Source organism: Nonomuraea sp. NPDC049400 (assembly GCF_044466425.1).
Lineage (GTDB): Bacteria > Actinomycetota > Actinomycetes > Streptosporangiales > Streptosporangiaceae > Nonomuraea.
On sequence record NZ_JBITMP010000055.1, the window covers coordinates 1 to 57671 of the forward strand.

At 66.6% G+C, this 57671-nt stretch carries 54 protein-coding genes (1 of these 54 running past the window's edge); 20 read left to right on the forward strand and 34 right to left on the reverse strand.

Annotated features, from left to right (window positions below; all coding sequences use genetic code 11):
- The first annotated feature begins 229 nt into the window (after positions 1–229).
- From ACIBVN_RS49475 to ligA, 5 genes are all read left to right on the forward strand, one after another.
- Positions 230–826 (forward strand): hypothetical protein, encoded by a 597-nt coding sequence (locus ACIBVN_RS49475; protein WP_397147943.1) that lies wholly within the window; start codon positions 230–232, stop codon positions 824–826.
- Between the two features lie 138 nt (positions 827–964).
- On the forward strand, positions 965–2896 hold the full coding sequence (locus tag ACIBVN_RS49480; protein ID WP_397147945.1) for a hypothetical protein: 1932 nt from the start codon (positions 965–967) through the stop codon (positions 2894–2896).
- Between the two features lie 257 nt (positions 2897–3153).
- Positions 3154–3309, forward strand: coding sequence for a hypothetical protein (locus ACIBVN_RS49485; protein ID WP_397147947.1), 156 nt, complete (start codon positions 3154–3156; stop codon positions 3307–3309).
- A gap of 6 nt (positions 3310–3315) precedes the next feature.
- Positions 3316–3960, forward strand: a complete 645-nt coding sequence (locus tag ACIBVN_RS49490; protein ID WP_397147949.1) for a hypothetical protein — start codon at positions 3316–3318, stop codon at positions 3958–3960.
- A gap of 574 nt (positions 3961–4534) precedes the next feature.
- A complete protein-coding gene (ligA, locus tag ACIBVN_RS49495) occupies positions 4535–6616 on the forward strand; it encodes an NAD-dependent DNA ligase LigA (RefSeq protein WP_397147951.1) in 2082 nt (693 codons plus the stop codon).
- Positions 6617–7417: 801 nt separating this feature from the next.
- Here the strand turns inward: ligA and ACIBVN_RS49500 are convergent.
- The 4 genes from ACIBVN_RS49500 to ACIBVN_RS49515 all read right to left on the reverse strand — a co-directional run bounded on the left by ACIBVN_RS49500 (position 7418) and on the right by ACIBVN_RS49515 (position 10831).
- Positions 7418–8422: a Rieske 2Fe-2S domain-containing protein gene (locus tag ACIBVN_RS49500; RefSeq protein WP_397147953.1), complete on the reverse strand. Its 1005-nt coding sequence runs from the start codon at positions 8420–8422 to the stop codon at positions 7418–7420.
- An 80-nt stretch (positions 8423–8502) separates the two neighbouring features.
- A complete protein-coding gene (locus tag ACIBVN_RS49505; RefSeq protein WP_397147955.1) occupies positions 8503–9240 on the reverse strand; it encodes an SDR family NAD(P)-dependent oxidoreductase in 738 nt (245 codons plus the stop codon).
- An 11-nt stretch (positions 9241–9251) separates the two neighbouring features.
- Positions 9252–10481, reverse strand: a complete 1230-nt coding sequence (locus ACIBVN_RS49510) for a cytochrome P450 (protein WP_397147957.1) — start codon at positions 10479–10481, stop codon at positions 9252–9254.
- Positions 10478–10831 carry a ferredoxin gene (locus ACIBVN_RS49515; protein WP_397147959.1) on the reverse strand — a complete coding sequence of 118 codons (354 nt, stop codon included), beginning with the start codon at positions 10829–10831 and terminating at the stop codon, positions 10478–10480. Before ACIBVN_RS49515 ends, ACIBVN_RS49510 begins: the two co-directional genes overlap by 4 nt.
- A gap of 745 nt (positions 10832–11576) precedes the next feature.
- Between ACIBVN_RS49515 and ACIBVN_RS49520 the strand changes: the two genes are divergently transcribed.
- Positions 11577–12851 carry an MFS transporter gene (locus ACIBVN_RS49520; protein WP_397147960.1) on the forward strand — a complete coding sequence of 425 codons (1275 nt, stop codon included), beginning with the start codon at positions 11577–11579 and terminating at the stop codon, positions 12849–12851.
- A gap of 185 nt (positions 12852–13036) precedes the next feature.
- On the opposite strand, the gene ACIBVN_RS49525 is transcribed toward ACIBVN_RS49520, so the two are convergent.
- The 4 genes from ACIBVN_RS49525 to ACIBVN_RS49540 all read right to left on the reverse strand — a co-directional run bounded on the left by ACIBVN_RS49525 (position 13037) and on the right by ACIBVN_RS49540 (position 16991).
- Positions 13037–13213 (reverse strand): hypothetical protein, encoded by a 177-nt coding sequence (locus ACIBVN_RS49525; RefSeq protein WP_397147962.1) that lies wholly within the window; start codon positions 13211–13213, stop codon positions 13037–13039.
- A 1069-nt stretch (positions 13214–14282) separates the two neighbouring features.
- Complete coding sequence (locus tag ACIBVN_RS49530; RefSeq protein WP_397147963.1) at positions 14283–16070, reverse strand: hypothetical protein; 1788 nt, start codon at positions 16068–16070, stop codon at positions 14283–14285.
- Positions 16067–16777 (reverse strand): hypothetical protein, encoded by a 711-nt coding sequence (locus ACIBVN_RS49535; protein ID WP_397147965.1) that lies wholly within the window; start codon positions 16775–16777, stop codon positions 16067–16069. The genes ACIBVN_RS49530 and ACIBVN_RS49535 overlap by 4 nt, the downstream gene beginning before the upstream one ends.
- 13 nt (positions 16778–16790) lie before the next feature.
- A complete protein-coding gene (locus ACIBVN_RS49540; protein WP_397147966.1) occupies positions 16791–16991 on the reverse strand; it encodes a hypothetical protein in 201 nt (66 codons plus the stop codon).
- A 72-nt stretch (positions 16992–17063) separates the two neighbouring features.
- On the opposite strand from ACIBVN_RS49540, the gene ACIBVN_RS49545 reads away from it, so the two are divergent.
- Complete coding sequence (locus ACIBVN_RS49545) at positions 17064–17378, forward strand: helix-turn-helix domain-containing protein (RefSeq protein WP_397147968.1); 315 nt, start codon at positions 17064–17066, stop codon at positions 17376–17378.
- Between the two features lie 251 nt (positions 17379–17629).
- On the opposite strand, the gene ACIBVN_RS49550 is transcribed toward ACIBVN_RS49545, so the two are convergent.
- The 8 genes from ACIBVN_RS49550 to ACIBVN_RS49585 all read right to left on the reverse strand — a co-directional run bounded on the left by ACIBVN_RS49550 (position 17630) and on the right by ACIBVN_RS49585 (position 23766).
- Complete coding sequence (locus ACIBVN_RS49550; RefSeq protein WP_397147970.1) at positions 17630–18097, reverse strand: hypothetical protein; 468 nt, start codon at positions 18095–18097, stop codon at positions 17630–17632.
- 160 nt (positions 18098–18257) lie between these two features.
- Complete coding sequence (locus ACIBVN_RS49555; RefSeq protein ID WP_397147971.1) at positions 18258–19229, reverse strand: hypothetical protein; 972 nt, start codon at positions 19227–19229, stop codon at positions 18258–18260.
- 262 nt (positions 19230–19491) lie between these two features.
- Complete coding sequence (locus ACIBVN_RS49560) at positions 19492–19821, reverse strand: Imm51 family immunity protein (RefSeq protein WP_397147973.1); 330 nt, start codon at positions 19819–19821, stop codon at positions 19492–19494.
- 633 nt (positions 19822–20454) lie between these two features.
- Positions 20455–20682, reverse strand: a complete 228-nt coding sequence (locus tag ACIBVN_RS49565) for a hypothetical protein (RefSeq protein WP_397147975.1) — start codon at positions 20680–20682, stop codon at positions 20455–20457.
- Positions 20683–20698: 16 nt separating this feature from the next.
- Positions 20699–21016 (reverse strand): DUF6247 family protein, encoded by a 318-nt coding sequence (locus tag ACIBVN_RS49570; RefSeq protein ID WP_397147976.1) that lies wholly within the window; start codon positions 21014–21016, stop codon positions 20699–20701.
- Positions 21017–21357: 341 nt separating this feature from the next.
- On the reverse strand, positions 21358–22044 hold the full coding sequence (locus tag ACIBVN_RS49575; protein ID WP_397148049.1) for an HNH endonuclease family protein: 687 nt from the start codon (positions 22042–22044) through the stop codon (positions 21358–21360).
- A 122-nt stretch (positions 22045–22166) separates the two neighbouring features.
- Positions 22167–22958 carry a hypothetical protein gene (locus ACIBVN_RS49580; protein WP_397147978.1) on the reverse strand — a complete coding sequence of 264 codons (792 nt, stop codon included), beginning with the start codon at positions 22956–22958 and terminating at the stop codon, positions 22167–22169.
- Positions 22959–23091: 133 nt separating this feature from the next.
- Positions 23092–23766 carry a hypothetical protein gene (locus ACIBVN_RS49585; protein ID WP_397147980.1) on the reverse strand — a complete coding sequence of 225 codons (675 nt, stop codon included), beginning with the start codon at positions 23764–23766 and terminating at the stop codon, positions 23092–23094.
- A 176-nt stretch (positions 23767–23942) separates the two neighbouring features.
- Here ACIBVN_RS49585 and ACIBVN_RS49590 point away from each other — a divergent pair, with 176 nt between their 5' ends.
- The gene (locus ACIBVN_RS49590; RefSeq protein ID WP_397147981.1) at positions 23943–24449 is read left to right on the forward strand and encodes a hypothetical protein; all 507 of its coding nucleotides are present in this window, start codon (positions 23943–23945) and stop codon (positions 24447–24449) included.
- A gap of 58 nt (positions 24450–24507) precedes the next feature.
- Here the strand turns inward: ACIBVN_RS49590 and ACIBVN_RS49595 are convergent, their stop codons facing one another.
- Together ACIBVN_RS49595 and ACIBVN_RS49600 are read right to left on the reverse strand one after the other, a co-directional pair.
- Positions 24508–25173 carry a hypothetical protein gene (locus tag ACIBVN_RS49595; RefSeq protein ID WP_397147983.1) on the reverse strand — a complete coding sequence of 222 codons (666 nt, stop codon included), beginning with the start codon at positions 25171–25173 and terminating at the stop codon, positions 24508–24510.
- Positions 25174–25678: 505 nt separating this feature from the next.
- Positions 25679–26317, reverse strand: coding sequence for a DUF6624 domain-containing protein (locus ACIBVN_RS49600; protein WP_397147984.1), 639 nt, complete (start codon positions 26315–26317; stop codon positions 25679–25681).
- A gap of 340 nt (positions 26318–26657) precedes the next feature.
- On the opposite strand from ACIBVN_RS49600, the gene ACIBVN_RS49605 reads away from it, so the two are divergent.
- Entirely contained in the window at positions 26658–27443 is a 786-nt protein-coding gene (locus tag ACIBVN_RS49605) for a DUF6042 family protein (RefSeq protein ID WP_397147986.1), read from the forward strand.
- Between the two features lie 144 nt (positions 27444–27587).
- Here ACIBVN_RS49605 and ACIBVN_RS49610 read toward each other — a convergent pair whose 3' ends face one another.
- From ACIBVN_RS49610 to ACIBVN_RS49645, 8 genes are all read right to left on the reverse strand, one after another.
- Positions 27588–28412, reverse strand: coding sequence for a hypothetical protein (locus ACIBVN_RS49610; protein ID WP_397147987.1), 825 nt, complete (start codon positions 28410–28412; stop codon positions 27588–27590).
- Positions 28413–29014: 602 nt separating this feature from the next.
- On the reverse strand, positions 29015–29311 hold the full coding sequence (locus tag ACIBVN_RS49615) for a hypothetical protein (protein WP_397147989.1): 297 nt from the start codon (positions 29309–29311) through the stop codon (positions 29015–29017).
- 296 nt (positions 29312–29607) lie between these two features.
- Positions 29608–29811, reverse strand: coding sequence for a hypothetical protein (locus ACIBVN_RS49620; protein ID WP_397147991.1), 204 nt, complete (start codon positions 29809–29811; stop codon positions 29608–29610).
- A 183-nt stretch (positions 29812–29994) separates the two neighbouring features.
- Positions 29995–30654: a C39 family peptidase gene (locus ACIBVN_RS49625; RefSeq protein ID WP_397147993.1), complete on the reverse strand. Its 660-nt coding sequence runs from the start codon at positions 30652–30654 to the stop codon at positions 29995–29997.
- Positions 30655–30669: 15 nt separating this feature from the next.
- A complete protein-coding gene (locus tag ACIBVN_RS49630) occupies positions 30670–31035 on the reverse strand; it encodes a hypothetical protein (protein WP_397147995.1) in 366 nt (121 codons plus the stop codon).
- 636 nt (positions 31036–31671) lie between these two features.
- Complete coding sequence (locus ACIBVN_RS49635) at positions 31672–33408, reverse strand: hypothetical protein (protein ID WP_397147997.1); 1737 nt, start codon at positions 33406–33408, stop codon at positions 31672–31674.
- A gap of 415 nt (positions 33409–33823) precedes the next feature.
- The gene (locus ACIBVN_RS49640; protein WP_397147999.1) at positions 33824–33994 is read right to left on the reverse strand and encodes a hypothetical protein; all 171 of its coding nucleotides are present in this window, start codon (positions 33992–33994) and stop codon (positions 33824–33826) included.
- Between the two features lie 286 nt (positions 33995–34280).
- Complete coding sequence (locus tag ACIBVN_RS49645) at positions 34281–34403, reverse strand: hypothetical protein (protein ID WP_397148000.1); 123 nt, start codon at positions 34401–34403, stop codon at positions 34281–34283.
- A 396-nt stretch (positions 34404–34799) separates the two neighbouring features.
- Between ACIBVN_RS49645 and ACIBVN_RS49650 the strand changes: the two genes are divergently transcribed.
- The 4 genes from ACIBVN_RS49650 (at position 34800) to ACIBVN_RS49665 (ending at position 42782) form a co-directional block, all read left to right on the forward strand.
- Positions 34800–38690: a DNRLRE domain-containing protein gene (locus tag ACIBVN_RS49650; RefSeq protein WP_397148001.1), complete on the forward strand. Its 3891-nt coding sequence runs from the start codon at positions 34800–34802 to the stop codon at positions 38688–38690.
- The gene (locus tag ACIBVN_RS49655; protein ID WP_397148002.1) at positions 38666–41032 is read left to right on the forward strand and encodes an RHS repeat-associated core domain-containing protein; all 2367 of its coding nucleotides are present in this window, start codon (positions 38666–38668) and stop codon (positions 41030–41032) included. Before ACIBVN_RS49650 ends, ACIBVN_RS49655 begins: the two co-directional genes overlap by 25 nt.
- A gap of 713 nt (positions 41033–41745) precedes the next feature.
- Positions 41746–42114, forward strand: coding sequence for a hypothetical protein (locus ACIBVN_RS49660; RefSeq protein ID WP_397148003.1), 369 nt, complete (start codon positions 41746–41748; stop codon positions 42112–42114).
- Positions 42115–42422: 308 nt separating this feature from the next.
- The gene (locus ACIBVN_RS49665; protein WP_397148004.1) at positions 42423–42782 is read left to right on the forward strand and encodes an Imm8 family immunity protein; all 360 of its coding nucleotides are present in this window, start codon (positions 42423–42425) and stop codon (positions 42780–42782) included.
- 106 nt (positions 42783–42888) lie between these two features.
- Here the strand turns inward: ACIBVN_RS49665 and ACIBVN_RS49670 are convergent, their stop codons facing one another.
- Complete coding sequence (locus ACIBVN_RS49670; protein ID WP_397148005.1) at positions 42889–43152, reverse strand: hypothetical protein; 264 nt, start codon at positions 43150–43152, stop codon at positions 42889–42891.
- Between the two features lie 555 nt (positions 43153–43707).
- Between ACIBVN_RS49670 and ACIBVN_RS49675 the strand changes: the two genes are divergently transcribed.
- Positions 43708–43854, forward strand: a complete 147-nt coding sequence (locus tag ACIBVN_RS49675; protein WP_397148006.1) for a hypothetical protein — start codon at positions 43708–43710, stop codon at positions 43852–43854.
- Between the two features lie 349 nt (positions 43855–44203).
- On the opposite strand, the gene ACIBVN_RS49680 is transcribed toward ACIBVN_RS49675, so the two are convergent.
- Complete coding sequence (locus ACIBVN_RS49680; RefSeq protein WP_397148007.1) at positions 44204–44680, reverse strand: hypothetical protein; 477 nt, start codon at positions 44678–44680, stop codon at positions 44204–44206.
- 73 nt (positions 44681–44753) lie between these two features.
- On the opposite strand from ACIBVN_RS49680, the gene ACIBVN_RS49685 reads away from it, so the two are divergent.
- A complete protein-coding gene (locus ACIBVN_RS49685) occupies positions 44754–46349 on the forward strand; it encodes a hypothetical protein (RefSeq protein ID WP_397148008.1) in 1596 nt (531 codons plus the stop codon).
- A 523-nt stretch (positions 46350–46872) separates the two neighbouring features.
- Here the strand turns inward: ACIBVN_RS49685 and ACIBVN_RS49690 are convergent.
- Positions 46873–47010 carry a hypothetical protein gene (locus ACIBVN_RS49690; protein ID WP_397148009.1) on the reverse strand — a complete coding sequence of 46 codons (138 nt, stop codon included), beginning with the start codon at positions 47008–47010 and terminating at the stop codon, positions 46873–46875.
- A 137-nt stretch (positions 47011–47147) separates the two neighbouring features.
- On the opposite strand from ACIBVN_RS49690, the gene ACIBVN_RS49695 reads away from it, so the two are divergent.
- Positions 47148–47570 (forward strand): hypothetical protein, encoded by a 423-nt coding sequence (locus ACIBVN_RS49695; RefSeq protein ID WP_397148010.1) that lies wholly within the window; start codon positions 47148–47150, stop codon positions 47568–47570.
- Positions 47571–47636: 66 nt separating this feature from the next.
- Here ACIBVN_RS49695 and ACIBVN_RS49700 read toward each other — a convergent pair whose 3' ends face one another.
- On the reverse strand, positions 47637–47852 hold the full coding sequence (locus ACIBVN_RS49700) for a hypothetical protein (protein ID WP_397148011.1): 216 nt from the start codon (positions 47850–47852) through the stop codon (positions 47637–47639).
- Between the two features lie 781 nt (positions 47853–48633).
- On the opposite strand from ACIBVN_RS49700, the gene ACIBVN_RS49705 reads away from it, so the two are divergent.
- Positions 48634–48924: a hypothetical protein gene (locus ACIBVN_RS49705; RefSeq protein ID WP_397148013.1), complete on the forward strand. Its 291-nt coding sequence runs from the start codon at positions 48634–48636 to the stop codon at positions 48922–48924.
- A 237-nt stretch (positions 48925–49161) separates the two neighbouring features.
- Here the strand turns inward: ACIBVN_RS49705 and ACIBVN_RS49710 are convergent, their stop codons facing one another.
- Entirely contained in the window at positions 49162–49389 is a 228-nt protein-coding gene (locus ACIBVN_RS49710; RefSeq protein ID WP_397148015.1) for a hypothetical protein, read from the reverse strand.
- Positions 49390–49448: 59 nt separating this feature from the next.
- Here ACIBVN_RS49710 and ACIBVN_RS49715 point away from each other — a divergent pair, with 59 nt between their 5' ends.
- The 3 genes from ACIBVN_RS49715 (at position 49449) to ACIBVN_RS49725 (ending at position 50490) form a co-directional block, all read left to right on the forward strand.
- Complete coding sequence (locus ACIBVN_RS49715) at positions 49449–49625, forward strand: hypothetical protein (RefSeq protein ID WP_397148017.1); 177 nt, start codon at positions 49449–49451, stop codon at positions 49623–49625.
- Positions 49626–49924: 299 nt separating this feature from the next.
- On the forward strand, positions 49925–50182 hold the full coding sequence (locus ACIBVN_RS49720; protein ID WP_397148019.1) for a hypothetical protein: 258 nt from the start codon (positions 49925–49927) through the stop codon (positions 50180–50182).
- Complete coding sequence (locus ACIBVN_RS49725) at positions 50179–50490, forward strand: type II toxin-antitoxin system PemK/MazF family toxin (protein ID WP_397148021.1); 312 nt, start codon at positions 50179–50181, stop codon at positions 50488–50490. Before ACIBVN_RS49720 ends, ACIBVN_RS49725 begins: the two co-directional genes overlap by 4 nt.
- Positions 50491–50891: 401 nt before the next feature.
- On the opposite strand, the gene ACIBVN_RS49730 is transcribed toward ACIBVN_RS49725, so the two are convergent.
- The 3 genes from ACIBVN_RS49730 to ACIBVN_RS49740 form a co-directional block, all read right to left on the reverse strand.
- Positions 50892–52868 (reverse strand): hypothetical protein, encoded by a 1977-nt coding sequence (locus ACIBVN_RS49730; protein WP_397148023.1) that lies wholly within the window; start codon positions 52866–52868, stop codon positions 50892–50894.
- A gap of 97 nt (positions 52869–52965) precedes the next feature.
- A complete protein-coding gene (locus ACIBVN_RS49735; protein WP_397148025.1) occupies positions 52966–56064 on the reverse strand; it encodes a hypothetical protein in 3099 nt (1032 codons plus the stop codon).
- Positions 56064–57671: the final stretch of a hypothetical protein gene (locus tag ACIBVN_RS49740; RefSeq protein ID WP_397148027.1), read on the reverse strand. Its footprint extends 2772 nt past the window's final position; the window shows 1608 of its 4380 coding nt (coding positions 2773–4380); the start codon falls outside the window, past its right edge; the stop codon is at positions 56064–56066. Before ACIBVN_RS49740 ends, ACIBVN_RS49735 begins: the two co-directional genes overlap by 1 nt.

Here is a 57671-nt window from a genome sequence, read left to right on the forward strand (position 1 = left end):
GCAGCGTCATGCGATGGCCCACCCCAACCGCATCGGGGACATTACGGGCAAACCGCGGAGCCACTCACACAACACAGCCCGCTGACGAATCGAGGCTAACACCGTCGTGATCGCACACATCGGCTGAATCTGAAGCGCGCAGCCTGCGACCCTTCGGCCTCACCATACGAACGTCCGGAAAGGCTGCGTGGCGCCCCGAAGAACCCTTGTCCTTGAGCCGAAGGAATTCATGCTGCTGACCACATCGCAGATTGACGATGCCCGACAGCTGACCGAACAGATCGCCGACGAGCTCGGCGGCTACTCGATCGGCCACGAGGACGGGTACGGCGGATTCTGGATCCGTCGCGGCGTTGAAGAACTGTCCCTGCACTACAACCGCTCGCCGGGCCGGGTCCTGATTGAAGGGTGCTACCCCGAAGGCTTCTCCCGGGTCACGTGGTGGGCGAAGCAGCACCAGATCACCTGCGCTGCCTCACGTGGCAGCGGCCCCATCGGAACCGACATCACCCGGCGACTGATGCCTGCCTACCGCGCGGACCTCGACAAGGTCTTGCAGGCGATTGCGGATCATCTCCAAGACCTGGATCAGCAACGCGCCATCGTGGACGCGATCCTGGACGCGATCCCGAACGCGAGCAGCTGGGCGTCCAGCACCGACCACCGAGTGCGTGCCCCGCGCCGCGAACACCAGCAGGTGTGGGCCGACTTCCGTATCACTGACACCGGCCTGACCGTGATCCACATGCAGGTACGCGGCATCGAGCACGCCCGCCGGGTCGCCGAGGTTACCGGGGAACTGGTGGCCGACGACCCGGCCCCGTAACGGGTATCGCCCGCCTCCCCCAGCACCGTGATCATCCCTGGCGGACCATGTCCTCCGGGCCCGGTGCGCCATCTGCGTACCAGCCCGCACACGGCTGCCCGACCCCCGCGTTCGGCCGTTTCCCCCTCCTGGAAGGTCATGAATCGCCCGTTTCCCTACGACTTCGACTGTCCAATGCCCGACCTGACCGGGCTGAGCGAGACCGAACTGCGCCGCCTGGCCCACCCGTGGCCGGTCGAGTGGCTGTACGAGCCCGCGCCTGATGCCCCGATCCGGATGGCTAACCTGTTCGCCGGGCCGGGCGGCTGGTGCTCAGGAGTTCGTGACGTGCTTGGCCAGGACGTCGACATGGTCGGCGTCGAACTCCATAAAGATGCGGCCGCCACCGCCGAAGCCGCCGGTTTCCGCCGTATTGTCGCCGACGTCCGGCACTTGAATCCACGCCATCCTGCGCTGCGTTGGGTGCGGGCGCTGCTGGTGTCGGCACCCTGCGGCTGCTGGACGCCAGCGGGCAAGCGCGCAGGCCTCATGGAGCACAACCTGGCCCTTCTGCTGGACGTATTCAGCATGGCGGCTGAGGCGACCCTGGGACACTGGCACGACGCCTTCCCCTGCGATAACGGCGCCGATTGCGGCATATGCCACGGCGATGAGACCTGGGACCTGTCCGGCTGGACCGGGCCGCTGCTGACACTGGAGGAGGCGCGCTCACCGATCGCCGAGATGACCGACGAGCGGGTCGGTTTGATCGCAGAGGTCGTCATTTGGGCGCTGTGTCTCACCACGGCGTTCGACAATCTGGCGTGGCTGGCGATGGAGCAATCCAGCACTCTGCCTGAGCGCGTCTTGAACGGGATCGCAGAAGAACTGCTGTGCGCCGACTGGTGTGACGCGAAGCACCTTACGTTGGACGCCATGGACTACGGCCTGGCTTCACGCCGCAAGAGGGTCTTCCTGATGGCCGCCCGGCACCGCTACGTGCAGCTGGATGCGCTGAAGCCCCGTCGGCCCATCGCGCAGACCACGGCGGCTCAGGCGCTGGGATGGCCGTCGGGTGTGCGGGTCAACACCCGCGGAGCGAGACGAACGTCAGGCGGCAACGAATGGAGCGCCGACAAGCCAGCGATCGCCATCACCAGCAAGGTCCGCGGCTGGTACTGGGCCCACGACAAGACCCGCCGGTTCTCGCTGGACGAGGCCGCCCTCTTGGTCGGATTCCGCCCGGGTTTCCCATGGACCGGGTCACGCTCCAGCAGCTGCCAGCAGATCGGTGACGTGGTCGCCCCTCTCATGAGCTGCGTCGTCGTCGGCACGATGATGAACCACCCGTGGGAACCGCCGCTACACGCCTACCTCCGCACGATCTACCCCTTGCCCGCAGGTTCTGCCCCGCACCCTGCCTCGAGCGCGGCCGCCCTCCGCCAGCCTCTTGCCTCTGCCACCCACGCGCGACGCCACCTGATTCGCGACCTCAGGAGCCCGATGCCCCGAAGAATCCCCCCGTTCCAGATCGCCGGTAATTCCGACAGCGCCAAGCCGGGCAACTACTCGATGGTGCTGCAGTTCGGCCCCCGCTACAGCCCACCCCTCGACCACACCATGGTGCTCACCGTCTTTCATCGCACCAACGGCGGTGGCGTTTCCGTCCTCGTCGACGACGAACAGGCCGCCGCCCTGGCTGCCTGGCTCGCTCGCGGTGCCGGCGAGCACGTCATCACCGATACGCAGACCGAGGCCCGCTTCAGGCGTGAGCCGGGCGCTGAAGCCTGCGTCCACGTTGAGGTGGGATGGAACAGCGGCGTTGGCCGCGTCAGCATCACCCTGAGCGCATCCCAAGCGGCCGAGGCCGCCCGCTGGCTGACTGAAGAAGCCCTCACCTACCAGTGGCCGGGCTGGCTGTCTCCGCTTGCTGTCTCGCCGGGATTCCACGACCACCTGAGCGTGGACGGGCAGCGGCAGCCGTGCCGGCTGTGTGACCTGGCCGCCGAAGCCCAGAGCCAGATCCCGCCCCAGCGCAGGCCGGACAGCGCCGGTAAGGAAGACGAGCACGTCACCGTCGGCGAGCGGTGACGTCGCCCGTACGACGGCCCGTTCGACACCGACGGCATGCACCCTGACTCGGGCAACAAAGCCGATGCAGCCGCGCCGCTGGGTGCACGAAGGTGGTGCCCTGCCGGACCTCCGAGCCCCGGTGGCGATCTCGCGCCATTCGCCCTCAATCCCGAGCTCTCCTGTCCCCGGGAGCCGCTCTTGCTGGAGAAGCCTGATGACCACGAGCACATGCGAGCACCTGTCCCAGATCCGCGCTACCGCAGGCCCCCGACCATGTGATCGAGGAACTGGCCAAGACGGTGCTCGCCCACTTCACCCACGCCGCCGCGCCAATGTCCGGCCCGACCGACGTCGACCACGCCGACCTCGTCGCCTACCTGGGCGAGCGCGTGGGACCCGTGCTGGTGCGGCTCCGCCAAGCCGAGCACTAGATCGACATGCTGCGAACACCCGCCACCCAGTTCCACAGCAAGGAGTACATCCAGCGGGTCACCGCGATGTTCGCAGATCTCGTCAAGGACATGTCAGACCAGGACCCGGAAGCAATCGCCCGCGCCGTGATGCACTACACCGAGACCGCGGTGTATGCAGCCGAGCGCGAGACTGCCCGCGTCATGTCCATGCTCGGGGCGGTGCTCGCCAACGTTGGCGGCATGTCCACCGACGCGGTGGAGCCCGCGTTGGTCGACGGGGACCGCCTGGTTTGCCTGAGCCCGCAGTGCGGAGGCCCGGTGGTCGAACTGGACTGGGGCTGGCGCCATAACCTTGCGGAGGTCCTCGGGCCTGGCCAGATCAAGACCTACGCCGATGTCGCGCACTATGACACGGCCCGCGATGTCTATGAGTGCAACACCTGCCTGACGCGGCTGTCACTACCGCCCGGCTTTCCGTGGTGGAGCACCAATAGCCACGCACCACGGCATCGAGGTGCCCGTCCCGCCCGTAGAACGGGACGTCGTCTTGATGGTCGGCACCGCCACGAACGCGATCCGCACTCGATCCTCGAGCTGGCCGAACTGGCCGAGCGTCGGGCCCACGCTGATGAGAGCCGCGGAAGATTGTGGGCGCTGCTCGTACTCTGAATCGCGCACCCGGTGCCCGGTTCACGGGTACCGTCGGCCGGGCTTGCTCGCTGGCTTGTCAGGACGAAACTTACGGCTCGGCGTCGGCAGGCGGCGGATCGAGGAACATCGTCTCAGCCGCGGCGCTGCTGACCCTTCCAGCGGGCCATGGCTGCAGATCTGTGTCGACCAAAGAGCACTCGTCGCCTGTGCAGCGCCGACGTAGCCGCCACGTTGCTGACAGCCGTGCTCTTGTCATCGTCGCCCTGCTGGACGCCCATCCCCGAGGAGTCCGGCGTGTCCTGTGAGGCCACGAAGCGAGCCTATCCCCAGGACGCTTGGGCGACTGCGGTTCGTGGTTGCCTCGCATGGTCGACGATCCCTCAGCCGTGTCCCGGGCCATGTCCTTGCCCTGGCCGGTGAAACCGTCCAACCCCTGACGGACGAGCCCCCTTCTACACCTCAGAAACACCTCGCCCAGCGCATCTCCGTGCGCTGTCGTTCACCATCGGAAGGAAACCCTTTCGTGGGTCAGCCCCTGCCCGACACCACCAACGGAAGATCGTTTGTCAGACCCGTACGAGACCATGGAGACATGATCGACGCTCCCGCCGTGACCCAGCTGACCGACCAGGACAGCTACATCGCCGCCGTTCAAACCGCTCGCGATGCCGCCGCGGCCTACTACGCCGACGGCACTAGCCCGATCGACGACCACACCTACGACGCTCTGGTGCGCGGCATCGAGCAGTACGAGGCTGCCCACCCTGACCAGGTTGATGCCGCCTCGCCCACAGGCAAGGTAGCCGGTGGCGCAGTGACCGGCGACGTACCGCACACCGTCCCCATGCTCAGCCTCGACAACGTGTTCTCGCCGGACACCTTGGCCAGCTGGGCTGCGCGGCTGGAGCGCCGTCTCGGCCGCCCCGTTACCGCCTGGTCGGTCGAGCCGAAGTTTGACGGGCAGGCCATCTCTGCCCGCTACCGCGCCGGCCGACTGACCCAGCTCGTCACACGCGGCAACGGAGCGGCCGGTGAGGATGTCAGTCACGCCATGGGGACCATCCTGGGTCTCCCCGCCACGCTGAGGGAACCGGCCACGATTGAAGTCCGCGGCGAAGTCATGATGACGACGGCCCAGTACGACGACGCATGTGCCAAGCGGCTCGCCCACGAAGGCGTCGCCTTCGCTAACGCGCGAAGCGCCGCCGTTGGCACCCTTCGCGCGCAGGACCGGTCGTACACGTGCGAGCTCACGTTCTACTGCTACGGTGCTCTCCCGCTTCCCCCGCACGACACTGGTGACGCGGCCGAGCACCTTCGCGAGCTGCCGCACAGCGAGCTCATGGCCCTGGTCGCGAGGCTCGGTGTGCAGACCGCGGCAGCCACTCCCGTCGCCGGCATCGTCGCCACCACTGTCGCCGACATCCAGGCACGCGTCGGCGAGATCGCCGCCGCCCGCGCCGGTCTGCCGTTCAGGATCGACGGCATCGTCGTACGCGCGGACCTGGCCGCCGATCAGGCTCAGGCGGGGTTCAGCTCGCACGCACCACGCTGGGCGATCGCGTACAAGCTTCCCGCCGTCGAGGTCATCGGCAAACTCGTCGAGGTCGAATGGGCGGTCGGCCGTACCGGCATCATCGCGCCGCGCGGTGTCCTGGAGCCCGTCATCGTCGACGGGAGCAAGGTTACGTATGCGACGCTGCACAATGCATCCTTCATCGTCGGCCGGGATTTCCGACTCGGCGGCTCCGTGACCGTCTACAAAGCCGGCGACGTCATTCCGAGGATCGAGGCGCCTGTCCCTCACCTGCGTACCGGCGATGAGAAGCCGATCGCCCTCCCGGACGTGTGCCCGAACTGCGGCCGCGACATCGACAAGTCGCAGGAGCGGTGGCGCTGTGTCCAGGGGCGCAACTGCCGAGCCCTGGCCTCCATCGTGTACGCCGCGGGCCGCGATCAGCTCGACATCGAGGGCCTGGCCAAGAGCCGCATCGAACAGATGCTCGCCGCCGACCTCATCGCCGACTTTGGCGACCTGTTCACCCTGACCTACGAGCAGATCATCGAGCTGGACCGGATGGGCGACAGCAGCACGACCAAGCTGCTCGCGGCGATCGAGGCTGCCAAAGCGCAGCCGCTGAACAGGATATTTTGCGCTTTGGGCGTTCGCGGGACCGGTCGATCGATGTCCCGCCGCATCGCCCGGCACTTCGGCACGATGGACGCCATCCTCGCGGCCGACACCGAGGCGATCCAAGCCGTCGACGGCATGGGCGCTGAAAAGGCCGCCCTCATGGTCTCCGAACTGCAGGAATTGCTTCCGCTTATCAACAAGTTGAAGGCCGCAGGCGTCAACATGGTCGAACCGGGTGCGGCCCCCGATGACAGCCCCGCCGACAGTCTCGGCGGCGACACGACGGCCGCCCTTCCGCTTACCCGCATGGCCGTGGTCGTGAGCGGCGCGATGACCGGCGCGCTCGCGGAGCTGTCGCGCAACGAGATGAACGAGCTCATCGAGCGCGCCGGCGGCCGGGCGTCCGGTTCGGTATCGGCTAAGACAAGCCTGCTCGTCGCGGGCGACAAGGCAGGCTCCAAGCGAGCCAAGGCCGCGGAGCTCGGAGTGCAGATCGTCACCCCCGAGGAGTTCGCGGTTATGGTCGCTGACCTACTGTAACCAGGCGCTGGTCACTCGCTGAAGCCGCGCATCTTCCCGTCTCTACTCGCGGGGTGCGCGGCTTTCTTACCTCCACGTAGCAACGATGGAATTCCAGGAGATCTCACGAGTGACATCACGTATGTCGTCGGCGATGCCACAGCACCGCAAGGCGCTGGGCCGCGGATCGTAGCTCACATCACAACATTGGAGGATGGGCTGCTGGATTCGTGCTTGCGCTGTCCCACCGATAGCCGCAGCCGGAGCGCGGCTATCGGACCTGGTTTCGCGGCCGGGCCAACAACGACTTCGCGCTGGGCAAGATTCAGATGGTTCAGGTCGAAGAGGCCCTCTGGGTTTGCAACATGCTGGCCCAGCATGGGATTAGCGCCCGGGCCCGCGCGGACACCCCCATCCACTATCCGGCGCTCCAACAGTGTCTGACCAAGCTCACCCTTGAGGCGGGTCGACTCGGCGCGAGCGTGCACATGCCTCGTATCGAAACGGGGCTTGCCGGGGGCACTGGGAGCAAATTGAACCGTTGATTCGGCGGCATCTGGTGCAGCGTAATGTGCGCGGCGATGACCTGCCCCGTAAGTGTCGCGCTCCGCGGAGTTAATCGACTCTGCCGTTAACTGGCCTGCGCGTCCCTAACCCATGACGGAACGCGAGGTCATACAGCGTCCGTGCAGACCGGCGCGAGACGCCGCCGGGCCTGACCATCACGACGTGGAGCGCTTCACGACCCTCGCGATTGGTGAAGTAGCTCAGATAGTGAGCGGCATCGCCGTTGAGGCCGCTGGCGCCTTCCTAGGCGAAGCATCATTCGGGGCGGTAAAACTGGCGGGCCCAACGCCGGTAGGGACCGATGGGGCCGTCGCCTTCGATGAGGAGAGGGCCCCGCAGGTATGCCTTGTGCCGCCAGATAGGTATGTCCTGGTGTACGTCGCTGACGAAGGATCGAAGGGACGCGCGAGCGGCGAGTTCTCCAACGAAGCGCCGGACTGCGGACGGTAGAGGCCAGGTGCCGGCTCGGGTGGACAATGCCAGCCGCAGCTGAATGCGCTCGTTGTCGAGTGGGGTCGACAAGACCAGCAGACGCAGGTGGAGGCCTGTGGGCAGGCGCACGTGGACGGTGGAGTGTCCGAGGCCTTCGACCACTGCGGTGAACTCGAGCGGGATCCCGCGAGGGAGCAGCGGCATCGCTCGGCGTACCTGGTAGGCCGTTCGCAGCTGGTGGCCGTTGATCAGACAGCGCTCGATTACTTGCACGTCTCGGTAACCGTGGACGTCGGCGAAGTGGAGCAGGTCCACGCTGTTTTCTGACGTCTCCTGAGGGTGCCCGCGCAGGGTGAAGGTACGGGTTCGCCAGGGTGTCCAGCCCGTCATGTCGAGCTCGCCCACCCGCCAGCCCGGTTCGGTGTCGGCCCAGTGATGCCAGCCGAGGATCACGCCGTGTTGCTCGGCGACCGGGACGGTGGTGAGCGCCATGCGGGCCGGGGCCCGGCTGCTGGTGCACTTACCGGAGGTGGGATCGAAGGTCAGTCCGTGGAACGGACAGCGCAGTTGCTCGTCCTGGACGGTGCCGCCATAGCCGAGATGAGCACCTAGGTGCGGGCAGTGGGCATGCGCGGCCATGAGGGTGCCGGATCGCAGCCTGGCCAGGACGAGGTCACGGCCAGCCAGGCGGACGGGTTGAACCGCGCCTGGGCGGAGTTCCTGGCTGAACGCCAGAGCGTACCAGCCGGCGGGATCAGAGGGCAGATCGCGCGATTGTGGGTGTCCGGTCGTGCCGGAGGGGATGCGGGCAGAACTGGTCGTCGTCATGGGTGGTTTCCGGTGCTGGCATGAGGGTTGAGGGCAGGTTGTGTGGCCAGTGTGGGCGAGGGCTGAGCCGGCCAGCGGAGTTAGACGTGAGACCCGCCGTCGACCCTCAGCTCTACTCCTGTCAGGTAGCTGCCGTCGGAGGAGGCTGCGTAGGCAATGGTGGCAGCGATCTGTTCGGGCTCGCCGTAGCCGGTCAGCGGACGCGTGCGGCTAAAGAAGGTCGGGTCGATGTCGGCTCCCTCGGGGACCTCCATGGCGGTCACCATGGGAGTGCGCACGCCTCCGGGGGAGACCGCCACGACCCGTACTCGATGCGGTGCCACCTCGGCTGCGAGGCTGAGGGAGAAGGCGAGGAGTGCGCCTTTGCTGGCTGCGTACGCGGTCATGTAGGGGTGGCCGTGCGTGGCTGCGGTGCTGGCGACATTGACGACCACGCCGCGGGAGGTCATGAGGTGGGGCATTGCCTCGCGGCACATAAGTGCGGTGCCGACGCAATTGATCGCTAGCAGGTCATGGAAGGCAGTTGGTGTCAGGTCCGGCAAAGGTGTGATCCGATGGATGCCGGCCACGTTGATCAGCGCGTCCAGGCCGCCCAGGACTTCGTAGGCGGTGTGGACGGCGTGGAGGACCTCCTGCTCGTGCGCAATGTCTGCGGTGTGGGTGGTGATGCGGTTGTGGATGAGGTCTTTCAACCGCTTAGCATCGCGGTCGACCGCGAATACGAGGCCATCTTCGGAGGCCAGGCGGAGGGCTGTGGCTCGGCCGATACCAGATGCGGCACCGGTGACCAGGATGCGCTTGCCGACGAAACGGTTCATGGCGGCGTTCCTCATTTCCGCGGAAGCGGCGTCTGGCGGTCTGTGCTCGCCCAGGTAACCGGCAGTTCCACGGGTCCGCGGGTGACTTGGCTGTGCCGCCAGATGATGTCGGCCTCGCTGCAGGCGAGCTTCAGGTCGGGGAATTGGCGGGGCAGCGCGGTTAGCAGGACGCTGAGCAGCATGCGGGCCACTTGGGCGCCGAGGCAGATGTGTGAGCCGTGACCGAAACCCACATGCCGGTTGGGGTGGCGGGTCATGTCGAACGTGCCTGGCGAGGGGAAGGCGTAGGGATCCCCATTGGCGGCGATTATCGAGGGCAGGACGGTGTCGCCGCGCGGGATCAGCACGTCGCCCAGCATGACGTCCTCCGTAGCTACTCTGGGCAGGCCCGAGGTGCTGCCCAGAGGCACATAGCGGACCAGTTCCTCAACGGCGCTGGGTACGAGTTCCGGAGTGCGGCCGAGCCTGCGGAAGTCGTGGGGGTGGCGCAGCAGGGCATACACGCTATTGGCGATCTGGTCGGTGGTGGTCTCCGCCCCGGCCGCCAGCAAGGTAATGCCGAATCCGACGAGTTCATCGTCGGAGAGTGCGCCATGCTCGTCGTGGGCCGTCACCAGGTGGCCGATCAGGTCATCGTGGGAGGTGCGGCGGCGCTCGGCTACCAGGTCGGCTACGTAGCTGATCAGCTCACTCAGGCTGTGATCGGCCTGCTCGGGGGTGACGTTGCTGATGCTCAGCAGCGCCGCGGTCCAGGCACGGAAAGTCTCATAGTCCTCCGGCGGGACGCCGAGCATGCTGCCGACGACCAAGGCTGGCAGTGGGAGCGCCACGGCGGTGACGATGTCGGCGGGCGGCCCCGCCTGGCGCATGCGGCTCAGCAGGTCGTCGACCAGCCGCTCGGTGTGCGGTTGTAACTCCCTCGCACGCTGGGGAGTGAACGCCCTGGCGACCAGTGCACGCAGTCGGGTGTGTTGAGGCGGATCCATGCTGACGATGGACGTGCCTGGCAACGGTTGAGCCGTCAGCTGAGGCCGGCCGGGCTCGCAGGCGAGTGCGCGGGAGAAGCGGCGGTCGGCCAGTACTTGCTGGACAAGCGGATGGCTGACGACGAGCCAGGCCTCTTGCCCGTCAGGCAACCGGACGCGGGTCACCGGGCATTCGCGCAGTGTCTCGTACTGGTGCTCAAGTCGCAGGCCGCTGGCGGGTGGAAAAGGGTAGCGGACGGTCGCGGCGATGCTCATTTCGCCTCCATCGGCGTTGTCTGCACGAGGGCTGTCATCCGGGTGCGGGCCGATACGGGTTCACCGGTCTCCGCGTCGGTGAGAGTGATCGCGGCGGAGGGGCAGAGGTCTGCCACGATGGCCAGTTCCTCGTCCGGGTGGGTCACCTCGGCCAGCGGTTGGGCGTGCCCGTCGAGAAGGGTGAAACGCTTCGAAGTAGAGGCCACGCAAAGACCGGTTCCCTGGCATGCCGCGGTGTCGATGCTGATCCGCCACTGGCCGCGTTGAGGCGAGGAAGCGGTGCGCGCGCCTTGGCTTCCGCTGGCTTCCGCATTCAGCTCGCCAGCGTGACTGGTTCGTTTGCAGATCATGGCCAGCTCCTTGTCGGGCTGTCGGGCGCGGCGACCAGCAGGCAGTAAGCAGCGGAATGGGCGCCGACTCACCAGCCGCATTCTCTTGACTCACTGTAAAGATCGATGTCAGTTTCAGGAATTTTGGAGGCGGCGCTCAGATGCTGGCAAGACAAGGTGGGGTTGTCGTGACTCCTGTGATCAGATCGTGATCTGCGCAAGCCTGCGCTGCTGCACCAGAAGCGGCACTCACGCCGTATAAATCGTTGCCGTGGCCCTGATCCCGAACTGCTATGACTCACGGCTCCATGCAGCCTGACATCGATGCCGAGCGGTCCATATGCCGGGCGTGGTGACCGAGCCCGACAGCCCCAGGCTGCAATGCTCACCGTGTACTGACGTCCAGTGCCTGATTCCCGCGGTCTTGGGAGAACTGGCCGCCCTCCTTACGGCGCGCGCCCGGCACCTGCTGAACCATGCCGAACCCGGGTGCCAGTCTGCGCGACCCCGGCCCTCCCCCTGCCGAACCATGCCCATGCGAGGCGCAACAGGCACCACCGCAGTCAGCTGATTCGTACTCGGTCAGAGCCGTCGCCGCGATCATGCTCGCGTCGCTGTTGCCGACATCTTTCGAAGCCTGCGGCACATGCCGCCTACCCACACCGACGCCGTTGCCGTGTGGCATGCAGGCGCTGACCGACGTCCACCTCCATCGTCCCCTGTTTCGATCCCCCAATCGGGATCACGCACTGCTGGAGTCAACTACGTGTTTTCTGCTTGCCGGCGACCTTCTGGGAACCTTGTCGCGCTGCTTCGCGACAACGCCGATTTCAGACGGCTCCTCGGCGCCTGCGTGCTCAGCCGGACAGGCGACTGGTTCACCTACGTCGCCTTGAGTAGTTTCATTTACAACCACACTGAGTCACCAGGATGGACGGCGCTGCTGTTCGCGGTCGACTCCCTTCCCGGAATGATGCTGTTCCCGTTGATCGGTCCGCTCAGCGACCGCTTCGACCGGCAACGTTTGCGGATCGCCTGTGACCTAGGCTCAGCCTTTCCGGTCGTTGGCCTGCTGATCGCGTTCCACATCGGCTCTGTGACCCTGGCCCTTGGGTGCCTGGCCGCTCGGTCTGTGTTCGCCGCGGTGTCGGCTCCCATCCCAGAAGTCGCGCTGCCGAACCTCGTCGCCAGCGGGGAACTGTCGCTGGCCCAAACCATGCTTGGGAGCGTGTACTCGGCCAGCCTGGTCGTCGGAGCCGGACTGGGGGGTGTGGTCAGTGCCGCGTGGGGAGCCTCGGCCACGCTCCTCATCGATGGCGCCTCATTCGTCGTCTCCGCGCTCCTGGTCGCGCGAATCAAGCGGCCATTGTCCAGCGCTGCCGCAACACGCCGACTGCGGATAAGAGCCGATACGGCCGAACTGTGGCGGTTCCTGCGAACGACTCCAATCGCGACCGCCTTGCTGTGGCTCACCGCGGGACTACGTCTCTGCTACGGAATGGTCGCACTATTGCCGCTCTACGCCCTCGACCGTTTCCATGTCGGCGATGCCGGAGCCGGCGCCATGTACCTGGCACAGGGACTCGGGGCCGTGCTTGGACCCTTCGCAGGCGGGTGGCTCACCGCTAGCTCAGCACGTCGACGGCTGTACGTGGCCGCGGTGGCACTTGCGGTCTTCGGCCTCGGATATCTGCTCCTGGCCCACGCCTCCAGCCTAGCCACAGGAATGACCGCCGCCGCGCTGGGCCACATCGGAGTGGGCGCATGCTCGATGCTCGCCATCAACGGCCTGCAACTGGCGACGCCCGATGCCATACGAGGACGAGTCCTGGTATTCGCCTTCAGCCTCTCATCCACCATCCAGGGAGCATCGATGCTCGTTGTCGCGCCCATGGCGGCGACCGTCGGCGTGGCCGACACCACGCGGATCCTTGGAGTACTCGCCGTTACCTACGCGATCACCTGGTCAATCTGGGCGACACGCATCCGCGCCACACGCTTCGACGCCGACCGCGAGGACACCTTCAAGACTCGACGCTGACCGTAGTCAGCCGGGTTAACGCCACGAATGGAGCGGCACAGCACACCACGCGACTAGGCCACGCATCGCGGGATGCGACGGCGCAGGGCGGCGCCGCCCTGGAGATGGAGGAGCGTGGAGAACGCCGCCAGCGCCGACGTCCAGGCCGGATGATTTCCCAGAGGCATCGCGCGTCGTACGCAGTCTCACATGTTGATCAGGACAGTTGAGCGGCGTGCCGGTTGCCCAACTTTCGCCGAGGATGCTCCGGCCGGGAAGATCACCAAGGTCTGGGCAGCGCTGGCGATCGCCATGAGCTTGCCATCCGGAACGCTCGCCGCCACCAGGTGGCCGTCACCACTCGGGCGAATCGCCGACAACACGGAGGCGGTCGTAGCAGGCTGCATCGTGCTTCCGTGGCTGGGGAGGCGGGGACGCCGCCGCCAGCTCCGGGGCAGGGGCCTGTGGAACCGGTAGACCAACGTGGTCGTGGTAGACCTCGCGCTCGGCCCTTTCTCCGTACGGGCCGAAAGGGCCGCGCTCGCCGGGTTTGCTCGCCCCGATTACCGCGGCACCGCCCTTGGCTCGGTGCGGCGTGGGGATCACTGGCGGCCACCTTCCGCTTCCATACGCGCGCGATGCAACGTTCCCGCCATACTGGTCAGTGACTCACCAGCCGCCCATGTGGCGCACGCCGCCGCCCACACTGGGACGATTCCAACCGCCGGTATCGCCCCCGGCATCAGCTTCGATCCGATGTCTCATGCCGGTGAGCATGGCAGGGCGCGCTGTGGCTGGCAAGAGAACGGCCCTGCGGCGTGTGGGCATACCCGGGCTGATCAGGCCACCATTCACCGGTGAAGGCAGCATAGTTGCGTTCGGTCTGACAGCGCCAGGAGCCTCGCCCATCGGCCGCCCCCGCAGCTCGGGCGCTGGATTACCAGCGCTGGCATCCAACTCCTGCGCCAAGGGGAGTTGCGTCGGATCCATGATGCGGCCGCAGAGGTTGTCACGTTGTTGGGAGTATCCTTGCCGGATTTTACCGCCGACGCCCATTTAACCGGTGCTTCCTTGATAGAGAAGGCAATCACGCCATGGTTGTCGAGGTAAACGGTGTTCGGCCGGTGCCGCAGGCAGCAGCACATCGGGCCGCCCCGCCCTGGCGCGCTAGCGACGGCAAGGCGGCCTGAAGGCCTGGGCCGCCTCCAGGGGCCGTTCATGAGACGGCTGGACTGAAGTTGACGGGATCCCGTCTGATCATCGAGATCAGGCGGGATCTTGTCGTTTCAGGGGTTTCCGAATCGGGTTCGTCCTGGTTTGGGGGCCGCGGAGCAGGTGCCTGGGGAGGCCCGGGTGGTGTCAGGCCGCTGGTGGAGGACCGAGATCCGGCCGTTGGGCATGGCGAAGCCGACGGTGGGCTGGGCGCTGCGGTGGGGTGGCGGGTTTTGCGGCTTATGGGGCGGGTGGTGGTCTGCTCTGGCCTGCGGGTGGCGTGTCGTCGAAGGGCTCGACTGGAGTCTGCGGGGTGTCGGCGGGTGTGATCGGCTCGTTTTGGGGCTGGTGGGTGTGGCGCCACTGGTCGAGGAAGTGGTCGTTGGCGACGGTGACGAGCAGCGCGACCAGGATAGTCTGGGCGACGCGGCCATGGGCGAGCCGGTTCTTGGGATCGCCGAGGTCGAGGTCGTGTCCCTTGAGCCTGCCGTTGATGCCTTCGGTGTTGGCCCGGACAGACTTGTAGGTCCCGATCCAGGCGGAACTCAGGTAGGCCAGGTCCTGGCGGAACTTGTCGAGGTGGCCGAGATCGTCCTTGCGGATGGTGATCGTGTGCTGGCTGCAGATCTTCGGCAGTTGGGCGGCCTTCAGATCAGGTTGTGGCGGCAGGACGCGGGGTTTGGCCGCGGAGTGGGCGGCTCGCTGCCGGGCGTCGGTCAGGTCCACCGCGGTGGGCCGGTTGGGTCCGCGCTGGTGGAGGCGGTCGAAGCGGGGGCAGGTCAGCGATGGAGAGGTGCCTGCTGCCGGGCACTGGAAGCGGACGGTGCCGTCGGTGTTCGGGCTCTGCTTGAGGCGCAGCAAGTACGGCTCTCGCGCGCTGATGAGCGCGGTGAGTTCTTCCGTTGGGGTGCGGATGGCGGCGTCGTCCAGACCGGTGGTGGCCTGGGCGAGCCCGTCGGGCATCAGCGGGCAGGCCAGGGAGCCGTCGATGAGCAGCGCGCCGTGGGCGCTGCCCTGCACCCCTCGTTGATCCACTTTGTAGTCGAGTGCAAGTCGGTAGCCGAGTTCGCGTGCGGGTTGGGCGAAGTGGCCGGGCTGCTGGTCGGTGTAGGCGCGGTCGACGACGGCGAACGCTGCGGGCAAGCCGAGGGTGGGCAGGGGCTTGAGGGTGGTAATGGCGTTTTCGCCGATGCGCTTGCCTGGCGTGTCCAGGACCAGGCCGAGCGCCAGTTGCGGAAAAGACCCGGAAACCGAGCGGGTGCGGGCGGCGACGGTGAGCGTAGCCGAGTAGCCGTACTCGGGTGGGCCGTTGCCGGCCGAATGATGCCAGCCCGCGGTGATCTCGGTGGAGGCGATCAGTTCCCCGGTGGAGCGGCGGGCGCGGGGTGGCCGGGCGAAGACCGGGGCGGCGGTGGTGTCGATGCCGACATCGCCGCGGAAGTGACGGAGATAGCCCCGGCCTTTGGCCCAGCGCACCGGAGTGAGCACCAGCGCGGTGGCGATGTCCTGCAGCAGTTCCCGCTTATGCGAGCGTGCTGGGTCGTCGTCCTCCCACGCGGCGGCCAGCGCGTCGGCCTGATGCTGGGGCAGACGGGCGCGCCGATCGTGGCGGGCCGGATCCAGCACGGTGGTCAGCCGGTCGAAGGCCCGGTAGAAGCGGCGGGAGGAGACGAGCACCTGGTGGACATCTGCGGGGTCGACTTCGGGCAGGCCGAGCCGGTGGCGTGCGGCGGCGCTCAGACAGAACGCGGCGATCCGCCAGGCCTCGACGAGCGTGGCCTTGCCGGTGTGGTTGATAGACAGCAGCAGGCAGGTCAGCACCGCGGCGATGGGCAGCCCGGGCGGGCCGGGCCTCGGGCCGAGTTCTGCGTCGATCAGCGGCATGATGCCGGAGTCGTCCAGCAGCCGGGCGTAGTGACTGACGACGGCGTCAGGGATCTGTGCCGTCTGCTTGGCAGGAGGCCGAGGCCGGGTGGCTCGGGCTCGGGTGGTGCGCGGCTGCCAGGCGCGTGGCTTCGCCGTACTCACATGGCGCGGCCGCGCAGCAGCGCGACCGCGGTGGGCTCGTCCAAGGCTGGGACGAAATGTTGGTAACGGGCCAGTGCCGAGGCGCTCATCCCGGCCGCGGCGGCCACCACCCCCAGATCGATGCGAGCGCTCAGCAGTTCGACGATCCAGGAGGAGCGCAGCCGGCGCACCGACAGGGCGGGCAGGCCGCCGGTCGGCTGGTGACGGGCTGTCCAGGAGCTGAACAGATTCTTGGCGTGCCGGGCGGCGCGCCTGGGCCGGAAGATGAAGGCGTCACCGGGCCGGTCGGCGGCGCGGGCCAGGACGTCCTCCCAGGCGGCGCGGCAGACGATCAACCGCTCTGTGCCCGGGACGGTGACCACGACCGCGCCGCAGTCCAGGCAGCGCAGATGCCCGGTCCGGACGGCGGCCACCTCCCCAGAAGTCAGACCGCAACCGAAGGCGAGCGCCATCAACGCCAGCGCGTCGCCTCTGGCCTGGCCGGGCAGGCGTTCGGCCCAACCGCGAAGACGGCCGAGCTGAGCCGGCGAGTAGGGCGGGCTGACCGTCTTGGGGGCCTTCATCGGCGGCGGCGCCTGCTCGCCGCGCTCCAACCAGGCCACTGTGGCGCGCATGTGCCGCAGCCAGCTGCGGTAGGTCTGCGCCGAACTCGGGGCCAGATCGGTGCAGCCGGTCAGGACGAACGCGTCGATCGTCTCATGCCGCAACCACACTTCCGGGTCATCCGGCAGGCCGGAGCGGTGACACCACACGGGCCAGCCGGCTGGTCGCGGTGAGCAGCCGCTCGACCCGGTAGGGGGAGCGGTCGGCGCTGGCGGCGACCAGCATGCGCACGTGCCCGGCGATCTGTTCCCATTCCGGCGGGGGGTTTTGCGGCCGGTAGCCGGTGATCGTGGCCGAGGTCTCCGCATCGAGGGTCACACCCCATCCATAGCGGCAAGACAACCTGCCGTTACGGAGGGCGACGACATCCACCGAAAGGAGCGCTTTGTTATGGTCGGAGGACGCGGGCGTTCCCGCTCTCCCCGGGATTTGGCCGAGGACCCGGAGAACTGGCCCCACGCGGACCTGTCCGGCCATGTGGCCGCCGCCGTCGTCCAAGCGATCGCCGCCACCTTGGCCGAGTTGATCGCCGGCCAAGGGCTGAGTTTCCGACGCCTGGCGGTGCTGTCGGGCGTGAACCGGCAGACCATCAACGACCTGGTCGCCGGGCGTTGCTGGCCCGATGTGGCCACCATCGCGCAGTTGGAGGCCGGGCTGGGCATCCGGCTGTGGCCGGTCTCGCCCGGTGGGTCCGGTGGAAGCTGACGTGCGGCGCACGCGCTTTCGCCCTGGTGAGGGCATCGTCGATCCTTCCCGCCTCGTCCCTGTCGGTGGCAGGGCAGGCGAAATCCGGGCTCGACGTCTCCCCAAGAGAACCCATCCGGGTTACTCTCGGGAATGCGGGAGCCACTGTCGGTTAGACCTGCTGGTCGCTCACGCAACCTCGGGTGCCGCCGAGACGCAACCTCGGCGGCACCCTGCTCATGCACGGCATGGCCGTGATCAGGGACGGATGGTCAATCGGCCTCCCCGGTCGGTGCGTAGCCGTTGATCCCGGCGGCGATCGCGTAAAGCCCATCGGCTTCCCGGCGTAGCCATCCATCAGTCACCAGTCGCTGCAGCCGTGAACGCATGCCCTCGACCTGGGAGCGGGTGTCCGGCTTGCCGATCGCCTGAACGATCTCCCGTGCCCGCATCGGCTCATCGGCCGTAGCCAGCAGCGCCACCACCTGCTGCCTGAACCCCCGCAGCGGCGGTAGCTGTGCGTGCTTGACTTCAGGGTCGAGGCGAGCCGGGGCGGGCGGTTCCTCCTCGACGACCACGCCGTCACCTTCAGCCATGTCGGCGTGGCTGAGGTGGTCGCCGGTGAACTCTGTCAGAGTCTCGCGCGTGATGGCCAGGCGCTGCAGTCGTTCCTCGACCGCGGCCAGTTGTGCCCGCAAGTCCTCGGCCTGCCGTAGCGCAGCCGTCTCGGCCTGGGCCACGCGTTCCAACAGTGACGTCACCATCGCTCCCCCAGGAGAAGCAGCCGTACCCGCCTGCCGCATTCACGCCATGCAGCCCAACAACTCCACACTGTAAACGGCGAAACACTGACAGTCACTACCGCATTCAAGATCTGTCCGCGGCAGTCAACATCGACGCTTAGCGCTTGGTGTAGGACGGAATGGCTGCCAGGTCAATGTCGGCGTCGGCCCAGCGCCGCCGAAGGTGCTCAGCCAGCAGGCGCGTCCATGCGGCGAGATGAGAGAATACGCGATGCCGGTCGGCAGTGGCGGCGGCCGACTCCAGGATTGAGACCAGCTGTGGACGGCTGCGATGGCCCTGCGGCCGCTCGTCCAAGACCGGAAATCGGTTCAGGGCTCGGAACGCCGACGCGAAACCGGCAGCGGCCATGCCCTGGCCGAACACCCGATCGTCTGCCAGCCCGGGCAAGACGTTCGCGGCAGTCTTGCGGTAGTCGGTTTCGAGAGTCTCGGCGTGCGGGTCGGCGACCGTGAGCCACATGGGGCCGGGCACATTCACCCATGCGAGATTGGTCAATGCGTGCCGATAGCCGGCGAACTCGAAGTCGATGAGCCATCCGTGACCGCGTTCGACGAGGAAGTTGTTCGGTTCCGGATCACCGTTCGTGAGCACCAGAAGCTTACGATGCTCCGGGTCGTCTCCGGCCAGGACCTCGTGCAACATGGCCAGTTCGGCGGCTGTGCGCCCGTTGGGTGCCATGCCGAGTTCTTCCAAGCGGTGCGAGGTCTCGCTCCAACGATGTCCGAGCACGGGAAGACGGTCCGCCTCCGGGGCGACGGTGCAATATCGTGCCTGTCTGCCGTAGAACATGTCCGCGCGGCCGGCAGAAACCGCGTGTAGCTCGCCGATCGTACGCGCGAACGCCCTCCTGCCAGCCACCGACCGCTCCGCACCGACTTGCCCAATCAGCTCCGCCAGTGATTGGTTCGACGGCAGCTCCTCCATCACCAGCATGTTGACGTCGAGTTCACTGGCGATCAGCCATGGAGCCGAGCCGAACGCCGATTCTTCGAGGAACTCCAGCGCGGCCCTCTCCGTAGCGATCTGACGTGGATCGATCCGGAATCCCTTGGGATCGTTGCGGAGCATTTTGACGATGACAGATTGAGGAAACCTGTCACTGTCAGAAGCAGCAGTCAGCCGACACCGCCAGATCGACCAGGGTGTCACGTGCTCGGATTCTGCTACCGACACCGTCGTACCTAGGGATTCAGTCAACAGTCCCTCGATTCGCGAAAGGTCGAGTTCTGGGGAAGGCATGATCCTCACAGCCGAAACTGGGGTGACAAAGCTGAGAAGCTTGAACCGCGCCGTGGTCGATGCGCTGGCGCCGGAGTGGGCCGTGTGCAGATCAGTCGTCGAATTCGAAACCTGCGGTCTCGGCCGCTGCGATAAGCCCACGCATACGGTCCCCATCCGTGGCGACCGCGGTCATCAGCTCGGCCAGATCCCGCAGTGCCTCTTGATCGTCGCCGTAGGCGCAGAACATGCCCCCCTCCGAGTCGTACTGAAATCGTGCCCCGAGCGTCGGTGCCTCCGTGCTCACGAGGAAACGCGCGACGCCCTCCCAGAAGTATCCGTTCGGCTCGTGACCGGACTCTTCAACGAGTTCGTCTACCTGGGTCGTTCCTGCATCCAGCAGCAGCGAGAACTTCCCGGGCGTGGTTTCGAGCAATCTCATCGGGCTCATTCGGGAGATCGTCGCACTCTCGGCGCCTACCGGCAACGTGGGCAACCACCCGGCCGAGGCCCATGGTGACCCGGGGTAAGGCATCAACTCCGGTTTGGTGAGCACGTGCAACACAAGCAGACCGCGGCGGCGTCGGGAGATCGAGACGCTCAAGCCTGCGCATCAGCCCGAAACCAATCCTGGGAAACGATCACCCCTGAGCTGGGAAGCGATCTTCTTCGCTGCTTTTCCGTCCCAGGCCAGACCTACTCGTGAACACCCCTCCAGCCGGGCGGCGACTTCTGGCGACCGATGCCGGTCTCCGCGCGGGCCGTCCTGACCCCGTCGCCTTACCAGTGCAGCAGTCACTGCGGCTCAGCGAGAGACGGGCCGCCAGGCTGGCTCGGCCTTGTGCAGGGTCGTCCGTCCGGTTACAGCAGCGGATGCGTCGACTGTGGCGCCTAGCCTCCCGCATGCTGGTGCCTATGGACGACGGCGGAGCAAGGGGGCGCGGTGACGGCACGCACCCCGTTGGGTCCAGCGCAGGAGCGCCAATGGCTCAGGCGCTGTGCCGTACCGGGGTCGTCTGGGGCTTGCTCCTACCTGGCGACCAGCTCTTCATCGCGAGAACCGCCACCGTGCGGCCTACATGGGGTAGCGGTCCACGCGGAGGACGGCTACCTCATGCTGGGCGTCGAGCAGGACGTACGTCACCGAGATGCCCTTGTAATCCCATACGTACATGTTGCCAGTCAGGCTGAGGGGACGGCCATTGGCGGGAGCCAGCTGCAGCACTTGGTAGATCTCCAGCAGGATGTCGACATCGGGGTCATCCAGCTCATCGATCTGCCCTTCGGCGACCGGGCTGCCCATGCGGACGACGTACACCTCAGCTAGTGACTTCTCGCCCGCGCCGAGCCAGGATCTCGGCCATTGTCCGGCCTACCTGTCGCCGGCCAGACTCGAGCTGCTCGGCCTCGGCGTGCATACGCCGCCAATCAGCTTCGTCGTGTGCCGCCCGGGTGGCGATGCGCCACCAGCTGGTGAGGAAGTCATCCAGTGCGGCCAGATCGATCACTGGCGCGTGAGTGATGGCCTCAAGCTGGGCATCAAAGGCTGCCACGTTGGCGCTCGGCAGCGCAGCCCGCACGGCGATGAAGGTCCGCTCAATCCCCGGGCTGGGGACGTCATGTCGCTGGATGCTCATGACAGCAGTTCACCTCTTGCCTCGTCGCGTAGCTCACGTCGAGCCTATCGCCGCGCTACGGCTCGGCCAACATCGCTCTTCCTCAGCCGTCGAATCCGGGCTGGCGGTGCTTCGCACGCGATCGGTCCTTTCTCCAGCCGACGGGGACACGTCGCCATGCCACCTCGGGGGCGCAGCCGCAAAGAGGCCAGTTGCAGTACCAGCTATAGGAGGGGTGTCAGGGCTGTGGCGAGCATGAGCCCGGTCAGCGTGGTCACCGTGGCCAGCGCGGCGCGATGCGCGAAGGATGGCGCCATGCTGGTGTTGCTCCTTGACCCGGGAAAGCGAGGCGATGGAGTGTGTCAGGAGATAGGGATCAGTGGCGCGTTGGGGCAGCCTTGAGCGATCTCCGTGAGCGTGGCCTTCTCGGCGGCGTCTACGCTGAGCTGCCAATGCCGTTTGATCGATGTCCATTCTGCAATGTAACGGCAGCGTACCGGCTCGATCGGCAGCCACTGCGACGGATCTTGATCGGCCTTTTGCCGGTTCGAGCGTGCGCTCACCGCGACCAGATGCTCGGGGGCGTCCATGTAGTTCGCGTAGGCTTCGCGCTTGGCGGCATCCCATGTAGAGGCGCCGGAGTCCCAAGCCTCAGCTAGCGGGACCTCGTGGTCGACATCCAATTTAGACGCGGCGTCCAATACGGTGTCGTCATAGTAGCTGTACCAGCTCCCGCCGCTCAAGGCGCAGCTCGGCCCGACCGCGGGGGCGACGATCGCCTCGGAGATGAGTACCTCGTATCGAGTGGAGCAGCCGTCGCCGTCGGCATCGATCCAGTGGCGGAAGCTGGTGCGCTTGTATCCCTGCCGGTTTTCCTCGGCGACCGGCAGGTCGGCGATGGCCTGCCGCAACAGCGGCGGCCCGGCAGGTGCGGTGCGGGCTTTCGTTGTGTGCGCTTCGGCGTGGGCGGGTGGGCCCGTCGTGGGGATGGTGATGGCGCTGGTGAGCATCGCGGCGGCGAAGAGAGCACGCCGTGCGGGGAGAGGCATGGTCACCCAAGACTCCAATGAATACCTAGAGCACCTAATCGCATGCGTAGAGTAATCATCGCTGCCTTGGGTGTAGCAGTATCCGCGCAGTGAGAACCGCGTGGGCGAGTCGCCTCAGCGGGTCAGCGCTCGTCGCATCCCGATCTTCGGCCGCCTCCCCGCAGCGTTGGAACGAAGGCCTCACCGCGCAGTGCTTGCTGGACAACCGCGATCGAGCGGGCCAGCTCGATCAGCCGAGGACCCTCGCGGCGATAAGCATCCCGCACCGCCTCAACATCGGCTGCGGGCACCTGACCCTTCAGCTCATGGGCCGCATGCCGATAACCGGCCCTGGCCGCCTCGATCGCCGCATTCACGTGTGCGGCCACCATGCGGGCAAGCGCCAAGGGATGCCGGCGAAGAACTTGGTAGGCGCGATACTCAGCGGGACCCGCATCCAGCAACCAGACCACGGCCGAGCTCTCCCAGTCAGGCTGATCCGGCCTGACAACCTCAGACGGCCACTCCGGCGGCACGAACATGCCGCCATCGTAGGTGCGCTCAGCTGGCGCTGCCGGTAGAGATCCGCCGCCGCTTACGACCGCCGTCCTGGACGCGACAGAGCCAGCATCCCTACTGGAGAACGAGACTGACCGCTCCGCCGGATCCCCCCGGGGCAACGCCTCCTCCGCCATGACCGGCTCATCTCCGGCCGGAAACTGCCGAACGCCGCTGTAATCCTCATCCGCCAGGCGCTCCACCGCCGCATCTGGCAGCCACGCAGCGTGCGTCTGGATGCCGCCCCGGAAATTGCGGACGGCCACCTCGTTCCACGTCACATACGCTCGCTGCCAGGTGCCGTCCTCATAGACCTGCACGGCAAGCACGTAGCCGGCCGCATGCGGCAGAACCTTGATCGTGGGCGGGACGGTCACCGCGTGATCCTACCCGGCATTCGAATAGAGATTCGAGTGGGTTGGCGATGTGTATCAGTCCAGGAAACGTGGCGAACAAGCCGCCGCATCAACCGCTGTGCTGGTTATCGGGCTCATTTGCGCTGCGCTGACATCAGCTGGCGGCTGCGGTGGTCAACTCGACGGTGTATCCCAGTTCGGTCAGGTATGCAGCGGCGGCATTCACCATGTCGGTGGACTCGACCTCGAAAGGCTGCCAGCACATGCCTACCATGGCCTCGATCGCCGGCTCCAGCGACGGGTTCGCCACCGCTGAGGATTCGGTCAGCCACTGGGGCTTGGCCTTGGCCAGACCGTCCCGGGTCTGACCGGGAAGGCGCCACTCGCGGTACGGGTATCGGTACAGGACCTGGTCCTTGGCGCTGGCGTGCAGCAAGTTCAGCCCTGGACCGGGATGAAGCGGCACGTGGTCGCACGCCACGGCCAGATCCTGCGTTTCCCACACGCCGATGACTTCGTCCGCCTCAGCGGCCGCGGCCAGGTAGGACATCGTCGCGATGCCTTCGGCGGCATCACGGCCGACGTAGACAGGGCGGAGGGCAACATAGCCCAGCAGCTGTCCAGCGCGAAGGACGAACAAGCGCGGTGGCAGCACGCCGCCTTCAGCCATGACTGCGGTGTGAGCGTTCTTGCACGCCTCACTGATCTCGAGCACCAGATTGTCGCTCATGGACTCCCGCTGGCCTAGTGGTGGCTGAACGTCGAGCCCGGGCGAACGGCGCCGCAGGATCGACGGATGCTGGCTCTCCAGAGCCTTGATCTTAACCACGGATGGGCGCTTCGGGGAACGAAATGTACGACGGCGACCTTTCCCCTGCTCGCGTCGAATCACGGCCAGCTGCGCGCGGCCCCGCCCAGAGCCCCGTGGCCGTTAGCCTGGGCCGGCGCTTGGGCGCGGGCGTGTTGGTACGTGCGGCGAGCGCGTATCGATGGTAGGGAAATCGAGTGACTTCCTCCTCGCTCTCCGAAGAGGATTTGAGGCCCCGGATTCGCGAGGCGCTCGCACTCCTTCTGGACGCCATGCGCCCGGACTGGGGCGGCGCCGACGCGATCGCAGGCAGAATCCGCTTCGCAGAAGATCGGCTCCAGTTGACGTTGCCGGACATCTGCGTCCAGGCCGTGCGCGCGGCGGCCATCCCCACGATGGCACCCGACTCCTTCATCCGGCAGAACCCCGACCGACGGGCTGATGCTGCTCACATGCAGCGGAGTATCGCGGAACTGCGTCGCAGGCTGGCCCGGCCGATGCCGAGCTCGACGGAGGCCGAGACTGCGCCAGCCAGTCAGGCCACCGAACAAGTCGCCGACGACGCCACGGTCGCCGCCGAGCGCGCATGGCTGGTACAGGCCGTGGCCCCCGCCTACCGTCGCGAAAAGGCCAGTCGCGCCGCATTTGAGCAGCGCCATAGCGCGGTGCGCCCCGCCTTCGAAGGGCTGCTCCCTGAGGAGTAATGCGCAAATCCTCTCAGCCATGGGGGTGACGGGCGCCCGTACGGCCCGCTGTCCGACTTCATTGATGGGGGGCGGCAGGGTCGCTGCAAGTGGCTGTGTCGTCGGATTCATACATGCCGCTCAAGGTGGCGGCGAATGGTTCCAGCTGTGTTTTCCACGGTTCGCTCAATGCCGTTCGGGCTGACGTGTCCGTAAGAATGAGGAAGTGCAGGTGCCGCAGACCGTGTAGGAGCACATCGATACGGCGCGGAGCTGGCCTCTTCGTTGGGGGGTTTGGCGCCGGTTTGCCGACTGCCGTGACCAACTCGGGAGTGATCGCGACAGATGCCGGCCATCGCGCATGGGCTGGCCCCTCGATGTCGAGCGCCGCGAGATATGTCAGGACAATCGAGCCATCGGCGGCTCGCCAGCTGGTCGAGTGCAGCAGCCGGACGTCGTCGGCGACGGCATGGTCGCGCAGTATCCGCTGGGCGGCGTCGTGGGGTGGACAGTCGATGTCGCCCGAGCACCATGTGTCGATGCCGCTGACCAGCCAGACACCGTGATCGTCGGCAACCAGCGGCCATACCTCGACGCGCGCTCCCTGCGTTCTACGGGCGGGGCCGCTCACCCCGTCATATCCTGTATTTACAGGAGGGAATGACAAGGCGCCCACCCCTCCTTTATGTTTGACGTCGGGTAAATGTTCATGTTTGGCTACATTAGCAGTATCAATATGTCTCATGCCCGGCTGATATGGGCTCGGGGATGAAGAACGATTGCTGACCGATAAACTGCTGGCTGGTGGAGATACCGGCTTCTGGGGTGTGCTGGAGCCGGTTGCGGCTCCCTCCCGGAAAGGCGTGAGACGCACGCTGGGGGTCAGCCAGAGAACCCGAAGGACGGACTCGGCTGTAGAGCAGCGTGACTCCTCCGCTCCTCGAAGAGAGAGGTCCTCGTTAAGCTGCTTGCGCAGCGTCGCGAAGGGCAAGCTCTGCCCTGAGGATGTTGACGGCCGCGTTTGCGTCAGGTGCATGGCATGCCCCATATGTCGTACAAGCAACTCGGCCTGGCTGACACGGTTCTCCCGGGCACAGCGCCCGCATCGGACGCATATACGGAGGGGCTGCGGGGATCGACTGGGATTAGCGCGAGTTGCAGCGCCCCGTCGAACTGCTGGGAAGGGGAGCAGCCCCGCGCCGCGGTGACGCGTGTGGCCTCCGCAAGCGGATCGAGAACCTTGCGGTGTCTCAGATGGAGTCTGGACTGGCGTAGCATTCGCGGTGAAGCCGGTCGTATTCGGCGTGAGGCTCCAGCCCAACTCGGGCACGTCGCTCGTCCAGGTGATCCAGGTCCTCGATCGGCTGGAACTCGAGCTGCCCATCCCGCATCCCATACTGAGTGCCGTACACCTGCGGACTTCCTGCAGCGACGCAGACCCGGTCGACGAGGTATGCGTAGTCCGCCCACGTCGCTTGTCCTGCTGCGGCGGCCTTTTCTAGCAGTGGCAGGCACTCGCGCTGAAAGGCGACGTCCTGGTCGGCGTGCTGTGCCAGGAGCCACGCCGCATGCGCGGCTTCCTCGCCCACCAGATCGCGGCCCGGCCAGCCGTACCGGGCGATCACCCGTTTTAGGAAGGCGGCGTTCCTCGCGTCCACGGCGTCGAACTCAGCGATCTGCTCGTCGGTCCACGTAGCGCCACGAGGGATGCCGGTTCGAACTTCCTGATCACGGTTCATCCTTTCCAGCAGCTCATCGCGGAGCCGGGTATCGCCCACAGGCCAGTCCTTTCGTCTCCGTCGGAGTGAAGCCATTGACCAGTTGCGGTCGCCGATGAGTGGCCGCCAGCTGTCGTTCAGGGCATCACTCACGATCTTCGGATCGCCCACATGCCGCGAGTGCCGACGGCGGCCCTGCCCTTTCCCGCTCCTCGGCGAATGACTGCACCACCTACCAACGTTCCGCGCCCCTGACCAGCTTGGCCAGACGCTTCCAGGTCGCCGTCGCCCACCGGGCGATCATGGTGCAGGTCCGCGTGCTCGTCCTCTCGTGCCGATGATGGGTGGAGCGGCTCCCGGCAATGAAGAATGCTGCGCACAGGGAAACGATCTGCTGGTCCCCGCGGGCCGCTACTGAAGCTGGTGACAAACCAGTTCACCGATTCGCCAGCCAACGATCATGGTCAGGAGAAGACTCGACGTTGCCCCGTCGTCCTCTGGAGGTGCGTCCATGACCGCTAGCGTCGACACCGACGACATCTTGATCGGCCGAAACTGGTCGCGCTGGTTGCCGGACACCGGGGTCGTGCTCGTCTTGCAGTGGGCCACCATCCTCGGCCCGCTCGCTGTCACCCGTGACCTGTTGTCGGAGTTGCCGCTGTTCGACGGCATGCTCCTGGACGACCGCGGTTGGGCGTCATCAGCCTGGGACCGGCTGCAGCCCTACGCCGAGCAGGACATGGCCTCTTTCCGCGCCGAGATCGATGGTCGGATGGGGCCGTCGCCAGAATCCAGGAACGACCAGCACACCGGTCCCGAACTGCGGGGCCGCATCGATGAGGCGGCGGCGCGCGTAGGAATGGGCCCGCTCACCACCGTGGATGACGTCTTCACCTACATGCTGGCCTGTCAACTGATCAGCGCGCAGTCTGAGGTGAGCCCGCCCACCTACACTCTCTCCTCTGCCCCGCCGCTGCCATCGCAGGTGCTGCGGCTGCCCGTCGAGGACGCCTTCCGAGAAGCGACCTGGTACGGCTGGTACCGGAACGGGGATGCCTCTGAGCGGATCATGTCGCTGGTCGGTCCTGGGGAAGTTCGTCTGGCCACCAGTTTGGAGAAGCTCTCCAAGAGGACTCTGCTGGGCAGTGAGGCAGTACGCGAGGCTGTGCTTTGGCTGGTCGCGCGGGGCATCCTCCATGCGAACGCCGATATTGCTGCACTGGATCGTTACAAGGTCTTCGAGCTTGAGCCGGTCCCACAGCCGGCGAGCGTCCCGGACCCCGCTCTTCCCGCATAGGAAGGCGCATCCACCGCCGACGGCGAGCGGGCCGAGGCAGTACGGGTTCAGGCCCCACACCATAGGCGATTGTCAGCCACAGCGCCGCGGCGATGAGCGCGGCGAACGGCGGGACCTCTCCTGCGGTCGTCTGGTCGACGGTGATCAGGATGCCGACGGCGACCAGGGCGGCGGACGATACCTGGTGAGTGGAGGGCTCTGAGCCGAGGTCGGGGGAGTGCGCGGCTTTTGCGGGGATGGCCGGGGCGCCGACTCAGCGAACATTTTCTCCTGCGACGGTCTGCGGCACAAACACCGCTCATCGATCTCGGCGTGCTTGGCCATCTCCACCAGCTCCGACTCTGGCATCAGCCGGTGGATGTGGAAGCGGTCCTCGATCATGCCCTGCTGGCCGATCCACTTGCACCCGATCGCATGCACGCTCAAGTCGGCGGCCGTCGCGCCCACTTTCCATGCCTCAGCCAGTGTCACCACCGATTCGGGGCCTTCGTAGGACCGGTCGGCCGCTTGTGCCAGGCGTTTTTCCAGATTCAGCAGGCTCATCCCGCGCGCCGCCTGCTGCTTGCGCTTCTTATCCTGCCTGGCCCGCGCGCGGTCGCGGCCCGCCTGGGCCTGTGCCTTATCCTTGCGCGCAGCCACCCGCTCGTCATGGAGGGCTCCCAGGTCCTCCATCAACGGAGCCAGGTCGGGAAATGCCTTGGCCCAGGCGCGGACCTCCTCCAGCGAAGCCCCATGGTTGCGGCTCACCCACTCCAGCTTGCCGGGCATCTTGGTTCCGGTGCGGATCACGCCCTCGACGATCAGGCGGCGATACTCGGCTACGGCATCGTGGATCTCCTGCCGCAGGTCCGGCCTATCATGCAGGAGATTGCGGATCTCGGTCGCGGACAGCCCCATGATCCTCATCGCCTTGTCTGGGCTGCCCGTCCTGCGCACTTTCTGCAGAAACCGGTCGTACAGGTCGGCCATCCGGCCTCCTCCGTGCGAGTCCTGGTCACGGCGGCTCACGCCTCCCGGATCACCATCCGAGGGGACGATACTGACACTCATCCCGATTAGCTACCAGACCCGCTTCTGAGAACCATCGCCGGAGCCAAACCGGCCGTCCCTGATCCATCGCCGACCTCCACACGGCCGCACGCTGTCACCCCAGGAGAGTAGGGCGCGGCCAACCTGTGGCGGCAACTCCTGCCCCTGGCCAGAGGTGCGTGCCAGGTCCCCGAAGGTCAGCAACGGCGAGTGGGTGACGGCGTACGCCGTGTGGATGAGTACGCACCCGCATCCGTCCGCCGCCAGCGCATCGCACGGACTGTCGGGGTTCTGATCGAGGGCCCGCCCGCCGTGAAACGGCGGCTGCGGGCCAGCAGCAGCTCGGTCAGACTGGCGAACATCCAGTCGTCACGATCACCCGCGCAGGCGGCGCGCAACAGCCTGGCGACGGCGCCGACTGCCATGGTGCCCGAAGAGAAACGGCAGATCCGCTGTAGGACGTGTGCCGAGATACGTTACTTGGCACCAGTGGATGCGGCAGAAGCTGGCGTTTGCCGATGACGAGACACGTCAGTTGGCGCCTAATGGTCGCGTTTCTTGTCACCAACAGCACGAACGCCACCAGCGCTGTGGCGCCGGTTGGGTATCGCCGCGATGCTCTTGTCCGTCTCGCGGATGGACGGAATGCCCAGCTGACGTCGAACGGACCAGCGCACCACGGTGATGCACCAGCATGCGAGAGCGACGATGTGAACTACCAGGCGACCCCCAAAGGGCGGGATCAACATGGCCAGAACTATCGCGGTCACGACGGCCACCGTCATGGCACGCATCGAATCGAAGAAGATGGCGATCCAATGAAGCGCCCACATGGTCACGCGGAAACGGCGCGTGTGAGGAGGCTGTCGACGTGGTTCGCGTCCTCTGACCATTGGTCTCCTTCGTTGCGCATCGCGTCAAGCCCGAGGCTAGCGTCTCCAGGCGCCATCTCGAGGTGCTGATTCCTCGTCGGCTGAGGCCTCAGCCGCGTTTGAGCGGCCCTGCGGTCGATTTGGTGCCAACTTGCCTGTCCAAGTGCCGACTACGGTGTCTCGGCTCAGGACGCGCGGTCCGCGACTTCCTGTGTCAATGTGAAGCCCCAGGACATGCTTAACCGTTTGTCATCGGGAGATGCTTAACGTCCGTGGGTGCCCTTGCCTCGGACGTAGAGACGGGTGACGGGTGTGGTGTCGCGGCGGGGCCTGATGGCCAGTTCTTCCTCGCCATGCAGGACCCGGTAGTGGGTGTCTTCGATGACGACGGTGACGAGCTTGCCTGCGTGACGGGGGCCGAGTTTGATGAACTGCTTGTTCACCATGGCGTTGGCGGCCGCCGTCATCAGCCTTCAGCCACGCTCGTAGTCGTGCCGCTCTGGGGTGGTCTCCGCGGGATGAACGATGTCAGCAAGGCCCTCCATGTCCACCGAGAGCAGCATTGTCGTTCCCACGCTGATACAGCTAGCTGGTTCCTTTGCTGTGATCGGCTTTCACAACCGCGTGCCAGGGATCGGGGTGGCGGTGTTCTAGTGCGTGCGCACGGCGATGCCGCGGCCGGCGAAGTAGGACGCGAACACCGCGACGGGCAGGCTGGCCTGGCGGGCGTCGGCGGTATGGCCGGACGGGTTGTGCAGGCGGAACTCGCCGTGGTCGTGGCCCGTGATGAGGACCAGGTGCCCGCCGCGGCCGGGAGCGGGTAGGTCGGGCCGGCGGATCTCTTTGTCGACCGAGGCGATGACCAGGTGCCCATCGGCGAGCAGCTGGGGAATCTCGGCTGCGGCCAGGTGCGGATGGACGTCAGCGTGCAGGCCATGCTCAGCACGCGCGTAGGCGGCGAATGGGTCGTAGTACAGGCCCTTGATCTGGCCGCTGTCGTCTTCGACGTAACCGCCGTAGGTGCGGCAGCCGTGCACGAGCTCCAGCAAGGGCGGAGCCTGCCCGTCGCGGTGATCGAGGACCATCTGCAGGCAGGCCATGCCGCAGGCGTGTCGGCACCAACGGCGGTACTCCTCGCGGGTGCGCGCCCCAGACAGGTGCCAGCGCGGATCGTCGGCGGGATCGGCGCCATGGTAGACGATGGCGCCGATCCACTCCGCGCTCATGTACTGGGTGAACAGGGCGACGTCGTCATGCACCGCCTGCTGCGCACTGCTCGCCCCCGGTGTACAGGCCAGACACACGACCATGGTCCCGCCTCCTGTTCACGTTGCGAGGTCACCGAGCCGCGCCTGCTGCACCTCTGCCTCGACAGCCCTTTTGAGAGTCTCTGCGTCGAGTTCTTTCTTCACCAGCGCTTGCAAAGCGGCCTTCGCCTGCGATCTGCTGACGTTGTCCATGTCTTTCCAGAAGGTGTCGCTGAAGTCGTAGAGGACGTCGACCGCGTCGCCCTGCTTGGCCCGGGCGGCGCTGATGGCCTCCTTCAGCTTCTCGGGTACGGTGGCCTTGCTGGCGGCGATGAGCGTCGGGCGCGGTTCCAGCGCGGTCAGTCGCGCGATCACCTCTTGTTGGATGTAGAACGTCCGCTGAGCGGTAATCAGCCGCTTGGGGAAGGTGTACTCGTTCGCCATCAAACCTCCAGGTCACGCGCGCTTCAGGGCATGACCGTAGCATCGAACGCACGAGCGACTCGTGAGGCCCTCCCTGCACCGGGATGCAGGTGATAGACGCCCGCTCTTGCCCTGGTGCAGGCGTGCCCGCGTGGATTGCTGGTGGGGCGGGGCAGCATCCATGGCGAGGATCATCCGGCGGCTGGGCATCACCCTTGGCGTGGCGGAGCGTGCAGGATCCGAGCTGTGCCCGCGTTACGCTTCTCCGGACTGCGCGGCCTCATGCCTCGCTGGCTGAATGCCTCTTGCGGCCCGTCCGGAAGGGGGCATGGGACGGGGCAGGTAACGAGCGCCACCACGGTAAATGAGCCGATCACGACGGAGGCGTTGACGAGGCATCTACAGGCGCCGGATGGAGAGGTATCGCGTTCCCGGTAGGTTCAGCTGGTTCGATGGCAGGCTGGGTGTTGGAGCATTGCCCGCGGCAATAACCATTGGCGATGATCAGTTTCCCGCGAGCGGGAGTATAGGCAGTGGTGTGCGCGGCGACGAGCACCCCCTGACACTTCGGGCAGATAAGCGGCTGGTCGGCTGTCATGAATGGCCCTTTCGGATGTCCTCGTGTGACCTGTAATTCTGATCGCCCGCTCGAGCGGTTCAGGCGTCGGTGTCGGCTGCGGGTACGACGGCGATGGTGGCGGTGGCGGTGGCACCGGGGACTAGCTGGATGGTGTCACCCGATCGGGCCGTTGCGACCTGGTTCGGGTCGGCCAGGCGGGCGCTGTGGTACAGGACACGGCGCTGCACATCGTCCAGGAGAATGCGGCGGCCGGCCAGGTTCAGCTGAATCGGGCTGGTGGCCATGAGACCGAACTCCACATTAGAGGAGGGCAGGTGGCCCGGTGTGCCGAGGGTCATTGTGACCTGGTTCCAGGTGGTGTAGATCTCCTCGCCGCGCAGCAGCCGCCCCAGCCGGATGATCTCGGCGATCTGGCCGGGGGTGATGTCGTCCAGGTCGGGGATGGTCACGCGCTGAAGGGTGTGGGCTTGCACGGCGAGCAGGGCCTCCAGAAAGGTGACCGTCCAGCGGGCCATGCCGACCAGCGGTGACGTGCGCACCTCCGCCTCCTCCGGCTGCCAGATCGGGGTCAGGGGCCGGCCACCGCGCACCGCGAGAACCAGGCCGGCGGCCGCCGCGAGGCCGGCCACCATGCGGACCGCCGGCAGCACGTCAGCAGGAGTCTTGCCAGCCAGGGAGGTCATGGTCATCCGCACCCGATCCCGGTCGGGTCCGTTCAACAGGAACCGGAACGCCAGAACCCCGGCGCGATCGGTGCCCGACAGCCACACGCCGGGACCGTCCACGCCATGAGAGAGGCGCACGTCGATGAGATCGAGCGTGTGTGCCACCGTGTCGTCTCCAGTCAGCAGCCGGACCTCCAAGTCGGGCCGCTCACTCTCGGATTCGGTGGCGGCCAGGAAGGTGAACCGCCCCGGTCCGCCGGCCCGCAACAAGCCAGGCGGCCCAGTGATGCCCGTCACCGTGCCAGGCACATCCTGGAACGGGGCACCATAGCGAAGCCAGTCCTCAACAGCCTGGTGCTCGGGTGAGCCGACGGGGACCTCCAGCTCGACCGACGCTGTGATAGGCCGTAGCCGCAGCGACTCAGCGCAGCGCGGCAGCAACCGCATCACCAGATAGGACTCCTCATCCAGTTGCCGGTAATCCACCCAGGCCACCGCGGCGGCCGTGTGCAGATCACCGTCCCACGGCTGGTCGGCCACACGGCCGGGACGCACCTGCAACTCGTAGCGGTAGAAAGGGTCCACCTCGTTCAGCGCCGCAGCCAGGCTGCGCTGGCGGGTGATGACAGACTGAAGCAGATCCTCGGCCGCCGCCCCATGCGGCAGGTCGCGGCCGCCGCGCAGCGCGTCGGCCATCAGCCGTTGCAGACGCTGCCCGCCGTCGCCGAAGTAGTAGTCGACCAGCGCGGGGTTCTCGGCGGCCATCCCATCGAGCGTGATCCCACCCATCCAGCCGATGCGGATGCCGCTGCCAGAGGTGAGCTGCTCCAGCCAGGCCAGGCGTTCGTTGGTGGGCTCCCAAGGCGTCACCAGGGTCCAGGAGCGCACCGGCAGCACCGGCAGCGTCTCGGCGGCGAAGGTTTTCCAGGAGGCTTCCACGCTGGCCGCTTGCTTGGCCGTCAGTGCCCGGCTGTAGCGCTTGACCTGGTAGATGTCGTAGCCATCGGGATGGTGTACCCGCACATCGACGCCGCGGTCACCGCGAGAGGGGGTGATCCGGTTTCCGTGCGGATGCTTCAGCAACAGGAGCGCGGCGACGAACTCTTCTACCTTTTCCCCCGGCTCGCGCTCCCAGTTCACCGTCGTCATGCACGACAGCCAAGCAGCAACGGCCGACAATTTCGGGCGGTTTCAGGGCGCTGAGAACGGTCCTGACACCAGCGAGTTCACCGCCCGGATCCGCTTCGACCGCGACCGGCCCGCGTCTCACCTTCGGCCACGAGGCCCGGTTATCGCATCGACGCGCCCCTGGCCCCTGCATTGAGCTCCGGGTAGTCGCCCCCATCCCGCCGCCCGCCTCCCCCGCCCTGGAGCCGGGCTGCGCGGTGAAGACTCTGGCCTTCAACGCCGGGGCGCTGGCCGCGGGCGGACCGCACTGCCGGTCACCTGGTGATCGCTTCACCCGCGATGAGCAGGATGAAGGCGAGCACGCGACAGTCCCGATCTCCGGCTGCAGCCCTCCGATCACGGTCGCGCCATAGCGGCGGTGGTACGCCGAGCGGTGCTAGGCGCTCCTGGCCGACCTGAGCGGGCGCGTGCTCGAGGTTGGCCCACCGTCGGCCAGGTCCTTGCCGTCGACCCGGCGCCCATCGCAGGTGGCGATCATGGCCGAGCGGAGATAGGTCTCGCCGGCGACGGTGTAGGCGGCCAGACGGTCGCTGTGCAGTGGAATCACGGCGGCAGAGTCTGGCGCCGGGCTGGTCTCGTTCATCATCACACCTGTAGGGGGCGCCGTCGGATTCGCTGCAAGAGCGCGCTGCACGCGCCAGGTCTCCCCGGAGCCGCCTGCGTCGGTGTTGCGGATGGCTGCTTCGGAGGCGCCGAGCCAGAACTCGGGCCTTTCCACGGGTCAGCCAGCCTGTCGACGCGCGCCTGGCGGGCGATGTCCTCGGCGGCGCGCAGATGCAGATGCAGCAGCGCCGCCTTGACGTGCCGGGCGAGCTGCCGTGCCTGGATTCTCGTCATGGCGGCCGTACCGGGACCTGCACGTCGGTGAGGTGGCGCAGTTCCTGCTCGGCATCCTCGCCGTCCAGCCGGAGGCCGATTGCGGCGATCAGCGTCTTGTCGAGGTCGCCAGCCGCCATTGCTTCCAGCCCGGCGGTGGTGCAGTCGCGACCAGAGAGGGGGCAGGCATTGAGGTACTCGTTCGGCGTCGGGTCGGTTATGACGTCAGACCGGAGTACATGCGTAGACGTTCACCATGATCATCGACGATGGTGTCAGCTCAGGGCCACGCGGGCGCAGGCCGCTGCCACAGTAAATCCGGGGGTCTTCTGCGGCGGTTCGCCCGTATCCATCGAGGGGCTTTCCTCGACGGGGCCCGGTCTTGATCACCCAGTTGATCTTCATATACGCTTCCTCCGCTTTGCCTGTGTTTTACCTCAAAACATGCTGAAAGTGAGGTATGGGTGAGTTCGTCTTCACCCCCCGTAGCGCGTCTATCCGCGCCGGTGCGCATGCGCCGGTCTGGGACGCGCTTCGTGGTCACCACCTTGGTGACCACCCTGACGCTGAGCGCGTCTTTAACGGCTGAGAACGCCTCGGCCTTCGCCCAGGTCTCCCCCACGCCAACCGGTGCCGCGACGCCCTCCGTGCAGCCGGTATCTGAGCGGCCCGACCGTGTCTCCGCCGCGTTATCAGCTCGGCTGCAGGGCAGCCGGGTCCTCATCGGCGACGCGACGACCGAGTCGAGCGTGTCTTACGCCAACCCGGATGGGACGATCACGGTCGAGACGACCAGCGGCGTGGCCCGTATCCGGCGCGGCGAGCAGTGGTTGCCGGTCGACACCTCGCTGGTCGCGGCCGGTGGGGTCTTGAGGCCCAAGGCCGCCCAGGCGGTGGTGGAGTTTTCCGCCGGTGGGGCGGACAAACCGCTGGCGCGCCTGGAACGTTCCGACACCCAGTCCTATGCACTGACCTGGCCCACCCCGCTTCCCGCGCCGAAAGTGGAGGGCAACAAGGCCACCTACCCCGATGCCGCCGGTCCGGGCGCCGATCTGGTGGTCACCGCGCTGCCGAGCGGCTTCGGCCACGACATCGTGTTGCGCGAGCGCCCCACCGGCCCGGTGGAGTACAAGATTCCCGTTGAGGTCAAGGGACTCACGCTAGCCGAGACCAAGGAGGGCGGCCTCAAGCTTGCCGACGGCAAGGGCAAGACGGTGGCCGCCGCTCCGCAGCCGGTTATGTACGGGGCGACCCCGCAAAACGCCTCCCCCTCCACCTCCACGCGGACGTCGTCCGACACCGTGCAGGCGGCACCCATCGGCACCATCGACACCCAGGTGGTTGAGCAGGACGGCCGCCAGATGCTGGTGCTGCGGCCAGATGCGAACTTCCTGGCCGATCCCGCCACCAGCTATCCCGTGACAGTGGATCCGGTCAGCTCGTTGACCACGCTCGGCGACGTGACCGTGGTCTCGCCGAACGGGCAGTCCGGCGGCAACTCGATCACGGTGGGCAACAGCGACACCAGCACCCAGCGCAGCTTCATGCGCGCCATGCTGGCCTTCGACACCTCCGCCATCGTGGGCAAGTCGGTCACCGACGCGCGGCTGGAGCTGCAAAGCGGCGGCAGCTTCGACTGGGGCTGTGTGACCGGGCAGACGGTCAAGGCACAGCGCATCACCTCGGCCTGGGACCCGCGCACCACCTACTGGAGCAACCAGCCGACCGCCACCACCGAGGACGAGCAGCGGGCCACCGAGCCGGGCCAGTGCACCAGCAACTCCGCCATCCCAGCCGGTACCTGGACCTGGCCGGTGACCGGCATGGCCAAGGACTGGGCGGGCGGCGCGGCAGGCAACGGCATCGCGCTGCGCCTGGTGACCGAAGACCCCACCCTGTTCAAGGACCAGTACCAGCGCTCCTGGCAGTCCCAGGAGTCGGCGGGTAGCGGCGGCACCCCGGCCAAGCTGATCATCACCTACGGCTCCACCCCCTCGGTTGTGCAGCTGCGCGCGGCTCCGATCACGGCCAACGAGGGCATCGTCTACACCACCTCCACCACCCCGAGCTTGTTCGCCGGCGTCACCGACCCCGACGGCGGGCTCCTGCGGGCCGAGTTCGAGGTCGAGAAGGACCCGGCCTCCGGCAGCAGCGGCCAGCTGTGGGCTGGCGCCGTGGACGGCGTCACCGCGGGCGACAACGCGAAGATCACCGTGCCCGCAGGCAAGCTGACGGACGGAACGAAGATCCGCTGGCGGGCCCGCGCGTTCGACGGCACCGACTACTCGGCCTGGTCGTCGTGGCAGCAGCTGACCATCGACGCCACCGCACCGGCCGCTCCCACCGTGGAGTGTCTGGAGTATGACAAGGACAGCTGGACGACCCGGCGCCGCCCCCTGGGTGACCCCACTGAATGCACCCTGTCCAGCACCTCCGATGATCGGCGTTCCTTCCGCTGGGGGCTGGATGACCCGTCCGCTCCCCATGACGCGCCGCTGAAGGACGGCACGGTCACCTATCCCAACGCCCGCCCCATCAAGATCGACCCCACCGACGGCTGGCACACCCTGTATGTGCGCACCGTCGACGTCGCACGCAACACCTCTACTCTGACCAGCTACAGCTTCGGCATCGGCGCCGGTGGTCTCGTCAAACCTGTTGCCGGTGACCGCAGCCAACGCTGGCTGGCCCTGGTCACCGCTGCGGCGCCGGACCGTACCCAGGTCCGCTACGAATACCGCAAGGCCGGCTCCGGCGCTTCTTTCACGCCGGTCCCCACGGGCGATGTGACCGTGCCGGGCACGGGCCAGCCGATCACGGCCTGGCCCCAAACCCGTACCGACACCAGCAAGAACTTCCCGGAACTAGCCTGGGACCTGGCCAAGACCCTGCGTGACGCCCAGATTCCCGACGGCGCGATCGAGCTGCGTGCCTGCTTGCCCGGCAGCGCGGAAGCCTGCACCGATCCGGTCAAGATCACTCTTGATCAGTCCGCCTTCGGCGGTTCCTACGCCACCAGCGATATCGGTCCAGGCGAGGTGGCGCTGCAGACAGGAGACTTCGCCCTCTCCAGCACCGACGCCAACCTGTTCGGCATTTCCGTACAGCGGACTCTCACCACGCTGAACCCCACTGGCGAGCGCGCGGACGAGCAGTTGGCCGAGAACAAGGTGTTCGGACCCGGCTGGCGCGCAGGGTTCCCCTCTACCCCCTCGAGCATCGCCGCTTTCTCCCCGACCAGCGCTGGCGAGTCCGGATCCCTCCAGCTCGTTGGCGCCGACGGCTCGACACTCTCCTACACCAAGGACGGCACCAGCTTCAGCGGCGTGGGGGATGCTGCCGACGGATCTCGCATTACGGCCACGAGTGAGACGCTCGTCTACACGGACGCCGCAGGCAGTAAGACCACCTACACCAAGGTCAACGGTAAGTGGGTAGTAGCCCGCGCCGAAACCGCGGCGGCCGAATCGGCGGTCACCTACTACCGAGACGCAAGCGGGCGGGTGACCCGGATCCTCGCCCCTGTCCCCGCCGACGTCACGTGCGGGACAACGCTGGTGGCCGGCTGCCGGGCGCTTGAAATCTCCTACGCCACCGCCACCACCGCCACAGGCGTCGCCTCCGGCTGGGGCGACTTCAAAGACCAAGTCAAGAACGTGTCGTTCACCGCGTTCGATCCTGAATCGAACGCCATGAAGACGACGCCGCTGGCCACGTACCTGTACGACTCGACCGGACGCCTGCGCCAGGTTACCGACCCGCGTACCGACCTAGCCACGGTCTATTACTACACAGGCGAGGGCCGCATCTCCCAGATCACCCCGCCTGGGCTCGCACCGTGGCGGATGGAGTACGACAACCGCGGCCGTCTCGCGCACGTGCAGCGCGAAGGAGGCGACGTCGACCCGACATGGGCGGCCGCCTACGATGTGCCGATCGGCGGCACGCAAGCGCCGATCGACTTGACTGCGGCACAGACCAACAGATGGGGTCAGTCGACGGATCTACCGGTGATAGGTGCGGCCATATTCCCGGCCTCGCATGTGCCGCCACGTGGTAGTGACGGCGCTTACCAGCCGCTCGCCGCGGACTGGGAGTACGCAAGCCTGGTTTACACCGACGTCAACGGGCGGCCAGTCAATGGTGCTCAGTTTGGTGCCGGAGCCTGGCAGATCTCCGCTACCCGGTATGACAACAAGGGCCGAGCGATTTGGGAGTTGACTGCTGGGAATCGCGCGCAGGCGCTCACCCCAACTCCGGACACCGATCCCTACGTTGCCGGACGCCTCGACTCGGCAGAACGAGCGAATCTGCTTACCCGGGTCAGAACCTATGGCGATAACGACGAACTGATCGAAGGTCTGGACCCTGCACGGCCGGTGCTCCTGGCGTCTGGGCGCTCGTGTCCAGCCGGCAACGCACGCTGATCACTTATGACGAGGGCAAACCGGTCAGCGGCACGATCTACCGGCTGCCCACCACGACGAAAATTGAGCCCACCGTTCTTGATGGCTCGGCTACCCCCGGCCCTAACGATGTTCGAACCACCAAGATGGGCTACGACCCCAATGTCTCTGGCGACGTGAGCGGCTGGGTATTGCGACGCCCAACGAGCGAAACAACCGTCCTCGACGGCCAGGCTGATATCGTCCGGAAGCTTCGCTTCGATGCTGCAGGCCGGGAGATAGAGCGTCGCATGCCCGCCTCGAACGGCGCGGACGCCGGCACCACAGCGCTCAGCTACTACACCGCCGGCGCACACCCCTCTGTCACGGAGTGTGGAAACAAGCCTCAGTGGGCCGGGCTGGCTTGCCGTGCAGCGCCGGTGACGCAGCCAGCGCAGAACCCGCTCCCCGTCACCGTGACGACCTACGGGTATCTCGGCGATGCGGCAACCGTCCGTGAAACTGTGGGGTCCACCACGCGGATCACGACTACCCGCCGCGATGCCGCAGGCCGAGTGGAGAAGTCAAAGGTAGAAGTTCTGCCGGAAGCAGAGGGCGGCAGCGCTCTGCCCGAGATCAGCTACACCTACCATCCCGCCACCGGCATGCAGACCCAGGCAGAAGCGGGCGGCGCCGTCGTCAGCACGAGCTATGACAGTTTCGGCCGAGAGACCTCAACTACCGACGCCGACGGCAACACCTCGATCACCACCTACACCGTGGACGACCAGGTGGCCACCGTCAACGACGGCAAGGGCGTCACCACCTACACCTACGACGGCACCAGCGCAGACGGGAAGACGGAGCGCCGAGGCTTCCCCGTCAAGATCGAAGCGTCCAGCGTAGGTTCTTTCACCGCCGCCTATGACGCTGACGGTCAGTTGACTCAGCAGGCCTACCCGAACGGGTTGACAGCCACCTATCGCTATGACAACCGCGGCAAGAGGATCGGCCAGACGTATTCCAAGAGCGGAACACGTTGGATGGAGTTCACCCAGACTCCTGACTTCCTGGGGCGAGCCTCCGCGAGCACCAGCTCCGCCAGCAGCCAGCGATACACCTACGACACCGCTGGTCGCCTCACACAGGTTGCCGACAGCTATAAGGGCCAATGCACCACGCGCGTCTACGGCTTTGACGCCAACTCCAATCGCACCAGCCTCACCACATACGGTGCCGATGCGGCCGGTGCATGCTCCACCTCTACCACCACGACAACCAGCACATCGAGCTTCGACAACGCCGATCGGATCACAGACAACGGCTATTCCTACGACACCTTCGGCCGCACCACCCAGGTACCTGGTCACCACGTCGAAGGCGGAACCAACCTACAGGTCGGCTACCACGTCAATGACATGGTCGCATCTCTCACCCAAAACGGTCAGCACAAGACCTTCACCCTGGACCCGCTTTGGCGTATCCGTTCGATGGTCAGCACCGGTGGGCCCCGCCCTGGCACGGTCGTCAATCACTACTCCGGATCGGGCGACAGCCCGGCCTGGATAGCCGAGGCGGATGGCACGTGGACCCGCAACATCGTCGGTTTTAATGGACTGGCAGCAACCCAGTCCAGCACCGGCTCTAGCACCATCCAACTCATCAACCTGCACGGGGATGTCGTCGCCACCAGCGACAACACCACGGCAGCCGTCGGCATCACAGCCTACTTCGAGCAGACTGAGTACGGCATTTCCCGAACCGAGAACACCACCAACCCCATCCGATATGGGTGGCTCGGCGGAGAGCAACGGTCCATAGACAGCCTCGCAGGCCTGGTCCTCATGGGGGTGAGGCTTTATAACCCGGCAACTGGACGCTTCCTCCAAGTCGATCCCGTTTTCGGAGGCAGCGCCAATACCTATGACTACTGCTCTGCCGACCCCATCAACTGCTTCGATCTCGACGGCAAACGCGAATGCCAACTCTTCTCGGTCTGTGGCGCAACCTTCTGGGCCATCGAAGAAGCGCTTGGCATCGTCTGCCGCGGCACCGGATTCGGCTACCTCGCCTGCAAAGGCCTTGTCGGCGGCATCGTCGCACTAATCAAACACGGGTACGAAAGGAGCGACGACCCCAGAGGGCTAGGAACTGCCGAAGAGGTCATGGGCGTATTCTGGAAAGGCTTCTGGGGAGCAGTCGGCTCGGAAATAGCGCTTGGCGGAATTCTACCGGCACTCCTATATAAAGCGGCAGAATTTATGGACAATAAATATGTAAAAAAGCTCCTCGGGTCATGGGCGGGCATAATCAAGGACATCCTGAAAAAGGCGGCAAATAAGCTTTCGCAGGGCCAGCTCAACGGCGGCAAGAAAAAGAAATGATGCCAGTCTCAAATTATAGCTGGCCGAGTAGTTAGTCCATTACCCTAGTCTTGTGCCAGGCGTGGCCTGGCGCAAGACTAGGGTATGATGTTTACGCTCCAAAGAGGGCCCTCAAGTGCGGAAGGTGTCATGCTAGCGCCAAAGAAGATCGCGCAGCTCCTCGCAGCCTCTATCATTATCCTGGCAATAGTCGCGATATGTGCCACAGTCGTCGGCCTCTGCACGGCGTTCATGGGCATTGGCTTCGAGAGAGGTTTTCTTTTTGGGACAAGTGGCACAGCTATTGCTTTGATCGGCGCCTGGCTCTCAATTAGGCGCGAGAGAAAAAGTAGACAGCGGGACTGATACTTGACCTCGACAACCGCACGCGGCGACTCGGCTCAGATGTGAACCTGCCCATGAGCTGTCAGCGGGACATCGCCGCCAGCGGCAGGGGCGCGAGCCGGGGCCGGGACCGTGGAGCGATCGCTGGCAAATGGGTGGACGTCCCGCTCGGGCAAGCCGGATCACCGTGGACCAGCGCATGGGTGTTCGGGGCCGTGCCCTCCGCGTAGCCCTTCGGCGAGTCCGGGAAAGGAAGCGTGGAGCGCTGTGGGTCTCGGAGGCGCCAAAGGGTCGTTAGAGCCCAGGGTGGTGAGGTTGAGGAAGAATCCTCCTCCCGCGTAGATCAGGCCCAACCTTGGGCGGAACCCCCAATATCTCCGGTCGCGACGTTGCCGGGCCGCCTCTTCAACCCCGCCGCCGGACGCTTCCTCCAAGTCGACCCGGTCGAAGGCGGCGGCGACAACGCCTACGGCTACTCCGTCGATCCCATCTCCCAGGCCGGCCTCGACGGCCACATCTGGGGCTGGGTCAAGAAAGCCGCCAACACCGCCGTCAAATACGTCAAGAAGAACCCTCTAGACGCGGCTCTTGTGGCAGCCGGCTTCGTCCCCGGACTCGGCGCAGCCGCTATGGCTGTGCGCGGCGTTAGGGCGGCAATTGGCGCAGTGAAGATCCTGCGTGCCGTGAGAGCCGCCAGAGGCGCCGGCATGGCGGGTGGAGTGGGGGCGACGCGCGCCGCATCGAGAGTCGCAGGCTGAATCCATGTGGGACGCGGCGCGAAGCAGTTCACCACGGACAGTGGTGGGCGTGGCTATATCTCGAAAGATAGGCTGAGGCAATAGAGCCCTTGAATACAAGAAAAGCACCAAGAGATACCAGTCGAACTTCGAAACACGGACACGCAAGAACACTAAGTGGAAAAGGGCCGACAATTATCATGTCAAACACAGCTACAAGGGTAGACATCGTCGCCGTTAGAACCCTGTCGTAGAGTATGTCCTGTATGGCCTGCCGACCCGCGAACGGGTCGGCAGACCATATCCCGAACAGTGTAAGAATGATTTACATGCATGCTGTGGTCAATGCCTTCCGGTGGGTAGATCTCGAAGATCGCGAGCCCGATGCAAGTCGTGATGACGCTCACGAATTGCTAGAGATCTATGTGGGAACCGATATTGGACACGGACAAGATAGATTTCAGGTGGAGGTTGTCACGCCTAAGGCGCTCGCGCGTTGCCTAGAGGAACGCCCTATCATGCTGGGTGTGCATTATCTGATAGTTCGAGAATTCAACCCAAGCGCCGTGGAGAGGCACCTCAAGAGCGTAATCGAGTCCATTGAGGCGTCAACATGGGAAGGAGTGGCTAATATCGTCGATCGCATCGCAGAATGGGAGTTTGGCCCAGACCTGGCAGAACTGTCGTGATGCCTCAGGTGGGCTGACAAACGAATGACTGCCGATGATCGCTACGGGTCTTCTCTGCCGCTGGCTGCCCTTCGGGGCCCGGGCCACCGCTCTGGGGCGACGGTCATCAGTCGCCTGCGGTGCGGCTGGCCATCATGGCGGCCAACCAGGCCCGGTCAGCGGCGACCGCTTGAGGGTCGGCCGGGTTAGCGAGGGCGCGACCGCCGGGTTCGGGCGTGGTGTCGGCATGTGTCGTGCCGGACAGGCGGTGCCGGTTGAGCACCTCCCGCTGGAAGATCGCCTCAGGCTCTGTCGCGCCAGTAAGCGGCGCGGAGCGGAGCTCGTGACGGCGTACGACCTCGCGCTCGAAGACCTCATCGGGCTCGGTCATGATCCAGTCCGGCACGGCGGGCGCTGAGCGCGCTCGTGTGGGCCTCTGAGCACCGTTCCCGGCCCCCCTGGACTGGCGGAGCGTGGACTGATCGGCTTTGGCGGCCGCTGACGCGCCGTCGCCGGGGTCTCCCCCAGAAAGATCGTCGATCACGAGCTTGAAGCCCCTACCTCACGTCACTCAAATAGTGGTCCTGTGGAGAATGGCGAGGTTTCGATTCGCCGCATGCGCAATACCAAGTTCCACCTATGCACCGTGTCCCCGGCATCGTGGAAGCCCTGTCGAGCGTCGTCACCAACGACTGCAGCAACGGCGACGAGTTCTTGTGGCTGGTCCAAAATACAGTGATCGGCGCACGCTCATTCGGCAATACGGTGCCGCCGCGCCTACCAGGCGCACTCGTCGGCCGCGCGAGCAATTCCGCGAGGAAACAACCCAGCCGCCGCTGCGGCGCTCGAGGCGGCCGTTGCCGCCACTCGGCTGGAAACCACCCAGGCCGCCGCCGGCCTGATGCTTCCCGGGGATGATCGTCATGAGTCGCGACCTCGGGACGGCGTGAGCCGCGTGGCGTTCCCCACCGCTGGCATCGACGCGTCGCGGCACCCGGACGGCGCCGTGGTGCTGTATCACTGGGGCGGCGAGATCCGGCTCGGCGCCCCAGAACACGCCCCGGCTCAAGCAGGGCGCTGGCCGCCGCGCTGATGGCCGTCACCGCACCACGCCCTCCCCCTCGACCTGCCGATAAGGGGGTCGCTTGAGCAACTTCGTTGGATTTGAGGCCGTCGCTCGGGCAACCCCAGCTACGGATCCCGAGCAGCTACCGGACCCACTTCTGAGGAACATCGCCGGAGCAGAAACGGCCGAGTTCAGCAAATGTCCAGGCGTTTACCGCTGCGCGTCTGTCCCGGACGGCCGGTCGGTAGCGGTCGAAGCGGCCCGCCCGGCACCGCGTGGTCCGGATCGTGAAACGTGCCGAGTCTGTTGGAGGCTGTGGCGTGCCCCGGGGCACACCAGCGACTCCATCGAACCCAGGGCAGACCATCCCGGCTGATCAGGCCTCGCTCGCCCGCCAGAGCTGGACAAGGTAGGTTTCCTGCCCATCGAGGGCCTGGCGGGCGTTCTCGAAAGCCGGGTCGGCAGGGTTATGGGTGGTGAAGAGACGGTTGTAGGCGTCAGCGGTACGCGTCCGGCTCCAGGCCGTGATGCGCAACCGGTAGGAGCCGGGAGCGGGCAGGGCGAAGACATCGTGCATCCAGCCGGCGGCGATCTGGTTGACGCTGATCTGGCCGGTGGGCAGGTCCAACTGCACAGTGTGGCTCACGGCTTCCGCATCGGGTTCCGGCTCGCCGGGGGGCCCGTCCATGGCCTGTAGCCGCACGGTGACGGTGGCACCGTCCTGAGCGGTGCGGATGAGCACCGCGGAGTCCGCGGCACTGACCCAGTGCCCATCGGCTGCCGGTACCGGGGGCGGGGGCTGATCAGCGGTGCCGGCATCGGCCAGGCCGAACAGGTGATGATCGGGATACACCCGAAGGCACGTTTCGGAAATTGCAGTAGCCATCTTTACTCCCGCAAGTTATGGTAATCGGCGGCGCTCAGTCATGCGCCCCGAAGATCTGCTTCGGGGGGTTTCTTTGCATGCCCCTGCCACGGGGAAAGGGAGTTTTTCCTGGTCAACCTTTGCGTGCGCGTTTCCGTACCACGATCCAATGATCACGGGGAAAGGTACAATGCGACGTTCTCAAAAAATTTTGATCACCGCGGCCAGCGCGATCATCGCCATCACCGCGTTACCCGCATTACCCACGGCCGCCACCGCAGACCCGGCACCACCTAACTCACCTGCGGCTACGCCATCACAGATGCCGTCCGGAACCCCGGACGAGGTCGAGATCACCACCGGCTTTACGACCGACCCGAAATGGGTGAACAATCCCGGCTCAATCGTCAGCGAACTCAAAAAGGGAAAGACGTTCGCGCAGCTCGGACTCGACACAAGCACCCCCAAGAAGATCACGCCGGTGACCCCGCAGCAATCCCAGAAGCTCGCCAAATCCTCCGGCCAGTCCTACACCGCCAAAGCCGACGACTACGACCAGCCGACACTCGCCGCGCCGCCCTACGACTACATCAGCCTGGAGGAATGCCGGGCCAACACCGAGCTGTCGGGCCGCCCTGAGGGCTGGATCAAGAACCACTTCGCCTACTGCGCCATGGGCGTCACCTTCGCCGGCGCCCGCATCCGCTGGGGACCGATCTGGTGGCCCGCCGGCTCGGTCGAGGCACGGGTCACCCTGATCGGCTACGGCAAGGCCGAACCCCGCCCCGGATCCACCACCGACCGGTTCGTTGACTTCAAGATGTTCATCGACCAGGTCAAGCCCGACGGCCGCTGGTGGCGACCGGACTCCACCTTGGAGGTGGAGATGGAATGCGGCGGCTGGCCCACCGCCTCCGCCTGCCAGGTCGGCCGCAACGGCCGCGAGGCGCCGGTAACGGAGTGGATGGACAACGGCGAAGCCGAGTTCGAGCTGTTTTCCCCCGCCGCCCCCGCCGACGCCTCCGCCGGCGAGCAGAAGGCGATCGGCGTGTTCCGCCCCACCTTCGACTGGGAGATGCCCGGTGCCCGCATCTCCCCGGATGAGGCCAAGGGCAGCGAGAGCGGTGTGCGGTTCGACTCGGCCTGGTACCTGCCGCGCAAGCAAGGCGCCATCTTCGACCGCACCAACCCCCGCATCGACTTCGCCCTGGACAGCGAGTATCGGGAGAACACCGAGCACGTCGACCAGGCACTGCACCGCCCCGGTGAGACCAAGCCCTTCAAGGAGGGCAAGAAGCTGCCCGGCGGCTCCCCGGAGAATCCGCTGCATCGGCTCTATCAGGGCATCAGCCCTGAGCACGCCACCCGCTACAACCGCAACAACACCATCGCCCGCGCCACGTGCGACCGCGAATTCCCCGGCTGGAACAGCGAACCGGGCAAGCTTCAGTGCGATGAATACCCCTTCCGCTCCACCTACGAAGGCGCCGCCCGCGACGAGTACGAAGGCGGCGACGAGCACAAGTACCTCAACGATTTCTCCGTCAAACCGATCCTGTCGGACCACAACTCCAAGGCCGGTACCCGCCTGGGCGTATGGTACGGAGCCGACCGCATCCTGAACGGCGACCACTTCTTCGTCCGCATCACGCCCTGACCGCACCACCGGCGCAGGCCGGGCCGTGCCCGAGGGGTACGGCCCGGCCCCAGGTCGGCATGTCCGGCTTGTACCGGTCACCGCAGCTCGGTCACCGTGGCACCGCGGCGCTGGCCCGTTCCGAGCCCTGCCACAATGTCGTTGCTCGTAGAGAGCGAATCACGCCACGGCGTCACATCTATCGACCACGTACGCGGGTCGAGATCGGTACGGACCCGTAGGAATCTCAACGGGCGCCGCCGCGCGGCACCCCGCGGAGAAGACCCTTGAGGCATACGGCTTTAGAGGCGGAGAACCCAGCCGTGGCACGGCCAGTCCCCCGACAACCGTCCCCTGGCAAGCGGTGACGGCCGCGTGACCCTTTGATGGCCGAGACCGGCGCCGAGCGGGTCGGACAGGCGGTCACCGCGCCGCCCGGGCCACCGGCTCCGCCCCAGCAAACGCTCACCAGCGAGACACCCATGAGCGCTCTTCCTCGACTCGTAAGCCCCATTGCGGCAGGTCTTGAGAGCGAACTCTGGGGTCAGGGCTCTAGGAACTTCTCCGAGAACGGATAGTCGTACTTGCGTTCCAGCTCCAGGCGCCGCTCGGCGAAACGGTCCCGGCCACGGGTCTCGCGGTACCTGTGCAGGGCTTTGCGGGTCTCCGGGGAGTTCCGCAAGCGGCGCAGGTCGAGACATCCGCCAGCGTCCCGAGCAGGCGGACTTCTCTGAACTAAGGTCAACGGTTTTCTGTCGGCTGATTCAGGTGTCGGCAAGATGCTGAGTTGATCTAGCGTGTGATTGGGATCATCCCCAGGTGAATCGAGGAACAGCGTTCTGGCGCGAGCTTCTCCTGACCCGGCTCAGCTCCGAACCAACCATCATCGTGCGGGACGTCGTCGCCGAGGTCCTGGAACGCCAGCCCACGAGTTCGGAGATGAACGCTGCTCGCAGAGCCAGCCATCGCATCGCCGAGGCCGGCGAGGCAGTGCTGATGAGCCTGTATCCGAGTCAGGCCAGGGGCGAGGATTGCAGTAGGTTCGGCGAGCGGCGGGCATCCTGTCTGACGACCGATGACGCCCTGGCGCGAAGGTTGCCGTTCTGTGTCGAACGCAGCGCAACGCAAAAGCCGGGGTGGTGGAAGGACAGGGATTCTGAGGCGTTCAAGCAGGCCAGCGCAGTAGCCGGGCCCGAACTGGAGGCGGCGGAGAGGGCGCTCTCTCAACTTCTTCGGCGATAACGAGGCTGGCGTTGCGGTGCGGCCGGTCAAGAGAGAAGACCCAGGGTTCGGGCATCTCCCAGACCGTCAGCTGACGGTCTGGATCGCCCTCCTCGTTTGCGTATTGGTGATCAAGTCCACGAGAGTCCGCGGGTCCTGGCCCGATAGCCCGTCGAGCAGGGTGATAATCGGTTCGAGTAGGGGCATGACGGCCTCGGGTGCGATGGCGTCGTCGCCGCTGTGGTCAAGCCCGATGACGATCTCCGCGAGGGCCTTGGTCAGCATCCGTTCGAGGGCGGTCATGAGGGACCTCCTGGCCGGGTGGTGGGGAGGGTGGCGGTGCCCTCGAGAGGCTTCCGGGCTGGACCGCTTAGTCGGCACCACCGAAGGGTTAACTCCAGGATGGTGGCGCTGTCATTGATGGAGCAGACCCAGGGCGATGAAGTACAGGCACCCGCCCACGGCCAGCACCAGCGTTATCACGAACATGATCCGCACTGAACGTCCCGTCCGGCTACCTGATCTGACACGGGTCACGATGGGTCTCTTCCCGCAGCGGGACGCCGCCAACTAAACCAGGGGTCAAGCGGCCGTCCCAGCCGCTTTCAGTACCGCATGTCTTAAGGAGGTGTGGGCGGGTGCATAAAGGCTGGTCGCCGTGGGCGACGCCGTGGCCTTCGCCGCGTTCGGCACTTCTCCCCAGAACCGGGGCATGCGTAGCCGCCCGCTGTCGTGGCGCAGGCGAGGTGCTGTCCCAGACCCGTGCCTGCCGGCGAATACGGCTACGAGCGGCAGGAAGGCTGCACCGGAAGCCCAAGGCTGAGTGGGTTCCGGGGGCGGCTGCTCGCAGGGTCCAGGGTCGTCGGCTGCCGTTTCAGCTTCCCGCCAGCCGTATCTGTCCTCTCGCATGTGCTGAGGGCGCGCCGGCTCCTGCCTTCGTGGGCGTTGGACACCATGGCCTTGTCCGGGGACGCGCAGGGGGCGGTGACCGTGGCCGTCGACCCGATTGCGACGTGGCGGGCCCAGCTCGACGCCGCGGAGGAGCTGGCCAACGCCGCGCTCAACAGGCGCAGCCTCGCTGGGGATGACTCCCACTCCCCGTACCGGGCCGGCGATGATGCTGCAGCTGGTGGCCGGGCAATGGCTGGTGCTGCGAGAGCTGACCGCGATCCGCCGCGACCAAATCGAGTTCGTCCAGCAGTGGAAGGCGTCGGAGGGCCTGTCCGACGCGAGACTGCTGCCCGGCCTGCAGCGTGGGGCGCAACTCCTCGCCGAGGCGCGGCGCGGTCCAACGCTCGCTTCGCCGACCAGCGGATCGCCCAGCTCGAAGCCCAGATACTTGATCAGCTCTCCGTTGCCCGAGGTGACCACCTAGAACGCCAAGCGTGCGAACTGCAGCGTGTTCATGACGACGGAGTGAGATGGCTCCGGATGTCCGTGGGCCTCCGCGCCACCGTGATCACAAACTGCTGGCAATAGGCCAAATCTTCGGCAGAGGGTGCATAGACGTCAGGATGACAGACGTCCCGCCCACCGTTGAGCTTCCGGGATACATGCGTGGGAGCTGCAAGAACTTGAGATATGCGTGATAGTCGACGCCAAGGGTGATCACTTAGAGGGCGTTCCGTGTCGCCAGCGTGATGTCGGTCAGCTTGTTGGTCTGCTCCGCAAGCTTGGTCGCATCACCTCTCCAGTCATTCTGCGTTCGCAACAGCTGGGCGGATGGCGCGTTCGTCGAGTCGCCAGCAAGGCTGGGGCCGAAGCTGAACGGAGGGTCGCGGACGTCTTGCTCGATGTGACCGCGGAACAGCGCATCCAGCGCATCGACCAACAACGCCATAGCCTCGACGCGGTCGCCGGAGGAGTTCGCTGCCGCCGACGCTTTGAGCCGAGAGCGGTGTGCCCGGCCGCTCCAAGCCGGTGCTCGCCGCAGCCACGCTCACCGTGGTGCCCGAGCCGCTGCTGCGCTGGCCAAAGGGCCGCGAGTACAGCGCGGAACTGCACGCCGACTGCGCCGCCACCACGGCGAGTTGCTGGAGCTTTCCGACGACAGCCTGCTGGCCCGGATGGGCATGATCGACCCCGAGCACTGGCGAGGCCTTCAGGCTGCTGTGGCTGATCGATCAAGCCTGTGAGTGCGGTGAGCTGCCTATTCGGACTCGTCTTCCTTGCCGGCGAGACGGTCGCCCTCCGGGAGGTCGGCTACCACTGGTTCAACCTGTGAAACTTCTACACCGCGGGCACGTCCATCCTGCTCATGGTGGTCTCCACCGCCATCATTCCCTTGCTACACCTGTCGTCAGACTGCACCCGGACCCGGACCTGAAGGCGCGCTCTTCCTACCGCGGGTAATACCGGGCGGGTACACTCCGCATATGGCTATGGAGAAGACGTCAGTCAGCATGGAAGCCTGGATCTTGAAAGCCGTACGCAAGTACGCTGAGGACAACGGACTTAGTGTCTCGGCCGTCCTAGCGCGCGGAGCCCTCCGTGAGATCGCCGCCAGCCACACCGCGACCGCCCGCGCCACGGTGTACGGCGCCGGCGCGGTCGCCACCCAGGAGGCCGACGAGCGCATCACCGCCGAGGACATCACCCGAGCCGCCGATGAGCACCGTGGTGAGGCCGCGTGAGCCATCGATTCGGCGAGCTGTGGACCGTCCAGCTCGGCGACCGCGACGAGGTCCGCCTGATCGTCTCCGGCGACTTCTACCACACCCTTTACGGCGACAACGTCCTCACCGCGCACGTCGAGGCGGCCGACATGGCGCACGCCCTCACTGCGTTCGTGGTCGACGTCGGTGAGGGCCGCGCCGCCATGGTAGATCGCATCAGCACCGTGGCGGCCGTCCGGCTCAAGGGGAAAGTGGGCGACTTGCCTGACGAGCAGCTTGCCGCCGTACGCGGCATGATCGCGACCATCTTCGGCACCGCAGGGTAGCCCCGAGCAGCCGTAAGGCGCTGAGAGTGTTCAGGAGCTCCCGCGCCGCCCCTGGGATTCCTACCGCTACTATCCCGCGATCCGAGAAAACACCAGGCCGCGATCGGAGCCGCATCACGGCATGCTGCGGAGACGTGTCGCCAGGGTGGCGTGGCAGCGTCTGGTGCCCACCGTGCTCGCCGCCAACCCGGCCCACGCGTCGGCTAGCCAGGTGCTCCACAACCTCAATCGGGACCTCCAGCGGATGAAGCAGGAACCGATCACCGCTCCGCGTTCCGTCGTAATCTGCGGTCCATGCCGCAGGCCGTACAAGCCAGTCAGCGCGCCTTTCGTGCCTGAAAAGATCATCAAGCTCTGACTTGGAAAGGGAACCAAGAACTCCAGATGACGATCGAATTGGGTTAGTCGTCCCACTGCGCGGCGATCCAGACGTCCTGCTGTTCGCCGTGCCAGGTGATGCGACCGGCGGTAACGGGGCATTCTGAGTCGCCGCCGAACTGGTCGACGACGACGATGCCGGTGGGGACGCCGTCGACGCTCGGCATGTAGTGGCGGAAGATGGGCGAGTGGCCGTAGCTCGCGGGAGGGCCGTTGCGGTCGCGTTCGAGGCGGTAGTCGTCGCGGAGGTTCCAGAACTGAAGCACGGCGCCGGGGGTGAGGAGTGTGAGCATGTCGTTGCGGTTGTCGTCGAGTTCGGCGGGCGTTGGGCTCGCGCCGGCGTGGGGCGGCCTCGTCAGAAACGCGGGCGAGAGACCGATGGCGACGATGGCACCGGGAGCGCCCGTGCCGACGTGGTCGTTGGAGAAGTTGCGCTTGGAGCCGTTCGCGGCGAGCACGGAATCGATGGTCTGCCAGAGCGTGTAGAACATCTGGCCTCCCTTGCAGATGCCGGTGCGCGCGGTGCTGCCGGTGCCGTCGATGTCGTGCGCCGGAACGTCGGCGGGAAAGAAGAGGAGCCAGATCTTTTCGAGCTCGCGGGCCTTGCCGGGCGATGCGGAGGGCACCGGTTTGGCGTTCGCCAGGATCTTCGCAGAGGCGGCGCTCCATGCGGCCGCCATGAGGTCGCGCGTGACTTTCGAGGTCTTCGCGCCCTCTTTCGTCAGCCGGCCGCCGGTGATCCGATGATCCACGAACGCGCGCGTCGCGCGGCGCAGGGACATGTACGTGCACCGCAGACCTCCAGGCTTCGGGAACACAGGGTCAGCGAGGATCTCCTCGCGCAAAGGGCGGCGGAGGATCACGTGTGTCGGCGCCGTCGCCGAGAGCGGGATGGGCGTGGTGCCGCTCTTGACGTTCCATGCGTTTGCTGTCGAGCCGGCCAGGAACGTCGTGGCGGTCCCTGCGGGCGCGAGGATCGAGTTCAAGGTCAGCGACGGTAGCGGCGGCTGCGGCACTGCGGGGTCCTGCGGCACGTAGACGACGCCATGGGCGGGGATCGGCAGGACGATCGACGCGCCGGGCCCGGTGTTCACCTCAGCGCTGCGCTGCGGGAACTGCACCGAGAAGTTCGGCACGTTCTGCCAGGTGCGCGTGAGCGTGAAGGGGAAGTAACGGCGTCCGGGCTGGAGAACCAGATCGGCAAGCGGATCGGTTGCCGCCGCGTCGATCAGGTGCGGGCGCAGCAGCCGCAAGACGTGGCGCGCAGGGATCCCGCCGTTGCTCGGGTGGAGCGGATCCTCGCGGGAGGCACCGGGCGCGAGGAGGTCCATCGCGGATAGGGGACTGTCCTGGGGAGGCTGCGTGCGCGCGATGTGGATCGTGAGGGTGACCTTGCCGTCGACGGCCATGACCACGGCTGGCATCGCATGCGCGACCACGTCGTCGGTGGCTGCGGTCGCCCCGAGGCGCAGTTCAGGTGAATAGATTCCCTTCAGGAAGTTCGACACCGCGTGTTTGGGCCAGTCGGCGCTGGACGGCTTGATTACCGTCGTCGGGCCTTTGATGTCCGCCTTCTTCAGGCCCGACAGGAGCGTTGTGAGCATGAAGGTCTCCGTGAGCTGTACCGGCGCGTACCAGGCGATGTTCGGCTGCACCTCGAGCGCCGCGCCATGTTCACGGATCCCTGCTTCGGCGGCGATGTCCTTGACCTTGACCCGCAGCGATCCGCGCGTCCGCCAGGTCGCGTATCCGGCAGGCGTCACATCGGTGGCGCCGGGCTCCGGCAGGGTGCCCGGCGCGGCGGGATCGGCCAGGTAGAGCAAGGAACCTGGGAATAGGGCCCGAATCTGGGGCGGACCCGCCGCCGGATTGGTGATGGTGAAGTCGATTTTGAGCACCTGCTGCGCGCTCGTCAGCGCGGCCTCCGTGATGGTGACCGACGCTGGATCCACCCGCGCCTGGTCGGTCGCGTTGAGAAAGAATCGCAGAAAGTCCCTCATGGCGCTGACGCCTCAGTGATCCCGTTAACCGCGCTGGTGGCTTGGCATGATGCCATCTGTGCCCCGTTTGTGGCCGAAAAGATTCGAAAGAAGTTGCTCATGGCACCGTTGTCTCCACAATCGCGCTGCGAGCTTCGCGCGTCGCCGTGCGGGCGCGAAGCTGATATGCCCAGGTCCCGGTGGTCAGGCCGCTGTCGTCGTCGTGCGCTACGGTCGTCCCGTCGAGCGCAATGACCTGCTCGAATCCGAAACGCCCCGGCGCGCGGCGATGAAGGAGGAGCGTGTCGTAGGCTCCGGCGTTGGTCCAGGCGAGATGGACCGAACCGGTGGCCGCGTCCCACACCGCGGTGACATCGAGCGGCGGGTCCGGTGGTGTCGCTGAGATTGCGGCGCCGGTCCGCACGGCCGATGGCAGGCTCCGGATCGAGCGGCGGGCAGTGCCGGATGGGTCCCCCGGATCGAGCGCCTCGCGCACGGCGATCACCCGGTACTCGTAGCGGCGACCCGGGACCCGGCCGGGGTGCACGAAACGGAAGCGTCCCCCGGCCGGCGCGGTACCGCGTGCGAGCACGCCCGCGATGGTGAACGGGATCGCGGCGCCGCTCTGGCGGACCTCGACGTCGAAGCGGACGTCCGCCTCGAGTGCGGCCTGGGTCCACTCGACGGCGATGGCGCCGTTGATGTCGTCCGGGTGCGTCGCGACCACGCGGGTGAGGTTCGGTGCCGGCGGCGGGCGCACGTCGGGTACGTACACCGGACCGATCACACCCGAGAACGCGCCGACCACCCCCGCGGCGGAGACGGCGCGCACGCGATAAACGGCCCGCGTGGGCGCACGGCCGGGAAGGTCGTCGACGTAGTGCGTTCCGAATACGTCCCCGCTGCGCAGTTCGAACGCGCCCGGCTGTGCGGCGGCGAGCGCACGGATTTCCGCGTCGCTGGTCGCGACGGTGGCCCCGGCCAACGCGCCCTCGAGCGCACGCCAGACCTCGTAGCGGATCGCGCCCGCAGCCGGGGCCCAGGCGACGTCGAACCGTGCCGCTTCGGCGTAGTTCGCCGCGGACGTGGCCCACAGGCGCACGGAGGAATCGACGCTCGTCGTCGGCGCGTCGGGGACGGTCATGAGCCGCACTGACGCTGTGAGGACCGCCGCAGCGCTCTCGTTCCCGCGCAGCCCGAGCAGCGCTGGATCGGACGCCGGAAGTGCCGGACTCTCCACGTACGGCGTGGCGTCGGCGGCGGTCACGTGGAGTGCCAGGCTACCCGCCACGAAGTCGGCGGGTACGGCGACGGTCGCCAGGAGGTGGTGGGGCGGGAAGAAAAGCGCCGGCGATCCGATAATCGTCGCGACCGGATCGGCGAGGCCGAGCCAACGCGCCCACGCCTCAGCCCCCGGACTCTCTGCGGCCGGAGGAGTCAGCCGGTAGCCATCGGCCGTCCGCTGGGCGTCGAACGTCGCGCGGAGCAGGTGGAGATAGAGCCGCCCCGACGCTGTCGAGGGATCGGGGGACAGGAGCACGCGGATGTCGCCGGGGTCGATCGAGGCGAGGTTCGCGACGCGCGCCGCGGTGGCGGGCTGCCGCTCGAGCCGCGCCACCCGCGTGAGCGCCGTCGATGGGCCCGGCACGAAGACGATCCCGGTCACGGCAATGGCCGGTGCCCGGCCGGCGCACCGCCGCACCGTCATGGTCGCGGCCGCACCCGCGCCGTGCGACACGATCACGAACTCCCCGTTCGGTAGGACCAGTCGCCGTCCGGCGTGCGCGTCCGGCGGCCCCGCCAGCTGTGCCACACGGATCGTGCAGATCAGCGGATCCGCCGAGAGCAGCGCAGTCACCTCGACCGGGACCGCGTCGAGCCGTGTGAAGCTCGCGGCTAGGCGGAAGTCGACGACGTCCGGGCTGATGAAGTCCTGCCCGGCGGCCCAGTCGATCTCGATCTCGGCCGTGACGCTCCCGTCCGGGCTGACGGTCAGCCCCTGCCCGCCCACGAGCCTCGCGCGCGGAGGCACGGGCGCGAGGTCGTCGTGGTGCCGCACCGTCGCGCGGGTCCCCGTCTTTGAGACGAACCCGAGCAGGCTCATGCCCTTCACGTCGTAGGCGTAGTGCCCCTCCAGGCGGGGCCAATCCATGCCGGGACGGTCGACCGTGTGCGGCTCCGCGGCGGGGCGCAGGAGCGGCTCGCCGTCGAAGAGCGGCGTGAAGCTCGCATCTGCTGGCAGAGCTGGCGTGGCCACGTGCTCGGCCGTGTGGGCGCCGAAGTCGAAGCGGTCGACGAAGTACAGCGCCGCATCGTAACTGATCAGCCTGGGCGACGGCGCGGGGGCGCTCCACGAGAGCGCGGTGAACGCCGCGGGCGCGCGTGGAACCAGCGAACTTGCGGGCAGCGGCACGCCGTCACCGTCCGTCGGCGCGAGCGCGGGAGGGGGAATCCAGTCGCTGAACGCCCCGAACGCCGGGTGCGCGACGTCTCCGGGGATGCGCGTGGCCGTGACCACGGTGGGCGGTGCAGGCTCGCACGGGGGTTTCGGCACGTCCAGTTCGGTCGTCGACGTCCCGGTCTCGGACCACACTCCCGTGATGTGGTAGCTGACCTCGGCGCTCCCGGCAGGAGCGAGGTCGTCGGTCGCCAGACCGAAGAGCACCGCGTATTCGAAGCGGAGCGCGAGCGCGAGCAGGTACGCGGTGCAGCGCGAGCGGTAGAACGCGATCAGCGCCGCGCGCGCCGTAGGGTCGCCGAGCAGCGTCGCGAGCGAAGGGGCGTGCCCGTTGGGCCAGAAGGTCCAGGCGAGCGCCGGATCGCCGGCGTGGATGTGGCCGAAAAAGTCTGCGGCCTTCTTCACAAGCCCGGGCAGCTCTGCCTCATCCGTCCCTGGAGCCGCCAGGCCGATGATCGGCAGGAGGTATTCCAGGTTCGCTGGGAGGAAGTCCGGGAAGTAGGGCCCCATCGATGGGCGCCGCAGGGCTGCGGCGGCCTTGAACGTCGCCCAGTCCTTGGTCGGAGGCAGGAAGTACCGTCCCACGACCACCGGTGCGGGGACACCCGCGACGACGCGCTGGAGCACGAACCCCTTCGGCGGAAACCCGAGATCGGGCCGTCCCGCCCAACGCACACCGAAGACCCGCTCGTTGTTCCCCGGCAACGAGCCCCGCAAGCATGCGATCACATGGATGTCAGTCCCCGCCACGAGTGCCATCACGCACCTCCTACGACGACGAGGTCGACGACCTCGTCAGAGGTGTTCCCGGCGATTGCCAGAATCGGCAGCGCCGCGCCGGCGTTGCGCCGCCACGTCAAACGCACGTGGAGCGATCCGAACTCGAACGCCCCGGCCTGCGGCGTCACCAGCAGCCGGGTGCCGTCCACATTCGCGAGCGCTGTCGTGGCCGCTCCATCGACGGCGATGGTGAGGCGCGTGCCGTGCTCGAACGGCTCGGGAGCCTCCAGGAGGAGGGCCACCCATGCCGTTCTCGCGGGGCTCAGGATCGGCGTCACGGTGAAGTGATCCACGTAGGCGACGGTCTCCACGCCGATCGCGCGTGCGCACGCGTCGAAGTCTGTGCCGGCAAGCGCGCCTGCGGCCGTGCGCGCCGCCGCGATCTCACGGTCGCGCGTCACGAGATCGGTGAACGTCGCATAGCGCGATGTGGTGAAGCCCCAGCTCGCCAGCGCCTGCGCCGGCCGTGCGTCCGACACGAGCACCGCTGTGTACTGCGAGTTCGGCGTGAGGTCGACCGCCATCAAACGCCGCACCGTGTCTGCCGGCAGCGGCAGCGGCAACGGCTCGACACAGTCGTTGTCCACGTTCGTCTTGATGATCTGCTCCCAGGCCCAGAGCGTCGCGGACTTGATCTCCGGGGCGGGCTCGGGGATGGGAAGGAGCACCTCCTCGCCGTCTTCGTTCAGCACCGGTTGCCCGTGCCCGTCGAAGAGCCGGATCGCCAGCGCCTCGCCGACGCTGATGTAGAGGTGCGGGACGTACCCCTCCACGAACCGGACCACGAGGTCGTAGTCGGTATAGGCCGGCCGCTTGCCGTCCGTAGGGTAGGTGTCCACGATGTAGTTGGTCAGTGCACCGTTGTACGCCGGCGGACCCGACGTGCGGAAGCGGCGCTTGGTCTGGACTGCGGTCCCGAGCGGATCGCTCGGTGTGCCGTCGGGCGCCAGCAGCCGCGGCGTGGTCTTGACCACGAGCTCGTAGGTCTGCTCCGGTCGCAAGACCCGCATTTCCGCCGGTACCGTCCACGCCTCCGTTCCGGTGAGCGTGCCGCCGAACTGCTTGGCGGCCACCCAGTCGAGCCAGCCGTGCCCCCGGGCGTAGCAGAACCTCACGAGCCGCCGCTTCGGCACGATCTTGCCCCAGATCGTGAAGATGCCGTCCGGCTCGGCTCTGACCTCGAGCCGCTCGAGCGTGCCGTCCGGCGCGATCACCTCGAGGTGGGCGACCTTGACCTTGACCTTGCAACGGATGGTCAGCCGGTCGCGCGGTTGCAGAATCAATCCCTCGGGCGGCGGCGCGCCCCCCTGGCCGATGCGCAGCTCATAGAGCGAGCCGTCGGCGAGCCAGCCGTACACCGGCTGCACGCCAGAAAGCGACAAGCACTGTTCGGTCGGCGTCGGCTCGGCGCAGTAGTCGATGTCCAGGCCGTCGACGTAGCTGTCCGAGAGCGAGCCGTCGTCGCCAAAGCGCTCTGAGGAGAGCAGCCGCAAGGTCGTGTTCGGCTCCAGCGTCTCACGCGCCCACGTCCCCCAGAGCGGTACCGCCTCGCGCACGCCATCGGGATCGCGGACGAGTTCGACCGC

Excerpts from the sequence above, each read along its gene's own strand:
- ACIBVN_RS49630 (WP_397147995.1), bottom strand. The coding sequence starts at position 31,035 with ATGGCGAACGAGTACACCTTCCCCAAGCGGCTGATTACCGCTCAGCGG.
- ACIBVN_RS49510 (WP_397147957.1), bottom strand. The coding sequence starts at position 10,481 with ATGAGCATCGCCGCGACCGTCCGCTACCCTTTTCCACCCGCCAGCGGC.
- ACIBVN_RS49705 (WP_397148013.1), top strand. The coding sequence starts at position 48,634 with ATGACTCCCACTCCCCGTACCGGGCCGGCGATGATGCTGCAGCTGGTG.
- ACIBVN_RS49575 (WP_397148049.1), bottom strand. The coding sequence starts at position 22,044 with ATGCCTCTCCCCGCACGGCGTGCTCTCTTCGCCGCCGCGATGCTCACC.
- ACIBVN_RS49605 (WP_397147986.1), top strand. The coding sequence starts at position 26,658 with ATGACCGCTAGCGTCGACACCGACGACATCTTGATCGGCCGAAACTGG.
- ACIBVN_RS49735 (WP_397148025.1), bottom strand. The coding sequence starts at position 56,064 with ATGGCACTCGTGGCGGGGACTGACATCCATGTGATCGCATGCTTGCGG.
- ACIBVN_RS49610 (WP_397147987.1), bottom strand. The coding sequence starts at position 28,412 with ATGGCCGACCTGTACGACCGGTTTCTGCAGAAAGTGCGCAGGACGGGC.
- ACIBVN_RS49595 (WP_397147983.1), bottom strand. The coding sequence starts at position 25,173 with ATGAGACATATTGATACTGCTAATGTAGCCAAACATGAACATTTACCC.
- ACIBVN_RS49515 (WP_397147959.1), bottom strand. The coding sequence starts at position 10,831 with ATGATCTGCAAACGAACCAGTCACGCTGGCGAGCTGAATGCGGAAGCC.
- ACIBVN_RS49500 (WP_397147953.1), bottom strand. The coding sequence starts at position 8,422 with ATGACGACGACCAGTTCTGCCCGCATCCCCTCCGGCACGACCGGACAC.
- ACIBVN_RS49545 (WP_397147968.1), top strand. The coding sequence starts at position 17,064 with ATGGTCGGAGGACGCGGGCGTTCCCGCTCTCCCCGGGATTTGGCCGAG.
- ACIBVN_RS49555 (WP_397147971.1), bottom strand. The coding sequence starts at position 19,229 with ATGCTCCGCAACGATCCCAAGGGATTCCGGATCGATCCACGTCAGATC.
- ACIBVN_RS49730 (WP_397148023.1), bottom strand. The coding sequence starts at position 52,868 with ATGAGGGACTTTCTGCGATTCTTTCTCAACGCGACCGACCAGGCGCGG.
- ACIBVN_RS49645 (WP_397148000.1), bottom strand. The coding sequence starts at position 34,403 with ATGGCGGCTGGCGACCTCGACAAGACGCTGATCGCCGCAATCGGCCTC.
- ACIBVN_RS49635 (WP_397147997.1), bottom strand. The coding sequence starts at position 33,408 with ATGACGACGGTGAACTGGGAGCGCGAGCCGGGGGAAAAGGTAGAAGAG.
- ACIBVN_RS49720 (WP_397148019.1), top strand. The coding sequence starts at position 49,925 with ATGGCTATGGAGAAGACGTCAGTCAGCATGGAAGCCTGGATCTTGAAA.
- ACIBVN_RS49505 (WP_397147955.1), bottom strand. The coding sequence starts at position 9,240 with ATGAACCGTTTCGTCGGCAAGCGCATCCTGGTCACCGGTGCCGCATCT.
- ligA (WP_397147951.1), top strand. The coding sequence starts at position 4,535 with ATGATCGACGCTCCCGCCGTGACCCAGCTGACCGACCAGGACAGCTAC.
- ACIBVN_RS49685 (WP_397148008.1), top strand. The coding sequence starts at position 44,754 with ATGCGCCCCGAAGATCTGCTTCGGGGGGTTTCTTTGCATGCCCCTGCC.
- ACIBVN_RS49620 (WP_397147991.1), bottom strand. The coding sequence starts at position 29,811 with ATGACGGCGGCCGCCAACGCCATGGTGAACAAGCAGTTCATCAAACTC.
- ACIBVN_RS49480 (WP_397147945.1), top strand. The coding sequence starts at position 965 with ATGAATCGCCCGTTTCCCTACGACTTCGACTGTCCAATGCCCGACCTG.
- ACIBVN_RS49560 (WP_397147973.1), bottom strand. The coding sequence starts at position 19,821 with ATGAGATTGCTCGAAACCACGCCCGGGAAGTTCTCGCTGCTGCTGGAT.
- ACIBVN_RS49565 (WP_397147975.1), bottom strand. The coding sequence starts at position 20,682 with ATGGGCAGCCCGGTCGCCGAAGGGCAGATCGATGAGCTGGATGACCCC.
- ACIBVN_RS49625 (WP_397147993.1), bottom strand. The coding sequence starts at position 30,654 with ATGGTCGTGTGTCTGGCCTGTACACCGGGGGCGAGCAGTGCGCAGCAG.
- ACIBVN_RS49475 (WP_397147943.1), top strand. The coding sequence starts at position 230 with ATGCTGCTGACCACATCGCAGATTGACGATGCCCGACAGCTGACCGAA.
- ACIBVN_RS49570 (WP_397147976.1), bottom strand. The coding sequence starts at position 21,016 with ATGAGCATCCAGCGACATGACGTCCCCAGCCCGGGGATTGAGCGGACC.
- ACIBVN_RS49700 (WP_397148011.1), bottom strand. The coding sequence starts at position 47,852 with ATGACCGCCCTCGAACGGATGCTGACCAAGGCCCTCGCGGAGATCGTC.
- ACIBVN_RS49710 (WP_397148015.1), bottom strand. The coding sequence starts at position 49,389 with ATGGCGTTGTTGGTCGATGCGCTGGATGCGCTGTTCCGCGGTCACATC.
- ACIBVN_RS49670 (WP_397148005.1), bottom strand. The coding sequence starts at position 43,152 with ATGACCGAGCCCGATGAGGTCTTCGAGCGCGAGGTCGTACGCCGTCAC.
- ACIBVN_RS49665 (WP_397148004.1), top strand. The coding sequence starts at position 42,423 with ATGCATGCTGTGGTCAATGCCTTCCGGTGGGTAGATCTCGAAGATCGC.
- ACIBVN_RS49490 (WP_397147949.1), top strand. The coding sequence starts at position 3,316 with ATGCTGCGAACACCCGCCACCCAGTTCCACAGCAAGGAGTACATCCAG.